Annotated in this window: 53 protein-coding genes (2 of these 53 only partly in view); 22 read left to right on the forward strand and 31 right to left on the reverse strand. The window is 56.5% G+C overall.

Annotated elements, in window-relative coordinates; translation table 11 throughout:
• On the reverse strand, positions 1-190 hold the beginning of the coding sequence (locus F3I20_RS05085; protein ID WP_150037141.1) for a type II toxin-antitoxin system HipA family toxin. The gene continues 1124 nt to the left of window position 1, outside the view; 190 of the gene's 1314 nt are visible here — the first part of the coding sequence; the start codon lies at positions 188-190; its stop codon lies beyond the left edge, outside the window.
• The gene (hipB, locus tag F3I20_RS05090) at positions 190-438 is read right to left on the reverse strand and encodes a type II toxin-antitoxin system antitoxin HipB (protein ID WP_150010093.1); all 249 of its coding nucleotides are present in this window, start codon (positions 436-438) and stop codon (positions 190-192) included. The genes F3I20_RS05085 and hipB overlap by 1 nt, the downstream gene beginning before the upstream one ends.
• A gap of 180 nt (positions 439-618) precedes the next feature.
• On the opposite strand from hipB, the gene F3I20_RS05095 reads away from it, so the two are divergent.
• Positions 619-1020, forward strand: coding sequence for a GNAT family N-acetyltransferase (locus F3I20_RS05095; RefSeq protein WP_150037140.1), 402 nt, complete (start codon positions 619-621; stop codon positions 1018-1020).
• Positions 1021-1095: 75 nt separating this feature from the next.
• Here F3I20_RS05095 and F3I20_RS05100 read toward each other — a convergent pair whose 3' ends face one another.
• The 4 genes from F3I20_RS05100 to F3I20_RS05115 all read right to left on the reverse strand — a co-directional run bounded on the left by F3I20_RS05100 (position 1096) and on the right by F3I20_RS05115 (position 6305).
• Positions 1096-1887, reverse strand: a complete 792-nt coding sequence (locus F3I20_RS05100; RefSeq protein WP_150010097.1) for an inositol monophosphatase family protein — start codon at positions 1885-1887, stop codon at positions 1096-1098.
• 23 nt (positions 1888-1910) lie between these two features.
• Positions 1911-2972: an ABC transporter ATP-binding protein gene (locus tag F3I20_RS05105; protein ID WP_150010099.1), complete on the reverse strand. Its 1062-nt coding sequence runs from the start codon at positions 2970-2972 to the stop codon at positions 1911-1913.
• A complete protein-coding gene (locus tag F3I20_RS05110; protein ID WP_150010101.1) occupies positions 2969-5194 on the reverse strand; it encodes an ABC transporter permease in 2226 nt (741 codons plus the stop codon). The genes F3I20_RS05105 and F3I20_RS05110 overlap by 4 nt, the downstream gene beginning before the upstream one ends.
• 88 nt (positions 5195-5282) lie before the next feature.
• Positions 5283-6305, reverse strand: a complete 1023-nt coding sequence (locus F3I20_RS05115) for an ABC transporter substrate-binding protein (protein ID WP_150037138.1) — start codon at positions 6303-6305, stop codon at positions 5283-5285.
• 223 nt (positions 6306-6528) lie between these two features.
• On the opposite strand from F3I20_RS05115, the gene F3I20_RS05120 reads away from it, so the two are divergent.
• The 3 genes from F3I20_RS05120 (at position 6529) to F3I20_RS05130 (ending at position 10635) form a co-directional block, all read left to right on the forward strand.
• On the forward strand, positions 6529-7563 hold the full coding sequence (locus F3I20_RS05120) for a LacI family DNA-binding transcriptional regulator (RefSeq protein ID WP_150037137.1): 1035 nt from the start codon (positions 6529-6531) through the stop codon (positions 7561-7563).
• Positions 7564-7825: 262 nt separating this feature from the next.
• Positions 7826-8719, forward strand: a complete 894-nt coding sequence (locus tag F3I20_RS05125) for an SDR family oxidoreductase (RefSeq protein ID WP_150010107.1) — start codon at positions 7826-7828, stop codon at positions 8717-8719.
• Between the two features lie 92 nt (positions 8720-8811).
• The gene (locus F3I20_RS05130) at positions 8812-10635 is read left to right on the forward strand and encodes a glycoside hydrolase family 15 protein (RefSeq protein WP_150037136.1); all 1824 of its coding nucleotides are present in this window, start codon (positions 8812-8814) and stop codon (positions 10633-10635) included.
• Positions 10636-10931: 296 nt separating this feature from the next.
• On the opposite strand, the gene ampC is transcribed toward F3I20_RS05130, so the two are convergent.
• The 3 genes from ampC to F3I20_RS05145 form a co-directional block, all read right to left on the reverse strand.
• Positions 10932-12086 carry a class C beta-lactamase gene (gene ampC / locus F3I20_RS05135; RefSeq protein ID WP_150037135.1) on the reverse strand — a complete coding sequence of 385 codons (1155 nt, stop codon included), beginning with the start codon at positions 12084-12086 and terminating at the stop codon, positions 10932-10934.
• Between the two features lie 30 nt (positions 12087-12116).
• Positions 12117-12362 carry a hypothetical protein gene (locus tag F3I20_RS05140; RefSeq protein ID WP_150010115.1) on the reverse strand — a complete coding sequence of 82 codons (246 nt, stop codon included), beginning with the start codon at positions 12360-12362 and terminating at the stop codon, positions 12117-12119.
• A 67-nt stretch (positions 12363-12429) separates the two neighbouring features.
• Positions 12430-13611 (reverse strand): glycosyltransferase family 4 protein, encoded by a 1182-nt coding sequence (locus F3I20_RS05145; RefSeq protein WP_150037134.1) that lies wholly within the window; start codon positions 13609-13611, stop codon positions 12430-12432.
• 628 nt (positions 13612-14239) lie between these two features.
• On the opposite strand from F3I20_RS05145, the gene hpxO reads away from it, so the two are divergent.
• Complete coding sequence (gene hpxO / locus F3I20_RS05150) at positions 14240-15397, forward strand: FAD-dependent urate hydroxylase HpxO (protein ID WP_150010119.1); 1158 nt, start codon at positions 14240-14242, stop codon at positions 15395-15397.
• A 42-nt stretch (positions 15398-15439) separates the two neighbouring features.
• Here the strand turns inward: hpxO and dcp are convergent, their stop codons facing one another.
• Genes dcp through guaD form a run of 5 tightly spaced genes read right to left on the reverse strand, consistent with a single transcriptional unit; the run spans position 15440 to position 23429 of the window.
• A complete protein-coding gene (dcp, locus tag F3I20_RS05155; RefSeq protein WP_150037133.1) occupies positions 15440-17482 on the reverse strand; it encodes a peptidyl-dipeptidase Dcp in 2043 nt (680 codons plus the stop codon).
• A gap of 60 nt (positions 17483-17542) precedes the next feature.
• Positions 17543-18319 carry a xanthine dehydrogenase accessory protein XdhC gene (gene xdhC / locus F3I20_RS05160; protein WP_150037132.1) on the reverse strand — a complete coding sequence of 259 codons (777 nt, stop codon included), beginning with the start codon at positions 18317-18319 and terminating at the stop codon, positions 17543-17545.
• A complete protein-coding gene (xdhB, locus tag F3I20_RS05165; RefSeq protein ID WP_150037131.1) occupies positions 18306-20672 on the reverse strand; it encodes a xanthine dehydrogenase molybdopterin binding subunit in 2367 nt (788 codons plus the stop codon). Before xdhB ends, xdhC begins: the two co-directional genes overlap by 14 nt.
• On the reverse strand, positions 20662-22104 hold the full coding sequence (gene xdhA, locus F3I20_RS05170; protein ID WP_150037130.1) for a xanthine dehydrogenase small subunit: 1443 nt from the start codon (positions 22102-22104) through the stop codon (positions 20662-20664). Before xdhA ends, xdhB begins: the two co-directional genes overlap by 11 nt.
• Positions 22101-23429, reverse strand: coding sequence for a guanine deaminase (gene guaD, locus F3I20_RS05175; protein WP_150037129.1), 1329 nt, complete (start codon positions 23427-23429; stop codon positions 22101-22103). Before guaD ends, xdhA begins: the two co-directional genes overlap by 4 nt.
• A 402-nt stretch (positions 23430-23831) precedes the next feature.
• Between guaD and ydfG the strand changes: the two genes are divergently transcribed.
• Entirely contained in the window at positions 23832-24578 is a 747-nt protein-coding gene (ydfG, locus tag F3I20_RS05180; RefSeq protein WP_150037128.1) for a bifunctional NADP-dependent 3-hydroxy acid dehydrogenase/3-hydroxypropionate dehydrogenase YdfG, read from the forward strand.
• 31 nt (positions 24579-24609) lie between these two features.
• On the opposite strand, the gene F3I20_RS05185 is transcribed toward ydfG, so the two are convergent.
• A complete protein-coding gene (locus F3I20_RS05185) occupies positions 24610-24936 on the reverse strand; it encodes a YnfA family protein (protein ID WP_150037157.1) in 327 nt (108 codons plus the stop codon).
• A 133-nt stretch (positions 24937-25069) separates the two neighbouring features.
• On the opposite strand from F3I20_RS05185, the gene F3I20_RS05190 reads away from it, so the two are divergent.
• Positions 25070-25393 (forward strand): DUF1283 family protein, encoded by a 324-nt coding sequence (locus F3I20_RS05190; protein ID WP_150010136.1) that lies wholly within the window; start codon positions 25070-25072, stop codon positions 25391-25393.
• Positions 25394-25438: 45 nt separating this feature from the next.
• Positions 25439-25735, forward strand: coding sequence for a DUF1161 domain-containing protein (locus F3I20_RS05195; protein ID WP_150010139.1), 297 nt, complete (start codon positions 25439-25441; stop codon positions 25733-25735).
• 39 nt (positions 25736-25774) lie between these two features.
• Here the strand turns inward: F3I20_RS05195 and F3I20_RS05200 are convergent, their stop codons facing one another.
• Positions 25775-27241, reverse strand: coding sequence for an MDR family MFS transporter (locus F3I20_RS05200; protein ID WP_150037127.1), 1467 nt, complete (start codon positions 27239-27241; stop codon positions 25775-25777).
• Positions 27242-27633: 392 nt separating this feature from the next.
• On the opposite strand from F3I20_RS05200, the gene F3I20_RS05205 reads away from it, so the two are divergent.
• Genes F3I20_RS05205 through osmV form a run of 4 tightly spaced genes read left to right on the forward strand, consistent with a single transcriptional unit; the run spans position 27634 to position 31072 of the window.
• Positions 27634-28350, forward strand: coding sequence for an ABC transporter permease (locus F3I20_RS05205; protein ID WP_013357908.1), 717 nt, complete (start codon positions 27634-27636; stop codon positions 28348-28350).
• A gap of 17 nt (positions 28351-28367) precedes the next feature.
• A complete protein-coding gene (locus F3I20_RS05210; RefSeq protein WP_150037126.1) occupies positions 28368-29279 on the forward strand; it encodes a glycine betaine ABC transporter substrate-binding protein in 912 nt (303 codons plus the stop codon).
• A gap of 9 nt (positions 29280-29288) precedes the next feature.
• On the forward strand, positions 29289-29936 hold the full coding sequence (osmW, locus tag F3I20_RS05215) for an osmoprotectant ABC transporter permease OsmW (protein ID WP_010244802.1): 648 nt from the start codon (positions 29289-29291) through the stop codon (positions 29934-29936).
• Positions 29936-31072 carry an osmoprotectant ABC transporter ATP-binding protein OsmV gene (osmV, locus tag F3I20_RS05220; RefSeq protein WP_150010147.1) on the forward strand — a complete coding sequence of 379 codons (1137 nt, stop codon included), beginning with the start codon at positions 29936-29938 and terminating at the stop codon, positions 31070-31072. Before osmW ends, osmV begins: the two co-directional genes overlap by 1 nt.
• A gap of 272 nt (positions 31073-31344) precedes the next feature.
• On the opposite strand, the gene F3I20_RS05225 is transcribed toward osmV, so the two are convergent.
• The 4 genes from F3I20_RS05225 to F3I20_RS05240 all read right to left on the reverse strand — a co-directional run bounded on the left by F3I20_RS05225 (position 31345) and on the right by F3I20_RS05240 (position 35955).
• Entirely contained in the window at positions 31345-32721 is a 1377-nt protein-coding gene (locus tag F3I20_RS05225; RefSeq protein ID WP_150037125.1) for a nucleobase:cation symporter-2 family protein, read from the reverse strand.
• Between the two features lie 180 nt (positions 32722-32901).
• A complete protein-coding gene (gene bioD / locus F3I20_RS05230; RefSeq protein WP_150010151.1) occupies positions 32902-33600 on the reverse strand; it encodes a dethiobiotin synthase in 699 nt (232 codons plus the stop codon).
• A gap of 113 nt (positions 33601-33713) precedes the next feature.
• Positions 33714-34931: a sugar metabolism global transcriptional regulator Mlc gene (mlc, locus tag F3I20_RS05235; RefSeq protein WP_150010153.1), complete on the reverse strand. Its 1218-nt coding sequence runs from the start codon at positions 34929-34931 to the stop codon at positions 33714-33716.
• Between the two features lie 130 nt (positions 34932-35061).
• Entirely contained in the window at positions 35062-35955 is an 894-nt protein-coding gene (locus F3I20_RS05240; RefSeq protein WP_150010155.1) for a LysR family transcriptional regulator, read from the reverse strand.
• Positions 35956-36050: 95 nt separating this feature from the next.
• Here F3I20_RS05240 and ynfM point away from each other — a divergent pair, with 95 nt between their 5' ends.
• From ynfM to F3I20_RS05255, 3 genes are all read left to right on the forward strand, one after another.
• Positions 36051-37301 (forward strand): multidrug efflux MFS transporter YnfM/SxtP(Kp), encoded by a 1251-nt coding sequence (ynfM, locus tag F3I20_RS05245; protein WP_150037124.1) that lies wholly within the window; start codon positions 36051-36053, stop codon positions 37299-37301.
• Between the two features lie 168 nt (positions 37302-37469).
• Positions 37470-37730: a hypothetical protein gene (locus F3I20_RS05250; protein ID WP_033732735.1), complete on the forward strand. Its 261-nt coding sequence runs from the start codon at positions 37470-37472 to the stop codon at positions 37728-37730.
• A gap of 287 nt (positions 37731-38017) precedes the next feature.
• Positions 38018-39202, forward strand: a complete 1185-nt coding sequence (locus tag F3I20_RS05255) for a sugar transporter (protein ID WP_150010159.1) — start codon at positions 38018-38020, stop codon at positions 39200-39202.
• A gap of 75 nt (positions 39203-39277) precedes the next feature.
• On the opposite strand, the gene bhsA (F3I20_RS05260) is transcribed toward F3I20_RS05255, so the two are convergent.
• Entirely contained in the window at positions 39278-39535 is a 258-nt protein-coding gene (gene bhsA, locus F3I20_RS05260) for a multiple stress resistance protein BhsA (protein ID WP_090960886.1), read from the reverse strand.
• Between the two features lie 37 nt (positions 39536-39572).
• Positions 39573-39830 carry a multiple stress resistance protein BhsA gene (gene bhsA, locus F3I20_RS05265; protein WP_150010161.1) on the reverse strand — a complete coding sequence of 86 codons (258 nt, stop codon included), beginning with the start codon at positions 39828-39830 and terminating at the stop codon, positions 39573-39575.
• Between the two features lie 308 nt (positions 39831-40138).
• Between bhsA (F3I20_RS05265) and F3I20_RS05270 the strand changes: the two genes are divergently transcribed.
• Complete coding sequence (locus F3I20_RS05270) at positions 40139-40789, forward strand: TetR/AcrR family transcriptional regulator (RefSeq protein ID WP_150037123.1); 651 nt, start codon at positions 40139-40141, stop codon at positions 40787-40789.
• Positions 40790-40823: 34 nt separating this feature from the next.
• On the opposite strand, the gene rhaM is transcribed toward F3I20_RS05270, so the two are convergent.
• From rhaM to rhaB, 4 genes are read right to left on the reverse strand one after another with little or no spacing between them, the layout of a single operon-like run.
• Positions 40824-41138, reverse strand: a complete 315-nt coding sequence (rhaM, locus tag F3I20_RS05275) for an L-rhamnose mutarotase (protein ID WP_150010165.1) — start codon at positions 41136-41138, stop codon at positions 40824-40826.
• Positions 41128-41970 carry a rhamnulose-1-phosphate aldolase gene (gene rhaD / locus F3I20_RS05280; RefSeq protein ID WP_150010167.1) on the reverse strand — a complete coding sequence of 281 codons (843 nt, stop codon included), beginning with the start codon at positions 41968-41970 and terminating at the stop codon, positions 41128-41130. Before rhaD ends, rhaM begins: the two co-directional genes overlap by 11 nt.
• Positions 41971-41980: 10 nt before the next feature.
• Positions 41981-43237, reverse strand: coding sequence for an L-rhamnose isomerase (locus tag F3I20_RS05285; protein WP_150037122.1), 1257 nt, complete (start codon positions 43235-43237; stop codon positions 41981-41983).
• A complete protein-coding gene (gene rhaB, locus F3I20_RS05290) occupies positions 43230-44702 on the reverse strand; it encodes a rhamnulokinase (protein WP_150010170.1) in 1473 nt (490 codons plus the stop codon). The genes F3I20_RS05285 and rhaB overlap by 8 nt, the downstream gene beginning before the upstream one ends.
• Before the next feature lie 291 nt (positions 44703-44993).
• Between rhaB and rhaS the strand changes: the two genes are divergently transcribed.
• Both rhaS and rhaR read left to right on the forward strand, forming a co-directional pair.
• On the forward strand, positions 44994-45815 hold the full coding sequence (gene rhaS, locus F3I20_RS05295) for an HTH-type transcriptional activator RhaS (RefSeq protein ID WP_150037121.1): 822 nt from the start codon (positions 44994-44996) through the stop codon (positions 45813-45815).
• A gap of 11 nt (positions 45816-45826) precedes the next feature.
• Complete coding sequence (gene rhaR / locus F3I20_RS05300) at positions 45827-46693, forward strand: HTH-type transcriptional activator RhaR (RefSeq protein ID WP_150010173.1); 867 nt, start codon at positions 45827-45829, stop codon at positions 46691-46693.
• A 54-nt stretch (positions 46694-46747) separates the two neighbouring features.
• On the opposite strand, the gene rhaT is transcribed toward rhaR, so the two are convergent.
• Positions 46748-47782, reverse strand: a complete 1035-nt coding sequence (gene rhaT, locus F3I20_RS05305; protein ID WP_095707163.1) for an L-rhamnose/proton symporter RhaT — start codon at positions 47780-47782, stop codon at positions 46748-46750.
• 358 nt (positions 47783-48140) lie between these two features.
• Between rhaT and F3I20_RS05310 the strand changes: the two genes are divergently transcribed.
• Both F3I20_RS05310 and F3I20_RS05315 read left to right on the forward strand, forming a co-directional pair.
• Positions 48141-48464, forward strand: coding sequence for a hypothetical protein (locus F3I20_RS05310; protein WP_013357928.1), 324 nt, complete (start codon positions 48141-48143; stop codon positions 48462-48464).
• Positions 48465-48507: 43 nt separating this feature from the next.
• Complete coding sequence (locus F3I20_RS05315) at positions 48508-48606, forward strand: YoaK family small membrane protein (RefSeq protein ID WP_008925225.1); 99 nt, start codon at positions 48508-48510, stop codon at positions 48604-48606.
• A 3-nt stretch (positions 48607-48609) separates the two neighbouring features.
• Here the strand turns inward: F3I20_RS05315 and F3I20_RS05320 are convergent, their stop codons facing one another.
• On the reverse strand, positions 48610-48876 hold the full coding sequence (locus tag F3I20_RS05320) for a DksA/TraR family C4-type zinc finger protein (RefSeq protein ID WP_150037120.1): 267 nt from the start codon (positions 48874-48876) through the stop codon (positions 48610-48612).
• 196 nt (positions 48877-49072) lie between these two features.
• Between F3I20_RS05320 and aldA the strand changes: the two genes are divergently transcribed.
• Positions 49073-50509, forward strand: coding sequence for an aldehyde dehydrogenase (aldA, locus tag F3I20_RS05325; RefSeq protein WP_150037119.1), 1437 nt, complete (start codon positions 49073-49075; stop codon positions 50507-50509).
• A gap of 418 nt (positions 50510-50927) precedes the next feature.
• Here aldA and F3I20_RS05335 read toward each other — a convergent pair whose 3' ends face one another.
• On the reverse strand, positions 50928-52196 hold the full coding sequence (locus F3I20_RS05335; protein WP_150010178.1) for an MFS transporter: 1269 nt from the start codon (positions 52194-52196) through the stop codon (positions 50928-50930).
• The gene (locus F3I20_RS05340) at positions 52193-53614 is read right to left on the reverse strand and encodes a M20 family metallopeptidase (RefSeq protein WP_150037118.1); all 1422 of its coding nucleotides are present in this window, start codon (positions 53612-53614) and stop codon (positions 52193-52195) included. Before F3I20_RS05340 ends, F3I20_RS05335 begins: the two co-directional genes overlap by 4 nt.
• A gap of 140 nt (positions 53615-53754) precedes the next feature.
• On the opposite strand from F3I20_RS05340, the gene F3I20_RS05345 reads away from it, so the two are divergent.
• The gene (locus tag F3I20_RS05345; protein WP_150037117.1) at positions 53755-54669 is read left to right on the forward strand and encodes a LysR family transcriptional regulator; all 915 of its coding nucleotides are present in this window, start codon (positions 53755-53757) and stop codon (positions 54667-54669) included.
• Between the two features lie 240 nt (positions 54670-54909).
• Here F3I20_RS05345 and F3I20_RS05350 read toward each other — a convergent pair whose 3' ends face one another.
• Positions 54910-56463: the 3' portion of an ABC transporter substrate-binding protein gene (locus F3I20_RS05350; RefSeq protein ID WP_150037116.1), read on the reverse strand. The gene runs 42 nt beyond the window's last position; the window shows 1554 of its 1596 coding nt (coding positions 43-1596); its start codon lies off the right edge, out of view — the gene reads right to left on this strand; the stop codon is at positions 54910-54912.

Below are 56463 nucleotides of genomic sequence, written 5' to 3' on the forward strand. Positions count from 1 at the left end.
GGTTGTCGAAGAAATTAATTACGGCGTGTGAGGTGATTGCCTTAACCTGCAGCGGCAGTGAGAGTGACAGCGGCCTGGAGAGCGGGTTACTCAGCCATCCTGTGTCATACTGAAACTCATGAGCGCCATTTCGCTGCCGGGTAAGTACGCCTACCCGCTCACCGTTCATCCACGCAATCAGCCTTTGCATTACCAATCATCCTCATCATGCAACTGAGGCGCACTGGCCTCCTCTTTTTCCACTACGGCCAGACTCACTTCCAGCGCCTGTAAAAGCTTAAACAGCGTGGCCAGCGAGGTACTGTCAGGCGCATTTTCAAAGTGAGAGATGGTCGCCTGTTTCAGGCCAACCTTTTTTGCCAGTTCACTCTGGGTCCAGCCGTTGCGCTGGCGGATAAGCTTTAGCCGGTTTGCCAGCTGTAGCGGGCTATATATCATGAGGTGACTCCTTCAGGATCACAGGCTGTAAGCATAGCGCAGAGAGATTATCCCCGACAGGGTATAAAGAGTATTTTATACCCATAAAAGGATAATATGCAATTTATACCCTGTAGAGGATAAATTCGCAATTATCCTCTACAAGGTATAAAGGCAGTATGTGGATAGCAGAGGAACAGGATGCGCACATTTACCCTTACCCATCAGCAAAACGACGACGTTCGGGAAGAGTTACTGGCAGGGTTAGGGGCTTATAACCGGCAATTTATCAGTCGGGAGAACGAGGGCCCGCTGTCGGTTTATCACCGGGATGCAGAAGGTGTGTTACACGGTGGATTGATCGCCTCGCGCAAAGGAAACTGGCTCTGCATTGATTATCTCTGGGTGGATGAAACGCGGCGTGGCAGTGGTCTGGGTCGTGCGCTTATGGAAGCGGCAGAGCAGGAGGCGGCTAAGCTGGGCTGTCTGTTCGCGCGGGTGGATACCTTCAGTTTTCAGGCGCTGCCGTTTTATCAGAAACAGGGTTATCAGCAGCAGATGTCCCTGTCCGATTTTCCGCAGGACGGAATGCAGCGCCACTAAGCGCCACCATCTGACGAAAACGCTACGACCCTGTCACGCTGACCTGAGTAGAGCCAGCGTGACAGGGTCACCAACCTACAAACCCGCAATGTGGCGAAGGTCTGCTTCGGCACCGGGTGCCACAGCAAGCACCTGCGCCCCTTTAGTGATGCGGTCGCCTTCGATGTTAAACGGGTGGTACCAGCCGCCCGCCTCTTTCACCAGGCAGTAACCCGCCAGGCAATCCCAGGCATGCATATAAGGTTCGTAATAACCCACGACCCGACCAGCCGCGACCCAGGCCAGCATCAGCGCGCCGGAGCCAATGCGGATAAAGTTACCGCCCGCCGACAGCAGCGCCGCCACAATCTCGCCAACCTGTTGCGGACTGACATAGCTGTTGGCACCAAAACCGGTGACGTGGTTTTGCAGTGTGCGAGTGGGATCGACCTGCAGACGCCGGCCATTTAGCGTCGCGCCCTGCCCCAGCGCCGCCACGTAGCACTCCTCATAGGTGGGTGCAAAAATCACGCCGATAACGGGCACATCGCCACGCAGCACCGCGACTGAAACACACCAGCTCGGCATCCCATTGAGAAACGGGCTGGTGCCATCTATCGGATCAACCACCCAGGTATAGTGAGAGGTTCCCGCCTGCAGTCCCGTCTCCTCGCCAAGAAAACCATCATCGGGAAACGCATCCCGTATGCGGCTGGCGATGAGCTGCTCGACGTCACGGTCAGCTATCGACACCACATCCTGCAAATCGTACTTCGTTTCTACCACCAGCGTCTCGCGGCGGTTGAAGTAAGATAGCGCGGTCGCGCCACCTTCGCGTGCAACGGCTTCCGCTAACGCCAGTCGCGCCACTATTTCCTGCGATTCCATGCGAACTCCTCGGATTAATCAGATTAACGGGCTATCAGGGCTAACCCCTGCGACTTAAAGTTGACGCCAACCGTGGCGGCAAGCGGCAAACGCTGTTCCATCTGCGGGTCGATAATGAACAGCGCGCCAAGCTCGGTAGCGACTTCATATTCAATATGATCGCCCAGCCAGGTGCTGTGGATCACTTCACCCTGTAACGCGCCCTGACCGTCGCCGGACAGCGTAATAAACTGTGGCCGCACCGCCAGCTGAGCAGTGCCGGGTTTAGCGCCGGCACCCCGCACCCGGAAGCGCTGATTACCCAGCCGCACCAGCGCGTCATCCGCATTCGCCTGTTCAACTTCACAGGGCAAAATATTGGCTTCCCCCATAAAATCCGCGATGAAGACTGAATTGGGCGAATGGTAAAGCGTCTCCGGCGCGCCCTGCTGAGCAATATCCCCCTCTTTCATGACAATAATCTTATCGGAGACCGCCAGCGCCTCCTCCTGGTCATGGGTCACGTAGACGGCGGTAAAGCCGAGCCGCTGCTGCAGATCACGAATATCGGTGCGCACCCGACGGCGCAGACGCTCATCAAGGTTCGACAGCGGCTCATCGAGCAGCAGCACCTGCGGTTCCAGCACCAGCGCACGCGCCACCGCAATACGCTGCTGCTGTCCGCCAGACAGTTCGGACGGCAGACGCTGGCCCTGACTCTCCAGCCCCACCAGCTTCAGCCCCTCGCGCGCCCTGTCCTGCGCCTCGCGTTTGTTCATGCCCGAAGAGAGCAGCCCGTAAAGAATGTTGTCGAGGGCGTTCATATGCGGAAACAGCGCGTAGGACTGAAACACCATCGCCACGTCGCGCTCGTTAGCGGGCAGATGGGTCACCTCTTTGCCACCAATCAGAATCCGCCCCGAGGTGGGATGCTCCAGCCCGGCCAGCAGCCGCAGCGTGGTGGTCTTGCCGCAGCCGGATGGGCCGAGCAGCGTCACCAGCGTGCCCGGCTCTACGGTGAGCGACAGGTCCGGCACCGCAGTAAAACCGGCAAAACGTTTCGCGACATGTTCAAACACCACCGATCCGGCGTTAATGGTCGTCATATGGCTCTCTCCTGAGTCAGCGTGGATGCAGAGGGTGCGGCAACAATCACCGCCGGTTGGGTTGCGCGACGCAGGCGGCGTTCACCCACCAGCAGCTGGAACAGGCCAATGATCAGGAGCATCACCACAATCAGTACCGAGGAGTAGGCAATCGCGACGCCATACTCACCGTTCTCCACCAGCCCGACAATATAAGAGGTCGCCATGTTGTACTGGGCGCTCACCAGAAAAATCACCGCACTGATCGACGTAATGGCCCGCACAAAGGCGTAGACCAGCGCGGCGCTGATCGCTGGTTTCAGCAGCGGCAATACCACTTTACGCAGCGTGCGGAAACTGTTGGCACCCAGCGTCAGTGATGCTTCATCCAGGCTTTTATCCAGCTGGCTCATCGCCGCAATCCCACCCCGCACGCCCACCGGCATATTACGAAAGACAAAACAGGCGATCAGGATCATCGCGGTGCCGGTGATCTCCAGCGGCGGCAGGTTATAGGTCATCACATAGCTCACGCCGATGACCGTGCCGGGAATGGCGAAGCTCAGCATCAGCATGAATTCAAAGGTCTGTCGGCCGGCAAACTTCTGCCGCACGATCAGCCAGGCAGTCAGCAGCCCCACAATAGCGGTAAGCGGTGCGGCAATCAGGGCGATTTCCAGCGTGGTCCAGAAGGAGTTCCATGCGACGCCGCGCCAGACCAGTTGACCCTGATTCACGCTGACGCTGAAGGCGCGGATATAGTGATCCAGCGTCAGGTTATTATTCAGCCCCCAGGACTGCACAAAGCCGCCAATCATGATCATGCCGTAAATCACCAGGGTGAAGAGTCCCCACGGGATCACCATGCCATAGACGCTGTAGCGTACCGGACGTGGCAGCATCACATGACGGCCGCCGTCGCCTTTGCCGGTTACGGTGGCGAAGCTTTTGCCGGAGAGCCAAACGCGCTGCAACAGAAAAGCGGTAAGGGTAAAGCCCAGCAGGATCATCGCCAGCACCGCCGCGCGGCTTGGGTCGTTCTGAGCGCCGACCACCGAGAAGAAGATCTCCGTTGAGAGCACGCCGTGACTGCCGCCCAGCACCATCGGGTTACCGAAATCAGCCATGCTTTCGATAAAACTGATTAAGAACGCGTTGGCCAGACCTGGCGCCATCAGCGGCAGCGAGATGCGGGAGAAGGTGCGCCAGCGGCTGGCGCGCAGGGTCTGCGACGCCTCTTCCAGTGACGGACTGACCCCCTCAACTACGCCAATCAGCACCAGAAAGGCAATGGGAGTAAACGACAGCACCTGGGCAATCCAGATGCCGGTCAGTCCATAGAGCCAGCGACCCGGCTCGATACCGAACAGCGTCGCCAGCGATGCAGTCACCACGCCGGAGCGGCCAAACAGCAGGATCAGTGCCAGACCGATAACAAACGGCGGCGTGATAATCGGCAGAATGGTCAGCATCCGAAGCGCTTTTTTATACGGCAGCGCCGTGCGCGTGGCCGCCAGCGCAAACGCCAGGCCCAGCAGCGTGGAACCACTGGCGGTCATCAGCGCCAGTCCCAGCGTGCGCCAGGCCGTGCCGCAGGTCCCGCCGGTGAAACAGGCGAGGCTCCAGATGGCGGGGTCCTGCATATTGGCAATCAGTCCGTCCGGTTTAAAGCTGCCGTCACTATCCTGCACCGAGGCAACAAACAGGCTGAGCACCGGATAGAGCACAAAAGTCGACACCAGCGCCACCAGCAGCACAATCGACGCCACCACAAAGGCATCGCCTTTCAGCACGCCGCGCTCCGCCAGGGCAAAAGCGAAGATCAGCAGAAAGACGGTCAGCAGCAGCAGTGCGCCCGCGCCCATCGCCGGTTGACCCTGCGCCAGCGGCCCAAAGAGGTTCTCCAGCCACAGCCAGTTCCAGCCACTAAACCCAATGGCATGCCCTTCCAGCACCAGAAACAGAATGCCCGCCACGCTGAACAGCAGCAACAGCGTGCTGCGGGAGCGGCCTGGCGGCAGAAAGACGCTGGCCGCAGAGAGCAGCCATAGCGCGACGGCGATCCCCAGCCAACTGCGTAACGCAAGCTGTCCCAGCGCCGGTGTGCTGTTCTCATCGGCCCAAAGGCTGAACAGCCAGTCACCCGCAAAGAAGCCCTGCTCCAGGCTATACCAGGGCAGTAGCGTCAGTGCAACGGCACCCGCCAGTAGCGCGCCGGTTAAGCGACGATTATGCGCATTCATAAATCACCTCCATCAGGAAGCGGACATCAGGCTTACGCCACCGCGGTCTGGCACAGATCCGGCTCAGGCGGCCGGGCGCACACCACCGTTATTGTGCGCTGGCACCGATCTCTTTATCCCAGCGGCCCAGCAGCGCTTTACGTTTTGCCGAGTCGCCATAGGTTTTGAAGTCATAATCGATCAGTTTGATGTTCTCAAAACGCGGCGCATAGTCAGAGATCGCCGCCTTGCGGTTAGAAGGCAGCTGAAACGATTTCGCCTCTTTCATGTGCGATTGCGCCTCCGCGCTGAGCGCCCAGTCATACCAGCGTTTAGCATTCGCCAGGTTGCGCGCGCCTTTAATGATCGACATTGAACCAATTTCATAGCCGGTGCCTTCGCAGGGTGCGACGGGTTTAATCGGGAAGCCATCCACCTCCATCGCCACGGCATCATGCATAAAAACAATGCCGACGGTGGTTTCACCGCGCGCGGCGGCCTTGACCGGTGCAGAGCCGGACTTGGTGTACTGAGAGATGTTGGCGTTGAGCTTCTTCAGATAGTCAAAGGCTTTGTCTTCACCCATGATCTGCACCAGCGTCGCCAGCGTGTTATAGGCCGTGCCGGAAGAGTTAGGGTTGGCGATCTGAATCTCCCCTTTAAAGCCAGGGTCGAGTAAATCCGCCCAGCAGGCCGGGACCTTCAGCTTTTTCTCCGCCAGCAGTTTCGTGTTGTAGCCCCAGCCCAGCGCACCGGCATAGACGCCCACGGTGCGATACCCGGAGATGCCCGCCACTTTCTGTGACCAGGGTTGCTGCTGATCGAGCAGGGGTGACTTGTAGGCCTGGGTTAAGCCCTCTTCGGCGGCCTGCATATGCGGGTCACCGGTGCCCGCCCACCAGATATCGGTACGGGGATTGCGCGCTTCACTGCGGATACGGGCATAGGCTTCACCGGCAGAGAGCCGCACCATGCTGAGTTTGATGTCGGGATGACTCTGGCTGAACAGCGTGGTCATCTGCTCGCACACCACCACATCAGCAGAGCAGATCATATTAAGGCCTGCCGCCGGGGCAGCAAACGGCACCATAGGGCAGACGATGACAGCAGCGAGCAGAGAGGGATAACGCATGGTGTTCTCCTGGGGCTGGATGACGCGGATGCGCCAGCTTTTGCACATGCGTGCAAAGATGTAAGCAGAGTAATACGGCGACCCGGTGGCACTGTCAATTGAGTTGTTATGCAATTGTCAGGCTCTGTCACAAACTTGAAACATCTGATAAGCAGGCACCCTTTGCACACCCTTGCAATTTCAGGCAGACTCAGTGCAGGCAACACAGGGGCGAGGGAAAAAGATGCAGCAGCTTAAAGCGGTAGTGAGTGCGCAGGATGTTGCTGACCGGGCGGGCGTCTCCCGGTCAGCAGTCTCACGCACATTTACAGAAGGTGCCAGTGTGTCGGAGTCCACCCGTCAGCGGGTGATGAAAGCGGCTGAAGAGCTGGGCTATCACGTCAATCATCTGGCTCGCGGCCTCGTACGCAACCGCAGCGGCATTGTCTGCTTAATCGCCTCCGAAGTGGATACGCCCTATCGTGCCAGCCTGGTGCGCTGGATGACCCAGTATCTGCAGGAAGCGGGAAAAGTGGCGATGCTGATCAACACCGACCGCTCGGATGCACGGGTTTCCGACGCACTGCAACAGGCGATTAATTTCCGTGCCGACGCCTCAATCATTCTTTCCGGTATGCCGGACAGCGGCATTACGCGGCTCTGCTACAAACATGGTCAGCATCTGGTGCTGATTAACCGCGACGAATCCCTGCCCGGCACACTCAATATTAATCTCGACTCCCGCCCTGCCGCCGAAATGGCGGTCAACGCCTTTGTCAGGGCGGGCTGCCATCGCATCGCCTTTGTCAATTCGCTGGCGGGGACGCCGAGTCTGCTGAAGCGCGAAGCCGATTTTCTGGCGGCGGCGCAAAAAGCGGGTATCACAGTTCAGGTGGAGCGATTCGGTACGACCTCCTATGAAAGCGGCCAGATTCTGGCCCAGCGTCTGCTGACGCGTAACATTCGCCCGGATGCGGTTTACTGTGCTACCGACCTGCTCGCCTGCGGCTTTATGGATGAGGCGCGTCACCGCTTTGCACTGTGTATTCCGGAGGATCTGTGCATCATGGGGCATGACAATATCCCGCAGTCGGGCTGGTCCTCGTATAACCTCACCACCTTTGCCCAGCCAGTGGAGCAGTTTGCCCGCGATGCGATTGCCTGGCTGGCAGAGACAGAAGCGCAACCGGAAACACTGGCACCCAAAAATGAACAGCAGCAGGAGCGGAGAATATATCCGGTCGATGTGGTCTGGCGGGGTTCAGTACGGGGCGGTTAACCGCCCTTTTTTTATTTTCAGCCGGAACATTTCACCTGCTGAAATAATTCCCATCCGGTTTTACGCTTCGCTTTAATTATTCCCTGGCCCTTTGAAAATAATCGGACAGTGCCGCACATAATATCGATTTCCTGACTACGCTTTATCTGCATTATTAAGTTCTTCTGGTTTTATCTGCTCAATGAATCAGCAGTCAGATGTGACAAATATCACATTTGTGCCAGGCTTAATGTCTCAGATAACTTTGTTCAAGGAGCATACAATGGCTACACCAACTAACAAGACGCTCGATCTGGATCACTTTCCTAAGCCTCCGTTTGAGGACCAGCCACAACAGGCACCAGGCCTGGCCAGCAAGATGATCCCGGTTCCGGATCACGGGGAAACCAGCTACCGCGGTACTGGCCGACTGACTGGCCGTAAGGCGCTGATTACGGGCGGTGACTCTGGTATTGGCCGCGCCGTAGCCATCGCTTACGCCCGTGAAGGTGCAGACGTGGTAATTAACTACCTGCCGGAAGAACAGCCCGATGCCGATGAAGTGATTAAATTAATCGAAGCGGAAGGCCGTAAAGTTTTCGCTATTCCCGGCGACATTCGTTCTGAAGAATTCTGTCAGCAGCTGGTTAAAGACGCCGCTGATAAATTAGGCGGTCTGGATATTCTGGTGAATAACGCGGGTCGTCAGCAATTTAATGAGTCCATTCGTACCCTGAGTACGGAAGATTTCGATGCAACGTTTAAAACTAACGTTTATGCGATGTTCTGGATCACCAAAGCGGCGCTGGAATATCTGCCACGCGGTGCGTCTATTATTAATACCTCATCAGTACAGGCCTTTAAACCCAGCGATATTCTGCTCGACTATGCGCAGACCAAAGCCTCTATTGTTGCCTTCACCAAATCGCTGGCTAAGCAACTGGGTGGCGACGGTATTCGCGTCAACGCCGTAGCACCTGGCCCATACTGGACGCCGCTGCAATCCAGCGGCGGACAGCCGATGGAAAAAGTGAAGCAGTTTGGGGCCGATTCACCGATGGGCCGTCCCGGTCAGCCGGTTGAGATCGCCCCACTCTACGTTACCCTGGCCTCAACCGAGAGCAGCTACTCCTCCGGTCAGGTCTGGTGCTCTGATGGCGGCACCGGCACGCTGTAATCACACTCTGATGGCCGCATAGCGCGGCCATTTTTTTGTCCCGCTTTTGGTCACAGAAGAATTCTCGTTACCGTGAAATAAGGAAGCAGACCATGGAAAACCCGATCTTTCATTCGCCGGTCAGAGAAGATGGCTTTGCGGGTCTGGGTGATTATGCCGCCATTGGTGAAGGTCGCTCGGTGGCGCTGATCGCGCCGGATGGGGCTATTGACTGGTGGTGCGCGCCTAATCTCGACGCGAAACCGCTGTTTGATCGCCTGCTTGATGCCGGACTTGGTGGCTATTTTCAGATCGCGCCGCGCACGCCCTATCAGGTTTCGCGCCGCTACCGTGACAACAGCAATGTGCTGGAAACCCGTTTCGAAACGGACAGCGGCAGCGTGCTGCTGACGGAATCAATAAACAGCACGCTGGCGGGCCGTCTGCCGTGGTGTGAACTGGCGCGCCGCATTGAAGGCGTCAGCGGTGAAGTGGAATTAGCGATCACCCTGCGCTTCGGCACTGCCGCCGAAACCCGTTCGCCGTGGGTCGCCGACAATGAGAAAGGCAAGGTGTTTCACATCGCGGAGATCATGGCGATGTTCCGCACCAGCGAAGATATTCAGATCACCGAACTGGATGATGAGCAGGTCTGCGCCACGCTGCGCACGACGGCCGGTTCCCGATCGCTCTGCGCCCTGCTGGTAACCGAAAAAGAGCCGCTGGCGGTGCCGCCACTGGAAGCTATCGATCAGCGAATTGAAACCAGTCACACCGGCTGGACCAGCTGGGTGGAGAGCCTGAGCTACGCTGGCAGCTACCCGGCACTGGTAAAGCGCTCTGCCCTGTCGCTGAAGTTTCTCTGGTACTCCCCAACCGGCGCGCTGGCCGCTGCCGCGACCACCTCACTGCCGGAAGGTATCGGCGGCGAGAAAAATTATGATTACCGCTACGCCTGGGTACGCGATGCCTGCCTGATTATTAAAGCGTTCGTTTATATCGGGGCGCTGGAAGATTGTAAGGCGGCCTTTTCCTGGCTGTCGCAGACCATTATGCGTCACGGTGTCAGGCTGCGGGCCTGCTATGCCCTGAACGGCGATGAGGTGCCCGCCGAGCGTTATCCGCCGCTGAGCGGCTATAAAAACTCTCAGCCGGTGCGGGTCGGCAATAACGCCCGCGACCAGCTGCAGCTCAGCATGTATGGCGACATGCTTGTCACCGCACAGCACTTTATTGAAGCGGGACACGTGCTGGATATCACCACCTCGCGCATGCTGGGCGAGCTGGCAAACTGCTGCGCCGATCACTGGCGGCAGAAAGATTGCGGCATCTGGGAACTGCCGGAGCTGCAACATTATACCCACTCCAAGATGGCCTGCTGGATGGCGCTGGACCGGGCGGTCGCCCTGGCCGAAAGCCATCATATCGAACCGACGTGGCTGGGGCGCTGGCAGCGGGAACGTGACCGCATTCGCGACTGGATTGAGTCGCACTGCTGGTCAGAACAGAAGCAGGCTTATCTCTTCTACGCCGGCAGTGACGACCGCCTTGATGCGTCGCTGGCACTGGTTCACAACTACGGTAGCGCGGTTAATCGGCAGCGGATGCTCCTGACCTACCGCGCAATCCAGCAGGAGCTGGGCGACGGCAGCGCCATGCTCTACCGCTACAGCGGCGTCAGAGAGGAAGAGAGCACCTTTCTCGCCTGCTGCTTCTGGCTGGTGGAAGCGTGGGCAGAAATGGGCGAGACCGGCCAGGCGGAACAGGCGATGCAGGAGATTCTTGATACGCTGGACGGCCAGGGTAACGTCGATATCTTCAATGAGATGTATGACGTCCGCAGTCAGAGCTGGCGCGGCAATATGCCGCAGGGGCTGAGCCATCTGGCATTGATCTGTGCGGCGCAGGCGTTATCGGAAGCGCAGTCGTCAGCATGATGCATCAGTCATGTTACAGGGAGGTCGGGGAACCGGCGTCCTGTTGCAGTCGGAAGCGCGGGTCGAAGAAAAACGGTTCTGCACCGCTTTACTGATGATGCCCGCCGCCGAATGACGGGGATTAAACAGCGGGTTCCATTTACCCGTCAGCGTGCCCGGCACCTTCAGCAAAAGGCCGTTGTCCGGGCTGTGTAGATGGCGATGGACATAGCAGCCCTCCTGTTCATTTGATTTTTGTTTCAGCGCAAATGAACAGAGGGTGCCAGCCTGCTCCGGCTGAGCAGGCGTGAGGCACATTATTCAGCCGTACCCTGTTGGAGCGCCTGCAGAATCTGCCACGCTATCCGGATGCGAAGCGGATTGGGGTAATTTTTGTTGGCAAGTAGCACGATGCCGCTGTTCTGCTCAGGAATAAAAGCGATATAGGCACCAAATCCATTAGTGGAGCCGGTTTTATGTACCCAGCTGGCGCTCTGCGACGGCCCGACCGGATTGATCAGAGTCGCCGGACGCGGTTTCAGCGCCACGCCATTATCGTTGTCGTTGAGCAGCGTCTCAGCATCGACGGGCCAGTCGTAGATCTCCCAGCCCAGCCCCTGATAGAGACTCCCGACTTTGAAGTAGCGTGACTGCGCAGTACGGATGGCATTCCGCAGCACCGCGTTGCCCGCCGATAAACGGTTGGGATCGACGTTGGCCTGCATAAAGGTCAGCATGTCACGCGCGGTGGATTTGACGCCATAGGCTTCTGCATCCAGCATGCCGGGGGACACCCGAACCGGCTGACCATTTTTATAGCCCCAGGCGTAGTTCAGCATCATCGACGGCGGCACAGTAATGTAAGTGCGCGTCAGGCGCAGCGGCTGAAACACATGTCGCTCCATCGCCTGCTCATAATCGCCCTTCACCATCAGCGAGCCAAACAGACCAATACTGGCGTTAGAGTACTGGCGCTGCAAACCTGGTGCTGCCGTTGGCTGCCAGTTCTGATAGAAGCGGAGCAGAGAAGCCTGGTCGGTGACCTCATCAGGCAGCTGTAAAGGCAGGCCGCCTGCGGTATAGGTCGCCAGATGTAGCATACGCACCGCATGCCATTGCTCACCCGTCAGCTGCGGCCAGCGCTTTTGCACCGGATCGTTAAGACGGATTTCGCCGTTGCGGATCATGATCCCGGCCAGCGTACCGGTAAAGGTTTTGCTCACCGACCCCAGTTCAAACAGCGTATTTTCCGTGACCCGGCGGCGTGACTCAAGATCGGCCACGCCGAGATTCACAAACTGCGCCCGGCCCTTGTAAAGCACCGCCACCGACATTCCGGGGATCGCCTGCTGCTCCATCAGCGGTTCAATCGCGGCTTTAACCAGAGAAGCGACCTGCTGTGAGGAGAGATCGGCGGCAACACAGCTGGCAGAGAGAGAAAATAAAGCAAGGTAAAACAAGGACTTTTTCATCGTTAACTAAGCGTTCTTCACTGAATCGAATTATTTACACTGGCTGGAACAGGCCTGTACGCACATCTGAGCCTTTGAGCTACAGGCCCCGCTATCCCGGGTGTTGCAATGGGACTGCTCGACGTAGCAGTTGGTCTGACAGGTGGAGAGATCGCAGCGGTCAGCGACGGGCGTCAGCTGCACCAGCGGCGCGCGGGCCGGAAAAAGCGCCGCAGGCTGAGCGAAGGCGCTGCTGCCCAGTAATCCGGACAGCAGCAGAGTGAGGATAATTTTCATAACATTTCTCCTGAGGTACGCAGCACTAAGTATGGCCAGTCTGGCGCGCGCCGTCAGAGAAATCTCATCAAATTGAGACAACAGGAGGGTGTTGAGTGACATTCATCACGCCACGACTGTAGATTTCGTTGAGCCGGGCGATATAACGCTGAGTGTCATGCTGCTCTTTGATGCGCAGAATGGCCGCTTCCCCTTTCTCCTGCAATATTTCAGGACGTTCAATGATGGCGAGCAGCGTCGATTTCAGCCCGTCAACCAGCGAACGGCGCAGCTGCGATTTTTGCTCTGCCGAGGTGATGCTGTATTCGCGATCGGCGTTCAACGGACTCGCAATGACCCAGCCCGCATTGGCTGGATTGATTTCCGGCAGCGCACGCACGTTGCTGGTGATCACCGGACAGCCGTTGGCCTGCATCTCCAGCACGGAGAAACCGTAAGTCTCCTGCCAGGTCGGTAACAGACCGGCATCGCTCTGACGGAACAGCTGCATCAGCGCACTATTTTCCATCTGTGAATGATGCGTAATGCAGCGATAGCGCTTGATGCGGTTCTCAATGTCGCGGCAGAAAGCATCATCATCCTGGAACTGACGATGAGCAACATTACGACGTTTGGTGAGATCGCCAATCAGCTGCAGGTCCAGCTGCGACTCGTCCAGCCGGTGCTCTTCAATCAGCTCACTGATTGCCAGCACCACTTCCGCCCCGCCTTTACGGTAGAACTCATTACCGGCAAAGATCAGCTTCAGAACACCTGGCTGACGCGGCGTTTTTTGCTGAACGAACAGCTTTTGCGGCGGATGCAGAACCAGGGTTTTACGACGGATTTGCTGCGCAACATCCGGTTTGAACAGTTTCATCTGAATGTTCAGCGTAGCGTCTGAGATAGCAATCAGCCCCAGACAGTTATCTTTTAACAGATAAGGAATAAGCCGTTGCAGCTCAGGATTATCCTGCTTGGCAACACCCGCGACCGGCAGCACGCGCGGCAGCTCGGTTTCAAACGAGGCGACCCACTTCTGCTGAGTAATGGCGACTTCGTTGAACAGATGGAGGATGTCAGCCCGCGATGCCCCGGAAAAAGGCACAGGCTGAAAGACAAAGGTTTTATTCTTTTTCAGCAATCGGGTACGTAACGGATTAATAAAATAGAACAGATTGCTCTTTTTCAGATTTATATATTCGTTATCCGGATTAACTAAGATATTACGTTGCTCCGGATACTGGTTATTCGTGATTCCAATTTTCATGATCGTCTTCCAGAGTCCTTTATGTCCAGAGTGATCTATATCACGCGATCGCGGCTGATACGTTTGAGCAATTTCCTAAAAGCCTTTTCTGATGCGGCTTAAGCAGTTTTGCTAATGATTGCGCCCGGTGATAAAACAACCATAATTATGTCTGTTTATGAATATGCATTTTTGATTAACAGGTATGTTTAATTGTTTCAGCCTAACTGCCTGTTGACCATGGTGAGAATTTTCCAGGCAATATTTCTGCCAGTTGTTGTTTATATGTATAATTATTTGTCAGAAGTGTTATCGAAGCGAGGCGGTAATTTAGTTTATAACTTTTAAAGTAATTTCCAGGGTGGGTTAACGGGATGTCGGCTCTCTCTGACTGATAACTGTCCCGGAGGCCTGACATCGATTACTAACCAAATGATGAAACAAAAGATACAGCCAGATCGTTTCTGCACCCTTTTTGCGCCCTGATTTGCCACATTAAAGTGCATTACGTCAGAAAACGCATGTTAGCTGCATACCTTAACACTATAAATAACCTGATGTTTTAGTTAGGTTTTATAGTGAAATCCAACCTGACCGCCTTTCTGGTACAAAAGTTGCAGGAGTCTCTCCATGCAGACAGGAGAGCACTATGAAAGCAATCGTAATTGGTGGCGGTATTGGCGGAATGAGCAGCGCGATTGCGCTGGAGAAAGCCGGAATCGATGTTGAGGTGTTTGAAGCCGTTCAGGAGATGAAGCCCGTCGGCGCGGCGATTTCCATCTGGCCCAACGGCGTTAAATGCCTGAATGCGCTGGGAATGAAAACCGCGCTACGTGAGCTGGGTGGCAATATGGCCTATATGGCCTATCACGACGGCGCAACCGGTGCGGCCCTGACCCGCTTCAGCATGGCACCGCTGGTACAGCAGGTGGGCGAATATCCCTGTCCGGTGGCACGGGCAGAACTGCAGGCGATGTTGATTGATACCTTCGGGCGTGAACGGGTGCAGTTTGGTAAGCGGGTGATCCAGGTCGAACAGTCTGAAAATGGCGTCATCGCAACCTTCTCTGATAACAGTCAGGCGCACGGCGATTTTCTGATTGCCGCCGATGGCACCCATTCCGTCGTCCGCGACTATGTGCTGGAGCAGAAGCTGGAACGACGTTATGCCGGTTACGTTAACTGGAATGGTCTGGTCACCATAGACGAAAGCATTGCGCCCGCCGATCAGTGGACAACCTTCGTCGGTGACGGTAAGCGTGTTTCACTGATGCCGGTTAGCGGCAATCGGTTCTACTTCTTCTTTGATGTGCCGCTACCGAAGGGACTGCCGCAGGATCGCAGCACGGTGAAAGCGGACCTGACCGGCTATTTCCATGGGTGGGCGGAGCCGGTGCAGCAACTGATTGCGGCAATTCATCCTGATAACACTAACCGGGTTGAGATCCACGACATTGAACCGTTCAGCCGCTTTGTCAAAGGGCGTGTTGCGCTGCTTGGCGATGCGGCCCACAGCACCACGCCCGATATTGGTCAGGGTGGCTGTGCGGCGATGGAAGATGCCGTGGTGCTGGCGGCGACGCTGGCCTCTCATTCACTGGGTATAGAAGATGCCCTGCTGCGCTATCAGGCGCGACGGGTTGAGCGGGTAAAAGATTTGGTGCTGAAAGCGCGCAAACGCTGTGACGTGACCCATGGGCGCGACCCGGCAGTCACGGCAGAGTGGTATCAGTCATTGAAAAACGAAACCGGTGAGCGAGTACTGGCTGGAATGTGCGAAACCATCGAAGGCGGTCCGCTGGGCTAACCAAAAAAAAGGGGGCTGTCACCATGGCAGCCCTTTTAGTTATCAATCCGCCAGACCGCGATTCTTCAGCATTGGCTCAAGCTGAGGTGCTGCGCCCCGCCAGCTTTCATACAGTGTTTTAAGATCGCTGCTGTTACCCCGTGACAGAATCTTCTGCCGGAAGATGTCGCCGTTTTCACGGGTTAGTCCGCCATGCTCCGCAAACCACTGATAGCCATCGTCGGCAAGCATCTGCGTCCAGATATAGGCGTAATAACCTGCGGCGTAACCACCGCCCCAGATATGCTGGAAATAGCTGGAGCGATAGCGCGGCGGCACCGCCGTCAGCGCCATGTTATCGCTCTGCAACGCCTGCTTCTCGAACCCTTCTACGCTTTGCGGTGCGGCATCACGGTTAAGGCTGTGCCAGTGCAGGTCCAGCAGCGCGGCAGCCAGCAGCTCGCTCATCTCATAGCCTTTGTTAAACGTCGCGGCCCGGATAATCTTTTCATGCAGCTCAGCAGGCATTAACGCCTGAGTCTGATAGTGACGAGCGTAGTTGCGGAACACCGCCGGCTCGCTGGCCCAGTGCTCGTTGATCTGCGAAGGAAACTCAACGAAATCGCGCGGGGTTTCCGTGCCCGACAGGCTCGGATAGCGCTGGCTGGCAAACAGGCCGTGCAGCGTGTGGCCGAACTCATGAAACATCGTGATGACGTCGTCCCAGCTCAGCAGCGCCGGTTCCCCCGCTGGCGGTTTGGTGTAATTACATACGTTGTAGATCACGGGTTTGCTGTCGAGCAGCGTTGACTGGTTGACGAAGTTACTCATCCAGGCACCGCCGCCTTTGCTGTCGCGCTTAAAGAAATCGGTGTAGAACAGCGCCAGCGGCGTGTCACCGGCATCGAAAATCTCATAAACCTGAACGTCGGGATGATAAACCGGCAGATCCTGACGCGGTGTAAAGCGGATGCCGTAAAGCTGGGTTGCTGCCCAGAAGACCCCATTCCGGAGCACTGAGTTCAGTTCAAAATAAGGCTTAATCTGGCTCTCATCGAGATCGTAGCGGGCACGCCGCACCTGTTCGGCATAAAAACGCCAGTCCCATGCCTGCAGAGTAAAATCGCCCTGCTGCTTATCGATAGTCTGCTGAATGGCCGCCGCTTCACGCTCCGCACGGGCGCGTGCGGCGGGCACGATGTTGCGCATAAAGGCCAGTGCCGCATCGGGGGTTTTCGCCATCTGATCCTGCAGCTTCCATTCGGCATAGCTGGCAAAACCCAGCAGCCGGGCCTGCTCCGCCCTGACCTGCGCCAGCCGTAATACCAGCTCGCGGGTATCGTTCTCATCGCCTTTTTCCGTACGCGTCACACTTGCTTTAAATAGCGCTTCCCGGGTTGCGCGATCGGCCAGGCTCTGCAACGCCGGTTGCTGCGTGGTGTTCTGCAACACCAGCAACCCGCTTTTTTCCAGTCCACGCGCCTGCGCTTCCGCCTGGGCCACTGCCAGGTCGGCCGGTGACAGTCCCGCCAGCTGCTGCAGATCATTAACGACCAGTCCGCCCGCTTTGGTGGCAGCCAGCAGTTTATTGGTAAAACGGGTACTGAGGCGCGCCGCTTCCTGATTCAGGGCTTTAAGCTGCTGCTTCTGCGCTTCCGGGAGATTGGCCCCCGCCAGCTGGAAACGCTGCCAGATCACCTCAACCAGCCGTTTTGATTCGGCATCCAGTTTGGCGCGCTGCAGATAAACCGCATCGAGTCGTGAAAACAGCGGGCGGTTCAGCATGATGTCGTCGTTAAGCGCAGTAAGCTGCGGCGCAATCTCCTCATCCACCTGCTGCAGATAAGGGCTGGTATGGGCCGAGGTCATCGCGCTGAAGACCAGGTTCACCCGGTTGAGGAGCTGTCCGCTCTTCTCCAGCGCCTCAAAGGTGTTGAGAAAAGTGGGCGCTTCGCTGTTCAGGGCGATAGCCTCGACTTCCTGACGCTTCTCCTCAATGCCAGCCTGCAGCGCGGGCAGGAAATCCTGCTCCTCAATCTGGTCAAAGGGAGGAGCCTGGTAAGGCAGTGTGCTGACGCTAAAGAAGGGATTCTGACGGGCGTTCATGGTTCGCTCCTGATGGGCATCGCAAAGTCTTATCCTGACAGGTTGCCGCGAAAGCGCAACTCAGGCAACGTGCTGCTGATACACGCTGATGATTTCACCGGCAATCGCTACCGCAATCTCGGCGGGCAGCTTGCCTTTAACATCCGCCAGGCCTATCGGACAGCGCAGGCGCGCCAGTGGCTCGCTTGCCACGCCCCTGCCTGCCAGCCGGTAGCGGAAACGCTGATTTTTCGTCGCTGAACCGATGACGCCAGCATAGCGAAAATCGCCGCGTTTCAGCACCGCTTCGCACAGTTCAAAGTCGAGCGGATGGTGATGCGTCATAATGATGAAGTAACTGCCCGCAGGTGCCTGGGCCACACAGTCGAGCGGGTCGTCAGGCTGCAGTGTGACCACGCCAGGCGGAACAGAGCTGAACTGATCCGGACGGCTGTCGATCCAGTTAATGTGACAGGGTAACGTCGACAGCAGATTCACCAGCGCCTGTCCGACATGGCCCGCGCCAAACAGGTAAATTTCCGGCTGCGCCTGTAGCAGCGGCTCAAACAGCAGCGTGGTTTTACCGCCACAGCACTGTCCGAGCCGTGCGCCGAGGCTGAAATCCTCGGTGTGTGGCGCGGTCGCTCCACTTTGCAGCATCGCTCTGGCCTGGGCGATGCATGCAAATTCCAGATGACCGCCCCCGATCGTGAGAAAGCTCTCGTGCTGCGTGACAACCATTTTGCTGCCGCTGTCACGCGGCACCGAACCGTGCTCACTGAGCACGGTAATTAATACGCAGCTCTGGCGTTTTTCACGCAGCTGATGCAGCACACCGATCCAGTCATGATAGTCCATCAACAACTCCCGTCAGGCGCTGTACGCCCCAGAAGATCCGCTCCGGCGTCGCGGGCGCATCCAGCCCAGGGTGCTGACGGTAACCGGCGACGCTGGCGACCGCATCCTGCAGCGCACACCAGGCGGCAATGCCTAACATAAACGGCGGTTCGCCTACAGCCTTGGAGTGGAACACCGTGTCTTTCGGGTTTTTGCGGTTCTCCACCAGCGTCACCCGCAAATCCGCCGGGACGTCACTGATGGCGGGAATTTTGTAGCTTGCCGGACCATCGGTCAGCAACTGGCCTTTGTCGCTCCACACCAACTCTTCGCAGGTGAGCCAGCCGACACCCTGCACAAAGCCCCCTTCGACCTGCCCGATGTCAATGGCAGGGTTCAGCGAGGCCCCGACGTCATGCAGGATATCGGCGCGCAGCAGGCGGGACTCACCGGTTAAAGTATCGATCACCACCTCGCAGCAGGCAGCCCCAAAGGCGTAGTAGTAGAACGGCGTGCCGCGCCCGGCCAGCCGGTCGTAATGAATCCCTGGCACACGATAGTAGCCGGTGGCAGAGAGTGGCACCTGATTAAGCCACGCCAGCTTCGCGACCTCCGCAAAGGTGTAATGCTTTTCGCCAGCGCGCACTACGCCATTACGAAAGCTCACCGTCGACGCGTCGCACTGATGCAGCTCACAGAGCATGGCGATCAGGCGGTCGCGCAGGATTTCCGCGGCGTTCTGCGCTGCTTTACCGTTAAGATCAGCGCCGCTGGAGGCCGCCGTCGGCGAAGTGTTGGGCACTTTGCCGGTGTCGGTGGGGGTGATCTGAATTTTATCGGTTTCAATCTGCAGCACTTCGGCGACAATCTGAATCACCTTGGTGTTCAGTCCCTGGCCCATTTCGGTGCCGCCGTGGTTAAGCTGCACCGTACCGTCGGTATAGATCAGAATCAGCGCGCCCGCCTGATTGAGGAAGCTGGAGGTAAAGGAGATACCGAATTTTACCGGCGTCAGCGCCAGGCCGCGTTTCAGCAGCGGACTGCGGGCGTTAAACGCCGTAATTTCCGCACGCCGCGCCTGATAGTCGCTACTCAGCTCCAGCTGTTCAGTGATCTCATCCAGCAGATTGTCCTCGACCTGCTGGTGGTAATGGGTGATGTTGCGATCCTGCTTGCCGTAATAGTTACGCTTGCGCAGCGCCAGCGGATCCAGCCCACGGTCGCGGGCGATGTGATCCATGATCTGTTCAATCGCCACCATGCCCTGCGGCCCGCCAAAACCGCGATAGGCGGTGTTCGAGGCCATATTGGTGCGGCAGCGGTAGCCGGTTACCCGCGCATCGCCGAGATAATAAGCGTTATCGGCGTGGAACATGGCACGATCGACGATCGATCCGCTCAGATCCAGCGAATAGCCGCAGTTACCGGCCAGATCGATTTTGATGCCGCACAGACGCCCGTCCTCTTCCACGCCCGCGTCGTAGCGCACAAAGAACGGATGCCGTTTACCGGTCACGCGCATATCGTCGCGGCGCGAGAGCCGCATTTTTGCCGCACGGCCGGTCTGCCGCGCCACGATAGCGCAGAGACAGGCAACCCCGGCCGCCTGCGTTTCTTTACCGCCAAAGCCGCCGCCCATCCGGCGCATATCGATGGTCACCTGATTCAGGCTGATGCCCATCACTTCCGCCACCAGCTTCTGCACTTCGGTGGGGTTCTGGGTTGAGGAGAAGACCTGCAACTGCTGATCTTCGCCAGGAATGACCATTGCCGTCTGGGTTTCCAGATAGAAATGCTCCTGGCCGCCGATATGGAACGATCCACTGACCCGATGCGGCGCGCGTGCCAGTGCCGCGTCAACGTCACCGCGCTGGTGAATGTGCGGTTCCTGTACAAAGCTGCCCTGCGCCAGCGCCTGCTCCACATCCAGCAGCGGTTCCAGCACGTCGTACTCAATCACCGCCGCGGCCGCGCCCAGACGCGCAGCGTCAGGAGATTCTGCCGCCACCGCAATCACGATCTGCCCCAGGTACTCTACTTTGTCATGCGCGAGCAGCGGATCGCCCGGCTCCAGCGGGCCAACATCATTAATGCCCGGCACATCCTGCCAGGTTAAGACGCTGACAACGCCAGGCACGGCATAACAGGGCTGCACATCTATGCGCAGGATGCGTGCATGCGCATGCTCACTCAGGCGCGGACAGAGATGCAGCAGACCCGGCAGTTCCGGCTTGTCGTCGATAAAACGCGCCTCGCCGGAGACATGTTTTTCCGCGCTTTCATGACGGTGACTGCGACCCACGCCGCTCTGTAAATCCGCGGCATACTGCGCCTTGATCACCTCTTCGTTGAGTTCAGGACGGTTATGAGACATAGCGGGAGACCTCAAGACAGGTTATTTCGCCATTATGGCGATGCCAGTAGCGGCGGAGCAGATTGCGTGCCACCTGAAGGCGGTAGTCACTGCTGGCGCGGAAATCAGAAAGCGGCTGGAAATCTTCAGCCAGCGCGGCGGCTGCCCGTGACACCGTCACGGCATTCAGCGGCTGACCGATCAGCGCCTGTTCACAGTGCCGGGCGCGTTGCGGTGTAGCCGCCATGCCACCAAAAGCGATGCGGGCGGAACTGACAATGCCCTGTTCCATTTGCAGGTTAAAGGCAGCAAACACCGCCGAAATATCATCATCCAGCCGCTTCGAGACTTTCCATGCCACGAAATCAGGTGACACCGTCACTTTATTGATGCGAATGGCACGGATAAACTCCCCTTTTTCCAGCTGCGTCTGCCGGTAGCCGGTAAAGAACTGATCCAGCGGCAGGCTGCGCTGCTGCTCTCCGCGCTGCAGCAGCAAGCTGGCATTGAGGGCCAGCAGCACCGGCGAGGCATCCCCTATCGGAGAGGCGTTACCGATGTTGCCGCCGAGTGTCCCCTGTAAACGGATTTGCAGTGAAGCAAAGCGCTGCAGCATCTCACTGACGCCGGGAATGCGACTGGCGAGAAACTCGCTGACCTGCTGCAGCGATGCGCCTGCACCCAACAGAAAGTGATCGTCAAATTCGCTGCAGACTTTCAGTGCGGCAACCTGCTCCAGTGCAATCAGCAGTGGTATTTTTTTATGCTGCTGGGTGATCTGCAGGCTGAGATCGGTGCCACCCGCAAGCAGCTTCGCATCGGGATGCGCCAGATAGATTTCGGCCAGCTGTGACGGGGTTTTAGGCAGAAAGCAGCGGCGACCCTCATCGCCTATCTCCTGCATCTCGGGGGTGGCCAGCGCCGCCAGCCGCTGCACCGTGGCAGCAGCGCCATGATCAAACTGGTCAGTGATCGGCTGCGAGCAGAGCTGTTCGGCCGCAGCCATAATTGGCCGGTAGCCGGTGCAGCGACAGAGGTTGCCCGCCAGTGCGGTTTCCGCCTGATGCCGATCCCAGCCCGCCGCCTTTTTTTGCAGGCTGAACAGCGACATCACAAAGCCTGGCGTGCAGAACCCGCATTGCGACCCGTGGCAGTCGACCATCGCCTGTTGCGCCGGATGCAGTGCGCGACCGTGACGCAGATCCTCAACCGTGATCAGCTGTTTGCCCTGTAACGCAGAGACCAGCGTCAGGCAGCTGTTAACCGTTTCATACTGCATCTCACCGCCGACAGCTTTACCCAGCGTGACGCTGCAGGCACCGCAGTCGCCGGAGGCGCAGCCCTCTTTAGTGCCAGGCCGATGCTGACGAGTGCGCAGGTAGTTGAGCACCGTGAGATTCGGGTCGAGCGCATCTTCGCTGACCAGCTGGTTATTTAACAGAAACTGAATCATGCGGCTTGCTCCTGTGCATCGCGCTGCCAGACCGGACGACCACCGACCCAGGTCTGGGCAATGTTCCGGTCGTCGCCCAGCGTCATTAAGACAAACAGTTTTTCCCAGATATCTTTGCTGTTGCCGATGCGGAGTTGCTGAAGCGCAGAGACCGCCGGATCGAGCACCACAAAGTCCGCCTCTTTACCGACGCTGAAATTCCCGATTGCATGGTCGAGATCCAGCGCGTGCGCCCCGCCCAGCGTGGCATGATAAAAGGCTTCAGCGGCGCTTAGCCGGTAGTGCTGCAGCTGGCCTACCTTGTAGGCTTCGCCCAGCGTCTGCAGCATATTAAAGGTGGTGCCTGCGCCAACATCGGTGCCAATCCCCACTTTTACGCCCTGCTGCCAGCTGCGTTTGATGTTAAACAGGCCGCTGCCCAGGAACAGGTTTGAGGTAGGACAGAAGGCAATGGAGGAATCGGTATCGTGCAGACACTGCCATTCCTGCTCTTCCAGATGCAGACAGTGCGCAAAGACGCTGCGGCGACCGGTCAGCTGATGATGATGATAAACATCCAGATAACCCTCGCGCTCCGGGAACAGTTCTTTCACCCAGGCAACCTCCTGCGGGTTTTCGCTGAGATGGGTGTGCAGCCAGGTATCCGGGAATGCCTGACGCAGCTGCTGCACTTTCTCCAGCAGCTGCGGGGATGACGTCGGCGCAAAGCGCGGCGTCAGGGCATAATTCAGCCGTCCACGCTTGTGCCAGCGTTCAATCAGCGCTCGCGTCTGCTGATAGCTCTGTTCAGGGGTTTCGATGAGATTGTCGGGCGCATTACGATCCATCATCACTTTGCCGGCAATCAGCCGCATGTTCAGGGTTTCAGCCGCGCTGAACAGCGCCTCCACCGATTGCGGATGCACGGTGCCAAATACCAGCGCGCTGGTGGTGCCGTTGGAGAGCAGCTGATGCAGGAAAAAGGCGGACATCTTTGCGGCGTGATCCGGGCAGTGATACTGCGCTTCGACCGGGAAGGTGTAGTGATTCAGCCACTCCAGCAGCTGTTCGCCAAAGGCACCAATCATCTCCGTCTGTGGATAGTGAATGTGGGTATCGACAAAGCCCGGCACGATCAATTTGCCGCGCAGATCGATAACAGGCTGTCCCGCCAGCTTCGCCTCGCTGTTCTCCCAGCTATCCAGCCCAATTACGTGTCCGTCGCGCAGCAGCAGCACCCCATCCTCCAGGTAGCGAGCCTTTCCGGTCAGGTCGTCGGGATGATCCACCACGCCAGTGAAGTCAAAAAAGCTGGCGCGTATCGCCGTATCGGTTGCTGATAGCATGGTATGTCCTTTCTGAAAGCGCGATTAATTATCTGCAGATGATTCTCTGTTAAAAACCCTGCAACCTGCGTGCCAGATCTGAAATACAAAAAATATCTTAAATATCAATATATTAATGAAATAAAGTGAGCGTTGCGCAACAAAGATGGCCTTCGATAGCGTCGCAACCGTTTGCGAAGCCGATGCAAACGGTTGCGATTACATATCGCGCAGATAGGTTAACCTGAGTATGGCCTGCCACCCGATAATCTGCCCTTTTACGGTGCAGACTGCCCTGAAAAGGCGCAGCGGGATGCCCGTTAAAATCCGTTTACAGGCCAGGCTGCTTTTCTCCGCGCAGAAGCAGAAATGAAATGCTATGGTGAAGCCATCGACTCTGAAAATGGCATAAGGAACAGTGAGATGATTATTTTTGTCACCGGCGCAACCGCCGGTTTTGGGGAAAGCATCACCCGCCGCTTTATCGGGAACGGTCATAAAGTGATTGCCACCGGACGACGCGCTGAACGTCTGAAAGCGCTGAAGGATGAGCTGGGCGACAATCTTTATACCGTACAGCTGGATGTGCGTAACCGTGCCGCTATTGAAGAGGCGGTGACGCAGTTACCGGCGGAATGGCGCAATATCGACGTGCTGGTCAATAACGCCGGTCTGGCGCTGGGCATTGAGCCTGCGCACAAAGCTAACGTTGAAGACTGGGAAAATATGATCGACACCAACACCAAGGGGCTGGTCTATATGACCCGCGCCCTGCTGCCACAGATGGTGGAGCGGGATGTGGGTCATATCATCAATATCGGTTCCATTGCCGGCAGCTGGCCGTATGCCGGGGGCAACGTTTACGGAGCGACCAAAGCCTTTGTGCGTCAGTTCAGCCTGAACCTGCGTACCGATCTGCACGGCACCGCGCTGCGTGTGACCGACATTGAGCCGGGTCTGGTTGGCGGCACCGAGTTTTCTAACGTGCGCTTCAAAGGCGATGATGACAAAGCCGGTCAGGTCTATGAAGGTGCTACTGCTCTGACGCCGGAAGATGTGACAGAAGCGGTCTGGTGGGTCGCTACGCTGCCTGAGCATGTCAATATCAATAGCCTGGAGATGATGCCGGTCAGCCAGACGCTGGCGGGTCTTAAAGTGCATAAGCCGTAAGCCTCTGCCGCGCCAGCCATTATGGCTGGCGTTAACCGCGTCCCCAGCCCATGACGATGATCAGCATGCCGCTTAAGGCAATCAGTGCCCCGCTCCAGTCCCACGCACTTAACTTCACACCATCCACCACCCGTAACCAGAGCAGTGCGGTGAGCACGTAGACGCCACCGTAGGCGGCATACACCCGTCCGCTGGCAGCCGGATGCAGCGTCAGCAGCCAGACAAACAGCGCCAGACTGGCCGCGGCGGGCAGCAACAGCCACGTCGATCCCCCTTTCTTCAGCCACAACCACGGCAGAAAGCAGCCGGTGATCTCCGCCAGCGCGGTTATAAAAAACAGCAAGGCGGTCTTAATCAGCACGCTTACCTCTCCTGAACATAAACAAACGACTCACCGCTGGTGAGCAAAGAAACGGCGATGATATACTATGAGTACTCGCTGCAACAGCCGTCCCGGATGGCGATGTTTGCGTTAACTAAAGGAAATTGTGATGAAAAAAATGATCCCTGCCGTGCTGATGGTGCTGCTTTCCACAGCAGCTGTGACTGCCACTGCGAATACTAATCGTCTGATCATTGAAGATGGCAGTTCTGCGCTGAGCAATGAAGCAGCGCGTCAGGACAAAGAGCAATGGAATGACACGCGTATGCTGCGCCATAAAGTGAATACCCGCGTCGAAAAAGAGTTTGATAAAACCGATCGCGCCTTTGATACCCGCGACAAGTGCGAGCAGAGCCTCAATCTGAACGCGTACTGGGAACCTAACACCCTGCGTTGCCTGGATCGCCGTTCAGGTCGCCCGGTAGCGCCGTAAATTTGAGCTATAGTAATGACGGACGACTAACATAAGGAAGACGTGATGAAGCTACAGAGGGTTTTGTTAAGCGCGGCGTTTTTAGCTCTGCCGCTGATGGCGCAGGCATCCTGCGAATCGGTAAAAGCCGATATCAGCCAGAAGATTATTCAGAACGGTGTACCTGAATCGGGTTTTAGTCTCGATATCGTTGCCAATGATCAGGTTGATCAGGCGGGTGGTCAGGTCGTCGGACATTGTGAAAACGACACACAAAAGATTGTTTACAAGCGTACAGGCCGTGACGATGAAGCCAGCGTCCCGGCCAGTGCCGGCAGTTCTCAGGACGCGCCAGCACAGTAGTAAACGTCAAACCAGGGCGACATCCTGTCGCCCTGCCACTTAGTCCGACTGTTCCGGCCGCTGACGCGGCATCATCCATGCCACTCCCACCGCAAACAGCGCAATCACCAGTGCTACCACGAACACCCAGTGCAGTGATGCGGCTATCGCCGCCACCATATGCTGCAGGGTTTCTGGCTGCAACTGCTGGCGACTGGGTTCAGACATGATCTGCTGCACCGGATCCTGCACCTGCGGCAGTCGCCACTGCAGATTAAGATTCAGCACCGCACCCATAATCGCCGTGCCCACCGCCGAACCGATCATCCGGCTGAACATGATAGACGCGGTACAGATGCCGCGAATCTGGTAGTCCGCCTGGTTCTGCACAGAGACCAGGAAGGTAGTGCTGGTCATGCCCATGCCAGTGCCAATCAGAAACGCCGTGAAGCCCGCCTGATAGAGTGAGCTGGCGGGCTGCAGGAACAGCAACAAGGTGCTGCCGGCGACCAGCAGTAACGCGCCGAGCTGGGCGGTAAAGCGGTAGGAGGTGTGCAGCATCAGCCTGCCGCTTAGCGTGCTGGCCAGCGGCCAGCCAATCGACATCATCGCCAGCACACTGCCTGCCTGTAATGGCGAACCGCCACTGATCCCCTGTATCCAGGTGGGCAGAAACGCACTGATGCCCATCATCGCCGCCCCGATAATCAGGTTGCCTGCATTGCCCGCCACAATTAGCCGGCTGCGCCAGATGATGAGTGGAAACAGCGGTGCCGCTGAACGCTGCTCATGGCGCTTGAGCTGCCAGCCCGCGAACAGAGAGAAAAGCAGGAACGGCACCAGCCAGAGGCCCAGCTGTTCCGCCTGCAACAGTGCAATCAACAGGGCCGTCACGCAAAGCATCAGCCAGCTGCTGCCCGCCAGGTTCAGTGGCTGCGACGTCTCCTCTTTCTGATGCGCCGGTAACCAGCGCGCCAGCATCAGCATGCTGATCAGCCCTATCGGCAGATTGACCCAGAAAATTACCGACCAGCTAAAGTGCTGCACCAGCCAGGCCCCGGTCAGCGGCCCCACGATCGCCGCCACACCCCAGACACTGGAGAGCCAGCCCTGCACGCTGGCGCGTTCACGCGGCGAGTAGATGTCGGCCACGATGGTGGAGCTGAGCGGCATAATGGCCCCCGCGCCAAGGCCCTGAAAGGCCCGGAAAAGGATCAGCCAGGTCATGGTATGGGCAAAGCCACACAGCACCGATCCCACCAGGAAAATCGAGGTGCCGATAAAAAACATGGTTTTGCGCCCCACCATATCCGCCAGACGCCCATAGAGCGGCACGCTGACCGCCTGAGTCAGCAGATAGATGGAGAAGACCCAGCCAAACTGCGAAAAACCGCCAAGGTCAGCAATGATGGTCGGCATCGCGGTGGCCACAATGGTGACTTCAATGGCCGCCATAAACATCGCCAGCATACAGGCGATTAAGATCCAGTGGCGATGTCCGGTCTGAAGTTGTGCGCTGTCAGTCATAGGGTTCCTTTTTTAATCTGCAAGGCTAGCTCAAAAACAGCCCGTGCAGTTTCCCGCGCGTGCGCATCTTCTGCGCCATCTGTGACGGTGTCACTTAAAGTCGATGAATTTTTTTTATTGTCGCATTAGCCCAGCGGCTACGCGGCTTTAACACCCTTTTAACCCGTTTCTATCTGCCTGATTTTGGGCTTAAAAGCTGGCTTGTGCAAAAAAGGCCTGCTATAGCATTACTCCATCTTATTCGGTATTCACTGAAAAAGAGTGGATAAACAGTCATTTTATCTACATTTTATCGCAGTTTCGGTATTGGGCGCGGCGGCAGTTTTTGTCGCACCTGTCGGACTGTTTAGGGTTGTTATAACAATTGAGATCGTCATCAGGGAGATTCTCCTATGCAAAATGCTTCACTGGCCCGACGCGCCGGTCTGGCACTGCTTGCCGTGGTCGCCGTGATCGCAGTACTGATCTGGGGCTTAGGCTGGGATCAGCTGGTCGCACGTAAGGTCGATCTGCTCTATCTCGGGCAGCAACACCTCTTCTTAGTTTTCTGGTCAATGTTGTTCGCTCTGCTGGTCGGTATTCCCAGTGGCATCCTGCTCAGCCGCCCGTTTGCGCGTCGCTGGGCCGAGTATGTGATGCAGATTTTCAATGTCGGTAACACCCTGCCGCCGCTCGCGGTTCTGGCACTGGCGATGGTTATCATCGGGATTGGTGACCGTCCGGCGCTGATTGCGCTGTTTCTGGCGTCGCTGCTGCCCATCGTCCGCAACACCTTCTCGGGTCTGAGCGCGGTTCCTCCGTCGCTGATTGAGGCCGCCAACGGCATCGGCATGACCAAATGGCAACGTCTGCGTCAGGTTGAGTTGCCCAACGCGATGCCGGTGATCCTCTCTGGCGTGCGTATCGCCACCGCCATCAATGTCGGCACCGCGCCACTGGCCTTCCTGATTGGTGCCAGCAGCTTTGGTGAACTGATCTTCCCGGGTATCTACCTGAATGACTTCCCGACGCTGATTCTGGGTGCCGTTGCGACTGCGCTGGTAGCACTGGTTCTGGATATGATGCTGGCCGCGCTGGGCCGCTTTCTGAGTCCGCACGCTGCGGCCTGACCACAAGGAGCTTTGCAATGCTAACGAAGTGGATTAAGAAAAGCGCTGTCGCGCTGACCGCGACCCTGCTGCTTAGCCAGACGGCACAGGCGGCTGCCCCGCTGGTAATGGCAACCAAGAGTTTTACCGAGCAGCATATTCTTTCAGCCATGACGGTACTCTGGCTGCAAAAGAAAGGTTTTGAGGTCGTTCCTAAGCGCAATATCGCCACCACCATTGGCCGTAACGCGCTGCTGAATAAGCAGATTGATATGGTCTGGGAGTATACCGGTACCTCACTGATCATCTTCAACCACATCAGCCAGCCGATGTCTTCTCAGCAGGCGTATGAGACGGTGAAACAGCTGGACGGAAAACTGGGACTGGTCTGGCTGAATCCGGCACCAATGAACAACACCTACGCCTTTGCCATGACTCAGCAGCGGGCCCAAAAAGAAGGCATTAATACAATGTCACAGTTAGTCGCGAAACTGGAACAGGTTCGTCAGTCTGACCCGGACCACAACTGGCGGCTGGGGCTGGATCTGGAATTCGCAGGCCGTTCAGACGGTCTGAAACCGCTGCAGAAGACATACAACCTGGCACTGGATCGCCCGCAGATCCGTCAGATGGATCCGGGCCTGGTCTATAACGCCATTCGCGACGGATTCGTAGATGCCGGTCTGATCTACACCACCGATGGCCGGGTTAAAGGCTTTAACCTGAAAGTGCTGGAGGATGATAAACACTTCTTCCCGAGCTACAACGTGACGCCTGTCGTGCGCCAGGATGTGCTGGCGAGCCATCCCGGGCTGGAACCCGCCCTTAACCAGCTCTCTGCACAGATCACCAATGAGGCGATCACCGAGCTGAACAAGCGGGTCGATATCGATCATCAGTCACCGGAAAAAGTGGCGCGTGATTTCCTTCAATCCAAAAACATGCTGTAAGGAGGCACTGTGGATACCCTTCACTACATCATGGATAACTGGAGCACCCTGCTCACTCTTAGCTGGCAGCACAGCTGGCTTGTGCTGGTGGCGGTCGGTCTGGCCATTGTAATTGGCGTGCCGCTGGGCATTCTGATCGTGCGCGTCAGATGGCTGGCAACGCCAATTCTCGGTATCGCCACCGTAGTACTGACCATCCCGACCATTGCGCTGTTTGGTCTGATGATCCCGCTGTTTTCGCTAATCGGTCAGGGCATCGGTGCGCTGCCAGCCATCACTGCCGTGTTCCTCTACTCGCTGCTGCCGATTGTACGTAATACCCACACCGCGCTGGAGAATTTGCCGGACGGTCTGCGTGAAGCGGGTCGCGGCATTGGCATGACCTTCTGGCAGCGTCTGCGCTGGGTTGAAATCCCGATGGCGCTGCCGGTGATTTTCGGCGGCATCCGAACCGCTGTGGTGATGAACGTTGGCGTGATGGCGATTGCCGCCGTGATTGGCGCAGGCGGTCTGGGCCAGCTGCTGCTGGATGGCATCAGCGGCAGTGATATTCGTATGTTAATTGCCGGCGCATTGATGATTTGTCTGCTGGCTATTTTCCTTGACTGGCTGCTGCACCGTTTGCAGCAGGCGCTGACTCCAAAGGGGATTCGATAATGATTACGCTGGAAAACCTGACGAAAACCTTTACCCAGAAAAACGGCACCACTAACAAAGCCGTCGATAACGTCAGCCTGCATGTGCCAGCCGGTGAGATGTGCGTGCTGCTGGGTCCATCGGGCTGCGGTAAAACTACCACTCTGAAGATGATTAACCGTCTGATCCCGGCCACCAGTGGCCGGATCCTGATTAATGGCGAAGACACCAGTACGCAGGACACCACCACCCTGCGCCGCAACATTGGCTATGTGATCCAGCAGATTGGTCTGTTTCCCAACATGACCATCGAGGAGAACATTACCGTCGTGCCGCGCATGCTGGGCTGGAATAAGAAGCAGTGTCATGAGCGCGCTACAGAGTTAATGAGCATGGTGGCGCTGGACCCTAAAAAGTTTCTGCACCGCTATCCGCGTGAGATGTCCGGCGGTCAGCAGCAGCGTATCGGCGTCATTCGTGCGCTGGCGGCGGATCCACCGGTATTGCTGATGGATGAGCCGTTTGGTGCTGTCGACCCGATTAACCGTGAAGTGATCCAGAACGAGTTTCTCGACATGCAGCGTCAGCTTAAAAAAACCGTGATGCTGGTGAGCCACGACATTGATGAGGCGCTGAAGCTGGGCGATCGCATCGCGGTATTTGGTCAGGGCAGGATCGTGCAGTGCGCCAGTCCGGATGAATTGCTCGCGACGCCTGCGAATGAGTTCGTCGGCTCGTTTGTGGGTCAGGACCGTACGCTTAAGCGCCTGCTACTGGTGCAGGCGGGCGACGTAACCGATCAGCAGCCGACCATTACTGTGCGCCGCTCGACGCCGCTGGAAGAAGCCTTTGGCACCATGGATGAGAACGACATGCGGTCGATTACCGTGGTTGATGAGGATGGCAAACCGCTGGGCTTCGTGAAGCGTCGTGAGGCGCGTAACGTGAGTGGCCGCTGTGAAGAGAAGCTGCATACCTTTAAGGTCACCGGTAAAGCCGAAGAGAACCTGCGCGTAGTGCTGTCAAAACTTTATGAGCACAATACGGTCTGGATGCCGATTGTTGATGAAGAGGGGCGCTACAGCGGCGAGATTTCGCAGGATTATATTGCGGATTACCTCAGCTCGGGTCGAACCCGTCGTCGTCTGAGTCCGTAATTTCGTCACATGATAGGGTCTCATAGACCCTTTAAAATAGCTGGCATACTTAGACTCTGATCAATCTGGCAGCAATAAATAAGCCTGACGCGATGGGAACTGGGTCAGAGGAGGAAAGCGTCCCGCGCTTGGGACAAAAACGCCGGGAGCGTTTTTGTCCATGGCCCGCTATGCTTTGCTACTGGCGTATGCTCCCATCGCTTTAATTTCTATGTTGTCTGTAAGAAATACATCGATTCTTCTGTATTTCTAAACTTCCTGATTATCTGCTTTTAACTTTCAGTCAGCGTTTCCGCCTCAACCTCTTCCACCGCAGGTGCCTCGTCTGGCAGGACCAGATTGAGCACAATCGCCAGAATGCCGCCGGTCGTCACCGCGTGACCAAATAAATTGTTAATCAGCGGTGGGAACTGCTTCAGCACCTCCGGCACCGCTTCCACCCCCAGTCCAATCCCGAATGAGATCGCGACAATCAGCATCTCACGGCGGCCCAGCGGCGTCTGCGTCATCACCCTGATACCGGCAGCGACTACACTGCCAAACATCACCACTGTCGCTCCGCCCAGCACGGGCGGCGGGATCTGCTGCAACAGCGACCCAACATAGGGAAAGAGCCCCAGCAGCGCCAGCATAATCCCCAACAGCATACCGACATAACGACTGGCGACGCCGGTCATCTGGATCACCCCATTGTTCTGCGCAAACGTGGTGTTAGGAAAGGCAGAAAAGAGTGCGGCCAGCACGCAGCTCAGGCCGTCGGCAACAATGCCGCCCTGCAACCGTTGCTGAAAAGGCTTACCTGTGATTGGCTGCCGGGAAATCAGGCAGTTAGCGGTAAGATCCCCGACCGCCTCAATCACCGCAATCACAGACACCAGAGCAATAGGCAGAAAAATGGTCCAGTCAAAGGCAAAACCAAACCGGAAGAAAGCTGGCAGCACCAGCCAGCTGCTCTCCGGCGCGGCTCTGAGTTGCAGATGACCGGTTAAGGCTGCTGCAATACATCCCACCGCAATGCCGGCCACTACCGCCACCAGTCGTGCCCAGCGGTTACGCGAGCGGTTCAGCGCCACGATCACCAGCAGCGTCAACGCACCCAGCGCCAGATTCCCGGGCGAGCCAAAATCTGTAGCGTTGTGACCACCCGCCCAGTCAGTGATGCTGACTTTAATCAGGCTGATGCCTATCAGGGTTATTACCGTACCGGTTACCACGGGTGTCAGCACTTTGCGCAGCGTGCCGACGTAGCGACTGATCAGAATCGGAATCAGCGCTGCCACCAGATTGCAGCCAAACAACATCGCCATAATCTCTTCCGGCGAACCGCCGCGTCCTTTTACCATCAGGCCACCCGAGAGAATCACGCCCAGAAATGCGAAGCTTGTTCCCTGCAGGCAGATCATGCCCGCCCCAACGCCATAAAAACGTCTGGCCTGCATAAACGTGCCTAAGCCGGAGACGAACAGCGACATGCTAATCAGATAAGGGATATAGGCCTGCAATCCCAGAACCGAGCCAATAATCAGGGGGGGTGTGATGATGCCCACTACACTGGCCAGCAGATGTTGCAGCGCGGCTAAGAACGCCGGGACGGGACCTATGCGGGCTTCAAGCCCATATAACAAACCTTTCTCGTGCGAGTGCGACATGGTGGTGCTCCGGCTCTGTGTGATAAGCGGAGTTAATGCATTTTCTGCGCCATGACATCAGAATTTCACGATATCCGATCCAGGTCTTTCAAATTTAAACAGAAATAGTTACAGACAGGTCGCGGTGAGCCTGTAACTTTAGGCTCACTGCTGACTCAGATGACTTGTTTTGTTTCATAATCAGGCGATCTTTGCACTCACAGCGTGCAGAGCATCCTGTTCCAGCAGAGAAATATCCATCCAGGGGGTGAGATCGCGCTGTTCAGCGCGCGGCAGATAAGGCAGTTCTCCCAGCAGTGGCGCGTCAATTTTCTCGCGCAGAATTTCAATAATATCGCTGTACTGTGCCAGCCCTGGATTAATGCGATTCGCAACCCAGCCGACCAGCGGCAGTCCATCCCGCGTTATCGCCTCTGCTGTTAACAGAGCATGACTGATACAACCCGACTGGATGCCGACCACCAGCACCACCGGAAGCTGCTGCTCAACGACCCAGCAGGAGAGCGGACATCCATCGTTCATCAGGCTGCGCCAGCCGCCTGTGCCCTCGACAACCACACGATCGGCCTGCTGCGTCAGGCTGGCTAAGCCCCGGGTCAGCATTCCATAATCGATAATCTGCCCCGGATGGGTGCAGATCTCCTCTTCCTGGAAAGCCAGCGGATTAATCGCCTGGTATGCCAGGTCGATTGACGACGCGCTTTGCAGAACCTGTGCATCTTTGTTACGCAGGCCATCAGCGGTTTTGACCGCACAGCGCGCGACGGGCTTGAAGCCCACAGCACTCTGTCCGGACTGGATAAAACTTTGTAACAGCGCGCAGGACACTACCGTTTTGCCTACTGCGGTGTCGGTGCCGGTAACAAATAGTCTGTTCACTCAACTTCTCCTCTCGAACCGTTGCGGTTAATCGGTGATTAACCCTGCTGCGAAACAGCATTTTAAGGAATGGAGGATGAGAACGGATTGCGTTAGCGCAAGTTCAGGCCTGCTTAACCTTGCAACAGTTTCACTAACAGGTGCCCGTTGTAGAGCGCATCTTTAATTAACGCGGCTCCGCCCAGCGTTCCAGGCTCGCTGAATTCAGTGGGTGCCAGCTGAATGCCTGCACTGTAGGCAGGCAGTGACTGCTGCAGAATAGTGTTGCTCACCGCGGGAAACAGCACATCAGCGGCGGCATTGAGAGGAGAACCGATAAGAATATGTTGTGGATTGAAGATGTTGACCATCATTGCCAGGATCCGTCCAACGTGATGCCCGACGCTGGCAATGGTGTCACGCGCCAGACGGTCGCCCGACTGCGCGGCCGCACACAGGGACTGAAGCGTCAGCGGCTGGTTATTGAGCAGGCTGTCAGGCTGGGCAGGCAGACGCTGCGCTGCCAGCGCCAGCAAACTGCCAGTGCTGGCCACCGTCTCCAGACAGCCATGATTCCCGCAGTAGCACTGCTGGCCATAAGGGTCGATCTGAGTATGCCCAATCTCAACCAGCGCCCGGCCACTTTTATGCAACAGTTGACCGCCGCTGATAACGCCCGCCCCCACGGTTTCATCAATCACAATCTGAATCACATCCTGCGCCCCCCGGGACGCACCAAACAGCGACTCCGCCAGCGTCCAGGCTGAAATGTCGTGCTGCACAAATACCGGCAAGCCGGTTCGCGCTGCCAGCGCATCGCCCAGCGGCATATCCCGTACCTGATAACCCGGCAGCCGATGCACCACACCTGACGCAGCGTTGATCAGCCCCGGCAGCGTAATGGCGATGGCCGTAAGACGTTCCAGCTTCTTCTGATGACGAATAAAGAAAGCATCGACCTGTTCAATCAGCGAAGTCAGTAAGGGCTGGGCAGTTTCATCCGGCAGCGGGAGACTCTCTTCTGCCAGCTCACGGCTACTGAGATCGCGCAGCGTAAAGGTCATGGCACCGCGATGCAGACGAATCGCCAGATAATGCCAGGCATCGGTATCCAGTATCAAACCAATTGCCGGACGTCCACGGCTGCCGGGATCCTGAAACTCGGTCTCCTGCACCAGATGCGCATCCAGCATCTCACGCACAATTTTGGTTATGCTGGCCGGCGCAAGCTGGGCACGGCGGGAAAGTTCGATACGCGAAATGGGACCGTAACGGTCAATTAATCGATATACGACACCTGCATTGGTCTGTTTGATCTGGTCAATGTGGCCAGGCTGACTGTCCGGATTCACAACCCTGCTCCCGGTTATTTTCGCGCTTCTAAATAAACATGCGCCATGGTGAGGCAGATCAGGTGACAGCGTCAAATATTTGATTAGAAATGTGATTTATCGCACAGATTGATGCTGTGTTGCGCTCGCTTCAGACACGGTTTTCCCGCAGCAACGTCATCATATTCTCCATCTGCGCATTTATTTCGCGTCCCGCTGACCAGACCAGCCAGAGTTCTGAAATCGCATCCTCTTCCGTTAACGGCAGCCAGACAAGATCGGCCAGCCGCGCCCGGCGAAAAGAGGCGGGCAGAATGGAAACGCCTAAACCGGTTGCCACCAGCCCCAGGATGGTCATCGCCTCGCCGACTTCCTGGGTGATGTACGGCTTGATGTGATAGCGGTGCAGCAGCGCCAGAATGTCGCTATAGAGCGCGGTTCCGCCCTGAGGATCGAAAAAGACAAAGGGTTCAGCCGCCAGCGCCGTCACAGAGATCTTTTCAGCCTCAGCCAGCGGATGTGCCTTGTGCACCACAGCATAGAGCGGCTCGCTCAGCAGCAGCTGATGACGCAGGTCGGCGGGCAGCGGCGTGTTGCGCATCACGCCGAGATCGAGCCGTCCGTCATGTAACGGGACCAGCTGCTGGCGGGTATTAATCTCCTGCATCTGAATATGCACCTGTGGCCAGCGCTGACGGAACCGGAAGAGTGCATCAGAAACCACAGCGGTGAAGGGTGCCGACGAGGTAAAGCCGATACGTAGCTCTCCCTCTTCACCACGGTGCAGCCGGGCAGCACGATCGGCGGCCTGCTCAACCTGCAACAGTATGGTGCGGGCATCACTCAGCAGTTGCTCTCCGGCAGCGGTAAGCTCCACGCTGCGGTTAGTGCGATTGAAAAGTCTTGCGCCGGTCTCCGCTTCCAGCTGAATAATCTGCTGACTCAGCGGCGGCTGGGAAATATTCAAACGCTGGGCTGCCCGCCCGAAATGGAGCTCTTCCGCCACCGCAATGAAGTAGCGCAGATGACGCAGTTCAATATTCATATTTTAAACGTCTTATTTGAGATTATTAATATATTAGACAGCATAATGCCGCTTTCCTAAGCTGACGACAGGTATTCTGACTGAGAGGAAGATGTGTGAGTCGCTCAATACAGGCAACAGTGGATGAGAAAGCGGTGACTGAACCGCAGGAGTCCGTTGCCGCGGCAGGTTATATCCGGCGGGGAACACCCGCCTTTATGCGCGTCACGCTGGCGCTTTTCTCTGCGGGGCTGGCGACATTTGCCCTGCTCTACTGTGTGCAGCCGATTCTGCCGGTGCTGTCACAGCAGTTTGGTGTTTCTCCGGCGACCAGCAGCCTTTCGCTCTCTATTTCTACCGGCCTGATGGCGCTGGGCCTGCTGATGACCGGGCCGCTCTCTGATGCCATCGGGCGAAAATCGGTGATGGTGACTGCTCTGATGCTTGCGGCCATCTGTACGCTGATCTCCGCCACCATGACCAGCTGGCACGGCATTCTGATTATGCGGGCGCTGATGGGACTGTCGCTCAGCGGTGTTGCGGCGGTCGGTATGACCTATCTTAGCGAGGAGATGGATGCACGGGTCGTCGCCTTTTCAATGGGATTGTACATTAGCGGTAACTCCATTGGCGGGATGAGCGGGCGTCTGTTAAGCGGTGTCCTGACCGACCTCTTCTCCTGGCGTATCGCCGTGGCGGTGATTGGCTGTTTTTCGCTGGCCTCAGCACTGATGTTCTGGAAGATTCTGCCTGCATCGCGTCATTTCCGCCCCATCACGCTTCGTCCGCGTAATCTGCTGATTAACTTCCGGCTGCACTGGCGCGATCCGGGCCTGCCCTGGCTGTTTGCCGAAGGCTTTCTGCTGATGGGTGCCTTTGTCACCCTGTTTAACTATATTGGCTACCGTTTACTGGATGCCCCCTGGCATCTCAGTCAGGCCGTGGTGGGTCTGTTGTCAGTGGTCTATCTCACCGGATCATGGAGTTCACCTAAAGCGGGTGCACTAACCAGTCGCCTGGGACGCGGGCCGGTGATGCTGGGCGCAACAGCCATCATGCTGCTGGGTTTGCTGGTCACTGCCTTTAACTCACTCTGGCTGATTCTGCCTGGAATGATGTTGTTCACCGCCGGTTTTTTTGCCGCTCACGCGGTCGCCAGCGGCTGGATTGGTCCCCGTGCACGCCGGGCGCGTGGCCAGGCATCGTCGCTCTATCTGTTCAGCTACTACGTGGGTTCCAGCGTGGCGGGCACGCTGGGCGGTCTGTTCTGGCATAATTTTGGCTGGAGCGGAATCACGCTGTTTATCAGCGTCCTGCTGATCCTGGCCCTGCTGGTTGCCTGGGGTCTGCATAGTAAAAGACTCTGACAGTTTACTTCCGAGCCAGGCCCCGACCTCTCCTGCGGGCCTGGCAGCTTGACACACTGAACACACCCTTCAAATCCATAACAAACAAAACGTGCTTTTCCCGCTATAATCCTTTTTATTGTAATAATTCATCTGCTTTGCCTTTTAACACGGCAACAAGGAACGCCTGTGGCTCTCTACTACTACGTTAATAAACAATCGGGATATAACGATAATCATGTTGTTCATGCCGCGGGCTGCCCCCATCTCCCCGACATGGATAACCGATTGTTTCTGGGCAGTTTTTATCATGTGAATGCCGCTATCCTTCAGGCCAAAAAATATTATGCGGGCGCTATCGGCTGCGAAAACTGCTGTCCGCTTAATCACAGCGACCCGCAGGCCAGTCAGCTCAGTGTGGCCCTGAAACATACTCCGCCTTCGCGTTAATCGACCGGACAGCCCGTAGCTGAAACGCTTCCCGCTGTGCTGTCCCATCACATCCTGCCTGAGGGAAACTCCCTGCTCTGAATGATGACTGCACCTCATTCGCTCTTAATAACCTCAGACTATCGCTCTATGACGGGGAGATAATAAAAAATCAGCAATAAAAGACATTTATAAGGTTTCGCTTCCCGCTTTATTCACTACAATGGTCAGTAATTTGTGACGCAGGTCACTTTCACTGGATGTTTCTGCCACATCCGATTTCGCTGTACTGACTGACTTGACTCCTCATGCAACCAACAACTGTTTCACGTAAAACTGCCTGGCTACGCGTAGTATTGCTGGCCATCGCCGCATTTGTTTTCAATACCACCGAGTTCGTGCCGGTTGGCCTGTTATCTGATATCGCTGCTGACTTTTCAATGCAGACGGCTGATGTCGGGATCATGCTGACCCTCTACGCCTGGGTCGTCGCGCTGCTTTCACTGCCGCTGATGCTGCTGACCCGCAATATTGAGCGACGGCTGCTGCTGGGCGTGCTGTTCCTGATATTTATCGTCAGCCACGTGCTGTCAACCGTCGCCTGGGATTTTCGGTCGCTGATGGTGTCGCGCGTCGGCATCGCCCTGTCTCATGCGGTGTTCTGGTCGATCACAGCCTCGCTGGCGATTCGTGTTGCCCCGGCGGGTAAGAAAACCCAGGCGCTGAGTATGCTGGCGACCGGTACCGCACTGGCGATGGTGCTGGGCGTGCCGATTGGCCGCGTGGTGGGTCAGTATCTTGGCTGGCGCACCACTTTCGGCGCGATTGGTCTGTCGGCCCTGGTGCTGATGATCATGCTGGTGCGTATTCTGCCGCGCCTGCCAAGTGAGCATACCGGCTCGCTGAGCAGTGTGCCGATGCTGTTTCGCCGTCCGGCGCTGGTCAGCATGTACCTGCTGGTGACGCTGGTGGTGACCGCGCATTACACCGCCTACAGCTATATTGAGCCATTTATGCAGACCGTTGCCCACGCCAGCGGCAATTTCACAACCCTGCTGCTGCTGCTGTTTGGTTCAGCAGGCATTGTCGGCAGCCTGCTCTTCAGTACGCTGGGTAACAAATTTCCTTCCGCCCTGCTGATTGCCGCCATTGCGCTGATCACCCTTTGCATGGGCCTGCTGATTTTTGCCGCCGTTCGCCCTGCCGCTATATCCACGCTGTGTGTTGTCTGGGGAGTGGCGATGATGATGATCGGGCTGGGTATGCAGGTGCGGGTACTCTCGCTGGCACCGGATGCCACGGATGTCGCAATGTCGCTGATGTCTGGCATCTACAATATTGGTATTGGCGCGGGCGCGCTGCTGGGTAACCAGGTCAGTCTCCATCTGAGCATGGCTGAAGTGGGGAATGTCGGCGGGATGATTGGTCTGGTGGCGTTGCTGTGGTGTGTTTATATTTTCCGACGCTATCCTCAGTTACGCAGTAACGGATAATCCGCGCTGTACTCAGTAAAAAAGGCTTCAGATAAGTGGGTTTATCTGAAGCCTGTTTATTATTTATAGCGACTGTTACTTATAAAGAACGGCTGTGCCATGCAGGTTGTTGCTGCCAGAGGTCGAAGTGATGCGGAAAGACTTTGCGCCGACATCGCTGGCCTTCTCTGACAATTGCTGCTCCAGCGAGGTCAGATTCGTACTGCCCGTTGCGCTGATGACACCGATTTTTTGCTGATCCAACGGGGTGCTGCTCACCTGTTGGGCCGCCACGCTGGCAAAGGAGAGGCCACTTAGCACCGCCGCCGCCACCATCATATTGATACGTTTCATAACGAACCCCTTCTCACATTATCTGATGAACAACCTGTTACTGATAGATCACAGCCGTGCCGTGCAGTTTGTTCTGACCGCTGGTTGAAGTGATGCGGAATGATTTCGCACCGGCTTCATCCGCTTTGGCACTCAGCTGTGATTCAACAGAACTCAGGTTGGTGCCGCCTTGTACTGAGATGGTGCCAACGGGCTGCTGATTAACCGGTTCACTGGTGACGAGATCAGCGGCAGATGCGCCAAAAGCCAGGGTAGTGAGTGCCAGTGCTGCCAGGGTGGTTTTGATGGTTTTCATAATATTCTCTCTGTTCAGTATTTGAATTTGGTGTGTCTGAATTGGGTTGTCGCGATTTAGTTAACGACCGTTAAATAAATGATAGACCGCGATCTGGTTCGTCGTCAATATTTATTTAATGAGCGTTATTTTATTCGCGAAGTGGCGTGATTATGGGCTTCAGCCCCTTTTATGACTTAACCATAGGGACGGTAAAAATGCGCTGGCGCACAAAATGACAACGCTTGCGGCTGACCTTTCCAGTGGGCCTTGCACATTTTTATAATGATCGGTAATTTAATAGGGTGTTTTACTGTCTGTGAGGGTGTATGAGTCAGGTTCAGGATTGCGATGTAAAAAAATGCCGCGGCCGACCCAAAGTGTTCGATCGCGAAGCTGCGCTCGATAAAGCTCTGACCCTGTTCTGGACACACGGTTACGAGGGAACATCTCTGGCCGATCTGGTCGCCGCAACTGGCGCAAAAGCGCCAACCCTCTACGCTGAGTTTGTGAATAAAGAGGGATTGTTTCGCGCAGCGATGGAGCGTTATGTAGAGAAGTTCAGCGCATGGCGTGAAGCAGCATTAGGCGATGATCAGTTATCGGTGGATCGGGCCATTGAAGCCTATTTCCGCTCTACTGCGGCCTGTTTTACCGAACGCGACTCTCCCGGCGGATGTTTCTTTATCTGCACCTCAACTGCCCTGTCGGCAGCTTCGGCAGAGATTGCCACCATGCTGCAACAGCAGCATCAGTCGCAGGAGCATGTGCTGAGTGATTTTCTGCTGGTGCGCCAGCAGCGTGGTGAACTGAGTGCGGCAGTAAATATTCCGGCGCTGTCTCGTTATCTGGGTTGTATGCTTCAGGGCATGTCGGTGCGCGCGCGCGAAGGCGCAGAGCGTGACGATCTTGAGGGTATTATTGATACGCTGATGGCGATGTGGCCAACGCTGACCGGCTTGTGTCAGGACAGGGGTTAGAAAAACAGGGCGGCATTGCCGCCCTTTTCGTCATCTAGCTCAGGAAAAACACCGGTTTTAACGGCTGACTGACAGGACTGTTATCTGCATTAGACGGCATGAGATCTTTCATTGACGCCCACCAGCGCTGACACACCTCGGTTTTTGCCACCGCTTCCCAGCGTGCTTCAGATTCAATCTCAACGCTGCCGAACAGCAGATTCCGCTCTGCGTCCAGCCAGATGGCATAGTTGTGCGCGCCGTGTGCCTTCAGCGTCTCAGCCAGTTCAGGCCAGATTGGGGAGTGACGACGTTCATACTCAGCATGACAGTCGGCATTCACCTGCATCACAAAAGCTTTACGCAGCATTGGCTGGGCCCACATCCAGCGCCGGTTGCCACGGCTTGACACCAAAGCGCTCACCCAGCGCGATCAGCTGTTCGGTGGTGATGCTCTGGCGAATACCGCCCATCGACAGCACTTTGACGATCACTTCTGACGATTTTTCCGCCGTATCAATCAGACCAAAGGTTTCATCGAGTGTCGGGCCTGTGCCAAAGACACCGTGGAATGGCCACATCACCAGCGTATGAGACTGCATCTGTCCCGCAGTCGCTGTGCCGATTTCATCGGTGCCAGGAACCATCCATGGCAGCACACCCACGCCATCCGGGAAGACCACCAGACATTCGGTACTGCCTTCCCACAGCAAACGGGTAAAGCGGGCAGAGTCCATCTCAACCACGTAGCTCAGAGCCATAAAGTTGGTCGCATGGCAGTGCATAATCACCCGATCTGCGCCTTTACTGACGGCTTTACGTACCGCATGAGACTGAAAGTGTGATGCCAGCTCAGAGGTCGGCAAACCGCCATTCGACAGGCCCCAGTGAATTTTATAGGAAAGTCCCTTGCCATCGACCTGCAACAGCGCCAGACAATCCGCCGGATCAAGCTGGACGTTACGCATGAATTTTCCTGACCCGGTCACCAGAAACCAGTCGTTCGCCAGCGCAGGTGCAGGCTGTGTCAGCTCAATGCAGCGCGGTTCCTTATAGAAGTCGGCGGCAAAGGGTTTAACCTCCTCCTCCAGCAGACGGAGGCTGACGTTACCGCCGTTACGTTCGTCCCAGCCCTTCAGCCACATGTCACTGGTCGCTTTGACCATTCCCTTAACAAACCCGGAAGAAAGAATGTTTTGCATAGTGAAATCCTTAACGTTGGCTCAAGATCTGTTGTTCATAATGACGGACATCGCCTAACCAGCTGGCATCAGCCGGGACGTCCTGGCGCAGGCACCACGCTTCCCAGACCGCCTGCCATGGCAGTGATTTTTGCTCTTCCAGCAGGGTAAGCCGTGCGGTGTAATCGCCACTGTTCTCGGCCTGGCGTAAGCGGTCGGTTGGCTCCAGTAAGGCACGCAGCAGCGCTTTTTTAGTGTTACGGGTGCCGATAACCCAGGCGGCAATCCGGTTAATTGAGGCGTCGAAGAAGTCGAGGCCGATATGCACTTTGTCAAACAACTGATGACGGACGATCTCACTGGCGATAGCCTGGGTTTCATCATCCAGCAGCACAACATGGTCGCTGTCCCAGCGCACCGGACGGCTGACGTGCAGCAGCAGGTGCGGCACATAGAGCATGGCGGCGGAAATTTTGTCGGAGATCACTTCGGTTGGATGGAAATGCCCTGCATCCAGACACAGCGCCGTCTGGCGACTGGCGGCATAGCCGAGATAAAACTCGTTAGAGCCTACGGTGTAGCTCTCAGCGCCTATGCCAAACAGCTTGCTCTCAACCGCATCGATATGATGCTGCGGATTGATTTTTTCTGAGATAATTTCATCCAGCGCACTCATCAGGCGCTCACGCGGGGCCAGCCGATCCACGGTGATATCTTTCATACCGTCCGGCACCCAGATATTCATCACTGAGGGGGTGCCAAGCTGCTCACCAAATGAGGCAGAGATGCGGCGACTCGCTTTGCAGTGGTCGATCCAGAACTGACGGATGGTTTTATCACTGTGCGATAGCGTAAAGCCATCAGCGCTTTTGGGATGCGAGAAGCAGCTTGGGTTAAAATCGAGGCCCAGCTTATTCTCTTTGGCCCAGGCGACCCAGTTGGCGAAATGGGCAGGTTCAATGGCATCCCTGTCCACCGGCTTGTCGCTTTCAAGGTAGATAGCGTGCAGGTTCAGACGTTTCGCCCCAGGAATCAGCGACATAGCCTTGTCGATATCACTGCGTAGTTCACTGGCATTCCGTGCCCGTCCCGGGTAGTTGCCGGTCGCCTGAATGCCGCCGGTCAGTGCGCCCTGCGGGTTTTCGAATCCCCGGACATCATCACCCTGCCAGCAGTGCATGGAGACCGGAATGCGGTCCAGCTGGCGGATGGCTTGTTCAACATCAACCCCATTATCAGCGTAGCGTTGTTTAGCCAGTTCAAAAGCCTGTTCAATCTGCTTAGTCATAAGCGGGTTCCTTAGCGGGTTGACTCAGCGTCGCGAAGCTTGCCTGACTGGCACTGAAGACGCTGTTTGTTTGCGGTTCGAATTTTTCGAGTGGGAAGTTGTTAATGACGCTGCAGCGGAAATCAGCCACATCGGTCAGTTCGCCCAGGGCAATCAGCTGGCAACCCACGTTACCCAGTGTGGAGGCTTCAACCGGGCCTGACAGTACCGGGATCTGGCAGGCATCGGCGCAGAGCTGGTTAAGAAAGCGGTTCTGACTGCCGCCCCCCACCACGTGCAACTGGCTGAAAGGCTTGCCGCGCAACTGAGCCAGCTCCTGGATTACTTCACGGTAGAGCAGCGCCAGGCTGTCAAATATGCAGCGAGCCAGCGCAGCGGCAGATTGGGGCACTGGCATGCCCTGCTCAGCGCAGGCGTTCTGAATCTCATTAACCATGCTGTCTGGATTGATGAAGCGAGCATCATTGGGACTAATGAGTGAAACACAGGCGGGCTGACGGGCTGTCTCTTCAATCAGCATGCTGAGATCGTCAATCTGCAGTTCGCTGCAGATACGCTGCAACAGCCATAGCCCCATGATGTTTTTCAGTACGCGATACCCCTCAGCGCCGCCTTCGTTGGTGATGTTGGCGCGCAGGGCCGTATCGCAGGCATAGGGCTGCAGACTTTCGAAGCCCATCAGCGACCAGGTACCCGAACTGAGATAGGCGGCGTCGTCCTGTATCAGCGGCGTCGCCAGAACCGCGCTGGCAGTGTCGTGAGTGGCGACGGCGATCACCGGAACCGCCGTGCCCGCGCGATTGATCCAGTGACCGACGGTATTGCCTGGTGCCTGCGGCTGACCGAACCACCGCGCGTCTACGCCCGCCCAGGCGAGTAAATCGCGATCCCACTCACCGCTGTGAATATTGAGCATTTGCGTGGTGGTCGCGTTGGTATATTCCCAGTTGAGATTACCGGTCAGGCGATAATGCAGGTAGTCAGGTATCATCAGCGCATGCGCTACGCGGGCCTGCCAGTCGGGCTGCTGATGATGAAGAGCGCGCATCTGATAGAGTGTATTGAACGGCAGAAACTGAATGCCGGTCCGGGCATAAATGGCGCTGCGGCTCAGCTCATGCTGCGCCTGCTCCATCAGGCCGTGCGTGCGCGCATCACGATAGCTGACCGCCTCACCCACCTGCTCACCCTCTGCATCCAGCAGCACCATATCAACACCCCAGGTGTCGATGCCAATACTGTCAGGGACAATGCCTTCATCATCTAACTGAGCCAGCCCGGCGCGTATCTCCCGCTCCAGCATAGCCAGATCCCAGCAGTCATAACCGGCACAACGCTGGCGCTTATTTTCAAAGCGCCGGACCTCCCGCAGTGCCAGCTGGCGCTGCGCGGCATCCCAGCTGGCGAGCATGACCCGCCCGCTGGATGCACCGAGATCGATAGCAACAATGTTTCTCCTGGTCATGGCGACTTTTTCCTGTGATTAAGTGGTCACAGAGTAAAAATCTTGCCAGGTCGTCACCTTCCCGAGAATGCCAACAGGCGTAAGTGGCTGGCAGATGAGCAAAGAACTTCGTGAGGGAGATCACAGAGATGGCAGCAAAGGTGATGTGACCCCTGCCGCAAAACTGTTAACTGCCGGGGATTTCTTGAAAAATCAGCATGATTCCTGCTCAGTCCAGCTGAAAATTCAAGGTAAGGTAACCACGTCCTGATTAGACTGCGTTACGGTTTTGTTAAGCAGCGAGAGACGACGATGACCATCTTGCACAGTGCAGATTTTTTTCCCAAAGGCGATTATGCGATAGCGATAGAACCCCGCATACCGCAGACAGCTTTTCCGGAACATCATCATGATTTTCATGAGATTGTACTGGTAGAGCAAGGCTCAGGCATTCATGTGTTTAATGGTCAGCCGCAGACGCTGTGTGCAGGTTGTGTCTGCTTTGTGCGCGATCACGATCGTCATCTCTATGAGCAGACCGACAATCTTTGCCTGACTAATGTGCTTTATCGCAGTCCCGGCGCGTTTCGCTTTCTCTCCGGGCTGCAGGCTTTGTTGCCCTGCGATCAGGACGGGCAATACACCTCTCACTGGCGTATCAATCACAAAGTGATGGCGCAGGCGCTGAGTGTGACAGCGAAGATGCAGCAGGATGATACCTGGTCGCTGGAAAAACAGGCGCACCAGGAACAGCTCTTTTTGCAGTTGCTGGTGTTGCTGCGGGAAGCCTGTATTGACGGGCAGAGTCAGGATCAGGAAGCACGATTGCACCGCCTGCTCGACTGGCTCGGCGACCATTACAGTGACGAGATTGTCTGGGAGGAGCTGGCTGATCGTTTTTCCCTTTCGCTGCGAACCCTGCATCGGCAGATGAAGCAGCAAACCGGCAGTACGCCGCAGCGTTATCTGAACCGTTTGCGTCTGTTACAGGCTCGTCATCTGCTGCGTCACAGTGATATGCGAATTACCGATATCGCCTTCCAGTGTGGATTTGGTGACAGTAACCATTTCTCAACCCTGTTCAGGCGCGAATTTGGCTGCGCACCGCGAGCGGAGCGCCAGCAGATGTTGTAAAGGAGCAAAGTATGGCATTGATACTCAGTCGGGATGACTATTTTCCCGCTACCAGTTTACCGGTGGCGGTTGCCGAAAGGATGCCCCAACCCTCCTTTCCGCTCCATCAACACGAGTTCAGTGAAATCGTGATTGTCTGGCGCGGTAACGGCCTGCATGTCCTCAACGATCGTCCCTGGCTGATAACCTGCGGCGACGTTTTTTATATCCGCGACAGTGACTGCCATAGCTACGATAGCGTCAACAATCTGGTGCTGGATAATATCCTCTACTGCCGTGACCGCTTTGGCCTTAGCCTTGACTGGAATCAGCTGCTGCCACAACAGGGACCGGACACGCCCGGCTGCTGGCGTCTGACCACGCGCGGCATGTCACTGGCCCGTGGTGTTATCAGCCAGCTGGAGCGTGAAAGCCGCAAAAGCGATCCGCTGTCAGTGCAGCTCTCTGAGGCACTGTTTTTACAGCTGGCATTGATTCTGCGCCGCCATGGCTATGCCGCCGATCGTCCCTGGGCATTGCCGGAGGGTGAACAGCTCGATCTGCTAATGTCAGCCTTACAGGGTGCGCTTGCCCGTCCCTTCGATCTGGCGGCGTTTTGTCATCAGAATCAGCTCAGCGAACGGGCGCTGCGGCAGCTTTTTCGTCAGCAGACCGGGATGACCATTGGTCATTACCTGCGTCAGTTGCAGCTCTGCCAGGCAAAATATCTGCTGCGCACCCAGGATTGCCTGATTAGTGAGGTCGCCGCCCGCTGCGGCTTTGATGACAGTAACTATTTCTCGGTGGTTTTCACCCGTGATACCGGTTTAACACCCAGCGCCTGGCGTCAGCGATTTATTGCCCCACGGCAGGCGCTGAAGCGTGCCGAGTCTGAATAATAGAGGCCTGCTATGCAGGCCCGTTATGTATAAAGACAACAGCAGTATTTGCGATCAGGCCGCCATACCCAGACCAACGATATTGGCGGCAATGATGATCACCACACAGCCGATCGATAACACGCTCACCGGGCGACGTCCTGCTGACTTCCACTCTTTCATCAGCAGGCCTACCAGCCCACCACACAGGACGTAAAGGCTCATGTGCAGCATCCAGCTCACATAGTCATACTGCGCCGGGATTCTGGCATGGCCCCAGGCGTAAAAGAAGAACTGCAGATACCACATGGTGCCGCCGAGCACCGCAAAAGCAGTATTGGCAATCAGCAGCGACTTCCCGACAGAGAAGTCTTTACGTACCGACAGCTCAGGCCGGGTGGCCAGCCGCCAGAAACAGAAGGCCAGATTCACCAGTGCCCCGCCGCCCATGATGATGACGTAGCTGGGTAAAGCCACATAGAGCGGATCGATGCCCAGATTAGCGGCGGCCTGATGCATCGGTTTCGCCGCGTCCATCGCAAAGGACATGCCGGCTGAGAAAATGCCGCACATCACCGCCAGCAGCAGTCCTTTTCTGAGATTAAACTCTTCGGCATTTATCCCCAGCGCCCGCTCCTTTAATAATCCGGCACGTGTCACAATCCCAACGCCAATGAGTGCCACCAGCACGCCCAGCAGAGTTAACCGGCCCCCTGCCGAAGCAAACAGTTCGCCAAAACGCCCCTGCAAAAGTGGTGTCATTAGCGTGCCGACCACGAGGGTAATGCCAATCGCGATACCGATCCCCATCGACATGCCAAGGTATCGCATGGTAAGGCCGTAGTTAATATTGCCAATACCCCACATCGCACCAAACAGAAAAACCGGCGTCAGTTGCGACAGCGTAAAACTGCTGTAATAAGCCCTGAAGTCTGGCAGTAAAATGGCACTCACCGCCCACGGCAGGATCAGCCACGACATCAGGCCACCAATTGACCACATGGTTTCCCATGACCATCTTTTCACCTGTTTAAAAGGCGCGTAAAAACAAGCGGCGCTGGCAGCACCGACAAAATGCCAGAAGATACCTGCAATAATGGCGCTGTTCATTGTTATTCCCCGGTTAGGTTGAGGCCTGTCGGAAACCTGTCAGCTTCCGTTCAGCAGGCAGTCTACGTTTTGCAGGAATTCCTCAGCCTTTGGATAAATGCCGGAGGCCGCAGCGAAGTGGCAATATTTACCCATTATTAACGTCAGGGATCACAATTTCACCGTTGTCAGACAACCGGAAAATAAATAAGGTAAGTGGCTTATTATTCTGACTTTTTTATCGTTTTGCTGTGTGGCACAGCACACTTTTAAACTGACTGCCATTTAAACGGGTATGGTGGCAAAAGGACAAAGAAGCCTTCTTTACCGCAGACAAGGTCGTATAAACTGGGGCAAATTGATGGGATCAGGGATTGGGATGACAACGAAGTGGTTAACACTGTTTCTTTCGCAGTCAGTCAGCCGGGTGATGCTGGATGATCTCCGGGCGATATTACCTGCAGATGCGATAAAGGTGTTTGTGAATGGTCTGGATGAAACGCACTATGCCACCATTGAGTGTGTGCAGGCGGAGCAACATTGCGCCCTGATCGCCTCGGCGATTGTGGTCTGGCGTCAACTCGGCCATGTGCACCATATTATTTATAAAAAAGGCGAGGTGCTGCGTGAGGAGAACGAGGCAACGCAATTCCAGCTTTTCACCCTGCTGAAAACCCACCGCGCAGTCCTCCAGATCTCATGATAAGATCGCGCTCCCTGAAATCGCTGTTTGCAGCAGGTTGAATATGAGAATTGGAATTCTGTTTCCGATTGCCATCATCGTGGCAGGTGTGGGCTTTCTGGCGTGGTTTATTGGCAGCGGCCTGGCGATGCCAGGCTCCTGAGCGTTAGCGCAGCTGACTATCTTTACTGCCCCGACGGTTATATAAGCTGCTGGTCTGCTGCTGTTTGTCGATGTTTTCCTGACACGCCACGCAGTAATGCACCCCTTTGAGTGCCTGACGGCGCGCTTCAGGAATCGGTTCGCCGCAGAGTTCACATTCGGTGGCGCTTTCACCCTGCCCGAGCGATTGTCTGACCCGCTCAATCCCGTCGTTAACGGTGCTATCAATCTGTTCCTGTACTGCGCCTTCTGCCGCCCATCCGCTTGCCATGATTTAACCCCTTTTTCACGATTTCACTCCTTTAAATCTACAACAGATTGACGTTTTTGCTGCAGAACTCACCGATATCTGTGATTGGCTGCCAGGCGGACGCGCAGGCTGGCAATAAGCTAAAGGTCACGTTTAGCGATCTGTTTCACCCTGCTATCACATTACTGCAACGTATCGATAGCGGAGAGCCAAGCGAATGACAACACATCATCAACATTACATTAATGGCGAGTTTGTCGCCCATCAGGGTGACGAGTGGATTGACGTCATTAATCCGGCCACTGAAGCGTTGCTGTCACGCATACCCCAGGGCACCCGTCAGGATGCCAGCCTTGCCATCAGTGCCGCCGAAGCCGCTCAGCCGGCGTGGGAAGCGCTGCCTGCGGCAGAGCGCGGCGTCTGGCTGCACAAAATCGCCAGCGCCATCCGCAACCGCGAGCCTGAATTGACGGCAACCATCGTGGCGGAAGGCGGTAAAACCCAGGGTCTGGCGAAGACGGAAGTGCTGTTTACCGCCGACTACCTCGATTACATGGCGGAGTGGGCGCGCCGTTACGAAGGCGAGATCATCAACAGCGACCGCCCTAATGAAAACATCTTCCTGTTTAAAAAAGCGATTGGCGTCACCACCGGGATTTTACCGTGGAACTTTCCCTTTTTCCTGATCGCCCGCAAAGCGGCGCCAGCCCTGATCACCGGCAACACGATTGTGATTAAACCCAGCGAGCTGACGCCGAATAATGCCGCACTGTTTGCCGACATTATCCAGACGCTGGGTCTGCCGGCTGGCGTCATTAACATTGTCTATGGTCTGGGACCGGAAGTGGGACAGGAACTGGCGGCCAACCCTAAGGTCGGGCTGGTAAGCCTGACGGGCAGCGTCGGCGCAGGTATCGCCACCATGGAAGCCGCGGCTAAAAATGTAACCAAAGTGTCGCTGGAACTGGGCGGCAAAGCGCCCGCCATCGTGATGGAAGATGCCGACCTGGATCTGGCGGTGCGATCCATTATCAGCTCACGCGTGATCAACAGCGGCCAGGTCTGTAACTGCGTGGAGCGCGTCTATGTGCAGGAAGGCATTTACGATCGCTTTATCAGCGCACTGACTACCGCGTTTCAGCAGGTAACGTTTGGCGATCCCGCCGAACGCAGTGATATCGATATGGGACCGCTGATTAATGCCGCCGCACGGGATCGGGTCGAGCAGAAAGTGGCAGACGCCGTTACCGCAGGTGCAAAAGTGGTACTGGGCGGCAAGCGTGCCGGAGAGCGAGGCTTTTTCTTCCAGCCCACGCTGCTGACCGATGTGCGTCAGGAGATGGCGATTATGCAGGAGGAGATTTTTGGCCCGGTGCTGCCGGTGATGACGTTCAGAACGCTGGATGAGGCAATTGCGCTGGCCAACGATTGCGAATATGGACTGACCTCCTCACTTTATACGCAGAATCTCAATACCACCCTGATTGCGCTGCGGAAACTTAAGTTTGGCGAAACCTATGTTAATCGTGAGAACTTTGAGGCGATGCAGGGCTTTCACGCCGGATGGCGTAAGTCGGGTGTCGGCGGAGCCGATGGAAAACATGGTCTGGAGGAGTATCTGCAGACCCATGTTGCCTATCTGCAGTTCAGTTAAAAGCAGGCCGGTTAAACGGCCCGTTGAGATTGATAACGCAGGCTGGTTCGTTTCGCGGTTGAGATCGCGCCTGCGCAGGAAACAGGGTCAGATCGGAAAGCCGCAAAATCCGCCATCCATGGCATGCCCGGCCCGCGCAATGACGCACCTCATCCCTGAGGTGCGCCCGTTGCCGGGCCAACGCTCTGCGTTGTTCAAAATCGCTCCCGGCGTTTTTAGTACGCACCTCATCCCTGAGGTGCGCCCGTTGCGGGCCAACGCGTTGCGTTGTTCAAAAACGCTCCCGGCGTTTTTGTCCCTGAGGCGGGACGCTTTCCTCTTCTGACCCTGTTCCCTTCACTTTGAGCTTCTTTATTGCTGCCAGAGCCTGATTAGCTATGTCAGCGGCCTGAAAAGGCTAATGAACGTTCCTGATTTGCTATGCCATCCGCTTACTGCAACGCAGCAGTGCGATACCGCTCAACACTGCCACTGCCATCAGGTAGTAGCCTGGTGCCAGACTGCTGCCGGTGGCGACAATCAGCATGCTGCAAATCAGGGGCGCAAACCCGCCAAATACCGTTACGGCCACGTTGTAACTGATCGCCATCCCGCTGGCGCGGGTAGTCGCCGGGAAGAGATCGGCCATCACCGACGGCACCGTCGAGAAGTAGATCGACTTCAGCAGCGCCATCCAGGCCACCAGCAGGATCAGCGTTGTCGGCGTGGTGTGATCGACCATCCATTTAAATGCGGGATAGATGGTAACCACCAGTAACAGCAGCGATCCCCACATCAGCGGTAACCGGCCAATCCGCTCCGCCCACAACCCCATGATCGGCGTTACCACCGTCAGGATAATCCCCGCTATCAGCGTGGCGGTGAAGGCGACCGAGCCTGGCAGATGCAGCGTTTTGGTGGCGTAGGTCGGAATGTAATTGAGCATGTAGTTTACAGCGGTCGAGATCACCATCACGCCAATTGCCAGCGCGATCAGCGCTTTCTGCCGCCCAAACAGCGTTTTCAGCGGTGCGGCTTCCTTTTCCTGCGACGCAAAGCTGGCGGGTTCCTGCACGTGACGGCGAATGTAGATCCCCAGCGGCCCAATCAGTAAGCCAAAAGCAAACGGGATGCGCCAGCCCCACGCCTGAATCTCACTTTCGCTCAGCCAGTGGGTCAGCCCCAGCCCGAATCCCGATGCCATCAGCGTGCTCGCCCCCTGGGTGGCGAACTGCCAGCTGGCGATAAAGGCTTTGCGCTCCGGAAAGTGCTCCACCAGAAAGGCGGTCGAACTGCCAAATTCACCGCCTGCAGAGAAGCCCTGAATCAGACGCGCCAGGATGATCAGCAGCGGTGCCGCCAGACCGATAGTGGCGTAACCCGGCATAAACGTAATGATCGCCCCGCCCAGCATCATCAGGTTTATCGACAACAGCAGCGCCTTTTTGCGGCCATGCCGGTCGGCATAGTTGCCGAGCACAATGGCACCCAGCGGGCGGATCAGGAAGGAGATACCGAAGCTGCCGAAGGTCAGCAGCAGTGACACCGAGGGATCGCTGACCGGAAAGAAAACGTGGGCGATGTAGCTGGCAAAAAAGCCATAAACTGCAATATCGAACCACTCCAGCGCGTTACCGATGCAGGTGGCAAACAACGTTTTGTGCAGGCTCGGTTTCACCTGCAGGGCACTTTGCGCAATGCTGCTCATTGTTCACCTCTCCGCCACTGATGGTGGCGCGTCATCAGCTGTTCACCCTCGTCTCCCAGTTGCCAGAACAGCCGGGTCATGATCGCCAGACCCTCCCGTGCAATCGAGGAGAGCATATGTTCGTTGACGCCGTGCTGGCCGCAGGCGGGATAAGAATGTGGCACCCATAGCGTCGGCAGGCCCAGGATATCGGCGAAGACCTCATTGGGCAGTGAACCGCCGAGATTGGGCAACAGCGCCGATTTTTTGCCGCTGCTGTGGGCCAGCGTATTCAGTGCCCAGTCCACCAGCGGATCCTGCGGATCGAGTCGTGTTGCCGGGGAACCGCGCAGAAACTCCACGCTGACGTTATCGAAGCCGTGCTGATGCAGGTGACTTTCTACGTGCTGAACCAGATTTTCCCAGTCGGTGCCGACCACAAAACGCAGCTGACATACCGCCGTGGCGCTGCCCGGAATGGCGTTCATGGGTCGTGCCGGATTGCCAGTTTCAAAGGCCAGCACCTCCAGCGTGTTCCAGCCGTAGAGCCGCTCGGCAGGTGTGAGACCAGGCTCGCCCCAGCCGTCAGCAAGTGTGGGATCGCCCGGCATGCCGCCCACCTCAATATCACTGAGGATGGCGCGCACGGTGTCGGTCAGAGAGTCCGGTTTCAGCGCGGTAACCTGTAATACGCCCTGCGCATTCACCAGACAGGCGATCGCACTGGCCAGTTGGGTACCGGGATTGCTCAGCAATCCGCCCCAGTTGCCGGAATGGTAGGCGTTATCACGCGCCCGAATCGTCAGACGAAAGTTCGCCGCACCGCGCGAACCCAGAAACAGCGTGGGCCGCAGCGCATTAAGACGTGGGCCATCCGAGGCGATAAAAAGATCGGCCTTTAACAGCGCCTGCTGTTGCTGGCAGATCTCAGCCAGCCCCGGTGAACTGATCTCTTCACCCATTTCGAACAGGATTTTGCAGTTAAAGCCCAGTGCGCCACCCCGAGCCTGCCATACCTGCTCCAGTGCCGCGAGATTAACGCAGTGTTGCCCCTTATTGTCTGCGCTGCCGCGCCCATACAGGCGGTCGCCTTCAGCTGTGAGTTGCCATGGCGATAATCCTTCCCGCCAGTTTTCATCGTCACCAAACACGACATCGCCGTGCCCATAGCAGAGCAGCGTCGGTTTTAGCGGATCTTCAATGCGGGTAGCGATCAGAAACGGCGGGCTGCCGGGTTGCGGATTTTCAAACGGGTGCAGCGTAAACCCCATCTTCGCCAGCTGCGGGCCAATTTCCTGCTGCAGATAGTGGTCCAGCTCTGTCCGTCGATGGGTGTGCTGGCTTTCTGTCACGCAGGCGACACGCCGTGCCAGCAGCTTCTGAAACTCACCGCTATCGAAATAGTTCATCGCCTGGTTAACTGCCTGTTGCTCTGTCATGTTTGCCCTGTCCGTTATTTTTATCGTGCTTTATCTTTGACAAACTTCGCGCTTTGCCACAATTATCAATTTATCGAGTGAACTTTGCTTTTAAAGCAACGTTTCGCTGCCCTTTTATGATGCATTTTGTCGGAGTGACCATGTTAAGCAGCGAGATACGCTATTTCCTGGCGGTCGTTGAGAGCGGCTCGCTGAGCGCCGCCAGTGAGAAACTGTTTGTGGCGGTGTCCGCTATCAGCCGTCAGATTCAGCGGCTGGAAGCGCAGATCGGTGTGCCGTTGTTTGAACGGCATGCGCGCGGTATGGTGCTCAATGAGGCGGGAGAAATCTTTGCGCATCACGTGCGCAAAAGTCAGCTCGATATGGAATATGCGCTGGCGGAGATTAAGGGCCTGAAAGCGGTACGCCGCAGCCTGATTCGTATCGCCTGCACGGATGGGATGGCGTTCAGTCTGTTGCCCGGCCTGCTGGCAGAGTTCCGGCTGGCGAATCCCGGCGCGCTGTTTGCCATTAACGTGACCCACTCACAAGGCGTGGCGGCGTGCGTCAGAGCGGGTGAATGCGATCTGGCGCTGCAGTTCAGTCTGCAACCTGAGCGCAGCGTTGAGGTGCTCGGCTCATGGCCTGCCCCGGTTTTACTGGCGATGCATCAGTCACATCAGCTGGCGTCACGTGAGGTAACACTGGGCGATCTGCATCGCTGGCCGCTGGCGCTGCCAGGCCATCACACGACCGTGCGGCAGCTGTTTGATCTCTCCTGTCAGATGAATGACTGCGTGGTTGAACCGGTATTGACCTGCGACTATTTCGCTACGCTTTATCACTTTTTGCTGCATACGCCCCAGGCGGTGACCATCTGCAGCGCGTTTACCCTCTTGTTTGAGCGCGAGTCCCAAAATCTGGTGTTGCGATCGATGGGGGTGGATCAACTGAGTCAGCGCACGTTGCAGCTCCAGACGGTGTCGGGACGTCAGCGCAATGCGGCTCTGACGCTGTTTCTGGAGTTTTTGCAGCTGCGACTGACGGAGATGGATCAGCAGGTGAGGATGGGATAAGGGTCTGCAAATATTTGCTATAAGACCGTGATGGCGAAGGGAACACGACCCGATCGGAAAGTCGCAAAAGCCGCCATCCATGGCATGCTCGGCCCACGCCGTCCTGCCGTGGGACGCTTTCCTCTTCGGGTCGTGTTCTCTTCGCGTTGAGCTTATTTATTACTGTCATGTCTATCCTGACTTTAGTGCATACGCAGAGACCACACTCGGGTGTGGGCCTCTGGGTGTTATGGCAATCGCTTACTGCTTAATATCCACCTGATAGAAGATATGCTTGCCGAACGGATCGACCTGATAGCCGCTGACCGATTTGCGCACCGGCTCGAAGATGGTGGAGTGCGCAATCATCACGGCAGGCATCTGGTCATGCATTATTTGCTGCGCCTGCAGATAGAGCGCGGTGCGTTTGCCCTGATCCGGCTCGGCGCGGGCTTCGGTGATTAACTTCTCGAACGGCTGATAGCACCATTTTGAGGAGTTGGAACCGCCCTGAGCAGAGGTGCAGCTGTAGAGCGGGCCAAAGAAGTTATCCGGATCGCCGGTCGCGGTGGTCCAGCCCATCAGCGCCGCCTGATGCTCGCCGCTGCGAACGCGTTTCAGGTACTCTCCCCACTCATAGCTGACGATACTGGCTTTGATGCCAACTTTGGCCCAGTCCGACTGAATCATCTCCGCCATGCGGCGCGCATTCGGGTTGTAAGGCCGCTGAACCGGCATCGCCCAGAGCGCAATTTCGGTGCCGGGTTTCACGCCCGCCTGTTGCAGTAACGCTTTGGCCTGTTCTGGATCGTAGTCGTAATCTTTCAGATCTTTGTCAGCACTCCAGACGCCAGGCGGCAGGATATTTTTCGCGACCGTGCCGGTGCCTTTAAATATCGCCTCGATGATCGCCGGTTTGTTAATCGCCATCGCCAGCGCCTGCCGCACCTTGACATTGTCGGTTGGCGCTTTAGTGGTGTTAAACGCCAGGAAGCCGGTGTTCAGACCCGCCTTCTGTTCGAGGGTGATATCCGGGTTGGCGCGCATCTTGTCGAGATCGGCGGGATTCGGGAATGGCATCACCTGACACTCGTTCTTCTCCAGCTTGGCATAGCGCACAGAGGCATCCGGCGTGATGCTGAACACCAGTCGATCCAGCTTCGCCTTGCCCTGCCAGTAGTCCGGGAACGCTTTGTAGAGGATGCGGGAATCTTTCTGGTACTGCACCAGCTCAAACGGGCCGGTGCCGATCGGGTTCATATCGACCTTCTCCGGCGTTCCCGCTTTCAGCATGGCGTCGGCATATTCTGCTGAGTGAATCGACGCGAAATACCAGGCGAGATCGGCAAGGAACGGCGCTTCCGGATGGGCGAGCGTGAAGCGCACGGTGTGGTCATCAACCCGGTCGATACTTTTAATCAGCGTGGAAAGCTCGAGGCTTTCGAAGTTGGAATAGGTGCCGCCAGAGACATTGTGGTAGGGATTTTTCGGGTCCATCTGGCGCATAAATGAGAAGATCACATCATCGGCGTTGAAGTCGCGGCTGGGCCTGAACTGTTTGTTACTCTGGAACTTCACGTTTTTGCGCAGATGGAAGGTGTAGACGGTGCCATCCGGGCTGATCTCCCAGCGTTCCGCCAGGCTCGGCACCAGATTGGTGGTGCCGGGCGTGAAGTCCACCAGCCGGTTAAAGACCGGCACCGCACTGGCGTCAACACTGGTTCCCGAGGTATAGAGCTGAGGGTTAAAATTCTCTGGCGATCCCTCAGAACAGTAGACCAGCGTTTTGGCGTTAACGCTGCCAGCCAGCGCTAT

It is taken from the genome of Candidatus Pantoea gossypiicola (genome assembly GCF_008632075.1).
GTDB classification, from domain to species: domain Bacteria; phylum Pseudomonadota; class Gammaproteobacteria; order Enterobacterales; family Enterobacteriaceae; genus Pantoea; species Pantoea gossypiicola.

What these genes read in the sequence shown, in the direction of transcription:
- F3I20_RS05315 (WP_008925225.1), top strand. Translation starts at nt 48,508, where the DNA reads ATGAGAATTGGAATTCTGTTTCCGATTGCCATCATCGTGGCAGGTGTG.
- F3I20_RS05095 (WP_150037140.1), top strand. Translation starts at nt 619, where the DNA reads ATGCGCACATTTACCCTTACCCATCAGCAAAACGACGACGTTCGGGAA.
- F3I20_RS05200 (WP_150037127.1), bottom strand. Translation starts at nt 27,241, where the DNA reads ATGACTGACAGCGCACAACTTCAGACCGGACATCGCCACTGGATCTTA.
- rhaR (WP_150010173.1), top strand. Translation starts at nt 45,827, where the DNA reads ATGGCATTGATACTCAGTCGGGATGACTATTTTCCCGCTACCAGTTTA.
- F3I20_RS05335 (WP_150010178.1), bottom strand. Translation starts at nt 52,196, where the DNA reads ATGAGCAGCATTGCGCAAAGTGCCCTGCAGGTGAAACCGAGCCTGCAC.
- xdhB (WP_150037131.1), bottom strand. Translation starts at nt 20,672, where the DNA reads ATGTCTCATAACCGTCCTGAACTCAACGAAGAGGTGATCAAGGCGCAG.
- ampC (WP_150037135.1), bottom strand. Translation starts at nt 12,086, where the DNA reads ATGAAAAAGTCCTTGTTTTACCTTGCTTTATTTTCTCTCTCTGCCAGC.
- bhsA (WP_150010161.1), bottom strand. Translation starts at nt 39,830, where the DNA reads ATGAAAACCATCAAAACCACCCTGGCAGCACTGGCACTCACTACCCTG.
- hipB (WP_150010093.1), bottom strand. Translation starts at nt 438, where the DNA reads ATGATATATAGCCCGCTACAGCTGGCAAACCGGCTAAAGCTTATCCGC.
- bhsA (WP_090960886.1), bottom strand. Translation starts at nt 39,535, where the DNA reads ATGAAACGTATCAATATGATGGTGGCGGCGGCGGTGCTAAGTGGCCTC.
- F3I20_RS05285 (WP_150037122.1), bottom strand. Translation starts at nt 43,237, where the DNA reads ATGACTAAGCAGATTGAACAGGCTTTTGAACTGGCTAAACAACGCTAC.
- rhaS (WP_150037121.1), top strand. Translation starts at nt 44,994, where the DNA reads ATGACCATCTTGCACAGTGCAGATTTTTTTCCCAAAGGCGATTATGCG.
- xdhA (WP_150037130.1), bottom strand. Translation starts at nt 22,104, where the DNA reads ATGATTCAGTTTCTGTTAAATAACCAGCTGGTCAGCGAAGATGCGCTC.
- F3I20_RS05115 (WP_150037138.1), bottom strand. Translation starts at nt 6,305, where the DNA reads ATGCGTTATCCCTCTCTGCTCGCTGCTGTCATCGTCTGCCCTATGGTG.
- rhaT (WP_095707163.1), bottom strand. Translation starts at nt 47,782, where the DNA reads ATGAACAGCGCCATTATTGCAGGTATCTTCTGGCATTTTGTCGGTGCT.
- rhaB (WP_150010170.1), bottom strand. Translation starts at nt 44,702, where the DNA reads ATGACCAGGAGAAACATTGTTGCTATCGATCTCGGTGCATCCAGCGGG.
- F3I20_RS05320 (WP_150037120.1), bottom strand. Translation starts at nt 48,876, where the DNA reads ATGGCAAGCGGATGGGCGGCAGAAGGCGCAGTACAGGAACAGATTGAT.
- F3I20_RS05105 (WP_150010099.1), bottom strand. Translation starts at nt 2,972, where the DNA reads ATGACGACCATTAACGCCGGATCGGTGGTGTTTGAACATGTCGCGAAA.
- F3I20_RS05110 (WP_150010101.1), bottom strand. Translation starts at nt 5,194, where the DNA reads ATGAATGCGCATAATCGTCGCTTAACCGGCGCGCTACTGGCGGGTGCC.
- osmV (WP_150010147.1), top strand. Translation starts at nt 29,936, where the DNA reads ATGATTACGCTGGAAAACCTGACGAAAACCTTTACCCAGAAAAACGGC.
- F3I20_RS05130 (WP_150037136.1), top strand. Translation starts at nt 8,812, where the DNA reads ATGGAAAACCCGATCTTTCATTCGCCGGTCAGAGAAGATGGCTTTGCG.
- F3I20_RS05125 (WP_150010107.1), top strand. Translation starts at nt 7,826, where the DNA reads ATGGCTACACCAACTAACAAGACGCTCGATCTGGATCACTTTCCTAAG.
- F3I20_RS05255 (WP_150010159.1), top strand. Translation starts at nt 38,018, where the DNA reads ATGCAACCAACAACTGTTTCACGTAAAACTGCCTGGCTACGCGTAGTA.
- hpxO (WP_150010119.1), top strand. Translation starts at nt 14,240, where the DNA reads ATGAAAGCAATCGTAATTGGTGGCGGTATTGGCGGAATGAGCAGCGCG.
- guaD (WP_150037129.1), bottom strand. Translation starts at nt 23,429, where the DNA reads ATGCTATCAGCAACCGATACGGCGATACGCGCCAGCTTTTTTGACTTC.
- F3I20_RS05190 (WP_150010136.1), top strand. Translation starts at nt 25,070, where the DNA reads ATGAAAAAAATGATCCCTGCCGTGCTGATGGTGCTGCTTTCCACAGCA.
- F3I20_RS05345 (WP_150037117.1), top strand. Translation starts at nt 53,755, where the DNA reads ATGTTAAGCAGCGAGATACGCTATTTCCTGGCGGTCGTTGAGAGCGGC.
- F3I20_RS05340 (WP_150037118.1), bottom strand. Translation starts at nt 53,614, where the DNA reads ATGACAGAGCAACAGGCAGTTAACCAGGCGATGAACTATTTCGATAGC.
- F3I20_RS05120 (WP_150037137.1), top strand. Translation starts at nt 6,529, where the DNA reads ATGCAGCAGCTTAAAGCGGTAGTGAGTGCGCAGGATGTTGCTGACCGG.
- F3I20_RS05310 (WP_013357928.1), top strand. Translation starts at nt 48,141, where the DNA reads ATGACAACGAAGTGGTTAACACTGTTTCTTTCGCAGTCAGTCAGCCGG.
- F3I20_RS05100 (WP_150010097.1), bottom strand. Translation starts at nt 1,887, where the DNA reads ATGGAATCGCAGGAAATAGTGGCGCGACTGGCGTTAGCGGAAGCCGTT.
- F3I20_RS05205 (WP_013357908.1), top strand. Translation starts at nt 27,634, where the DNA reads ATGCAAAATGCTTCACTGGCCCGACGCGCCGGTCTGGCACTGCTTGCC.
- F3I20_RS05270 (WP_150037123.1), top strand. Translation starts at nt 40,139, where the DNA reads ATGAGTCAGGTTCAGGATTGCGATGTAAAAAAATGCCGCGGCCGACCC.
- ydfG (WP_150037128.1), top strand. Translation starts at nt 23,832, where the DNA reads ATGATTATTTTTGTCACCGGCGCAACCGCCGGTTTTGGGGAAAGCATC.
- F3I20_RS05240 (WP_150010155.1), bottom strand. Translation starts at nt 35,955, where the DNA reads ATGAATATTGAACTGCGTCATCTGCGCTACTTCATTGCGGTGGCGGAA.
- F3I20_RS05195 (WP_150010139.1), top strand. Translation starts at nt 25,439, where the DNA reads ATGAAGCTACAGAGGGTTTTGTTAAGCGCGGCGTTTTTAGCTCTGCCG.
- dcp (WP_150037133.1), bottom strand. Translation starts at nt 17,482, where the DNA reads ATGAACGCCCGTCAGAATCCCTTCTTTAGCGTCAGCACACTGCCTTAC.
- rhaD (WP_150010167.1), bottom strand. Translation starts at nt 41,970, where the DNA reads ATGCAAAACATTCTTTCTTCCGGGTTTGTTAAGGGAATGGTCAAAGCG.
- xdhC (WP_150037132.1), bottom strand. Translation starts at nt 18,319, where the DNA reads ATGGACTATCATGACTGGATCGGTGTGCTGCATCAGCTGCGTGAAAAA.
- F3I20_RS05225 (WP_150037125.1), bottom strand. Translation starts at nt 32,721, where the DNA reads ATGTCGCACTCGCACGAGAAAGGTTTGTTATATGGGCTTGAAGCCCGC.
- rhaM (WP_150010165.1), bottom strand. Translation starts at nt 41,138, where the DNA reads ATGCTGCGTAAAGCTTTTGTGATGCAGGTGAATGCCGACTGTCATGCT.
- aldA (WP_150037119.1), top strand. Translation starts at nt 49,073, where the DNA reads ATGACAACACATCATCAACATTACATTAATGGCGAGTTTGTCGCCCAT.
- F3I20_RS05140 (WP_150010115.1), bottom strand. Translation starts at nt 12,362, where the DNA reads ATGAAAATTATCCTCACTCTGCTGCTGTCCGGATTACTGGGCAGCAGC.
- F3I20_RS05210 (WP_150037126.1), top strand. Translation starts at nt 28,368, where the DNA reads ATGCTAACGAAGTGGATTAAGAAAAGCGCTGTCGCGCTGACCGCGACC.
- F3I20_RS05145 (WP_150037134.1), bottom strand. Translation starts at nt 13,611, where the DNA reads ATGAAAATTGGAATCACGAATAACCAGTATCCGGAGCAACGTAATATC.